The sequence below is a fragment of the Gordonia sp. PS3 genome (genome assembly GCF_041950545.1).
GTDB classification, from domain to species: domain Bacteria; phylum Actinomycetota; class Actinomycetes; order Mycobacteriales; family Mycobacteriaceae; genus Gordonia; species Gordonia sihwensis.
Window position 1 is genome coordinate 1,484,364 of sequence record NZ_CP169524.1, and the last position, 57,671, is coordinate 1,542,034.

At 69.6% G+C, this 57,671-nt stretch carries 53 protein-coding genes and 1 riboswitch (2 of these 54 cut by a window edge); of the genes, 39 read left to right on the forward strand and 14 right to left on the reverse strand.

Translation table 11 applies throughout. The features are described 5' to 3' along the window. Positions 1-495, forward strand: the final stretch of a protein-coding gene (gene trpD, locus ACE11G_RS06860; RefSeq protein WP_062366672.1) for an anthranilate phosphoribosyltransferase. 594 nt of this gene lie to the left of the window's left edge; the window shows 495 of its 1,089 coding nt (coding positions 595-1,089); its start codon lies beyond the left edge, outside the window; its stop codon occupies positions 493-495. Between the two features lie 2 nt (positions 496-497). Here the strand turns inward: trpD and ACE11G_RS06865 are convergent, their stop codons facing one another. Genes ACE11G_RS06865 through ACE11G_RS06875 form a run of 3 tightly spaced genes read right to left on the reverse strand, consistent with a single transcriptional unit; the run spans position 498 to position 3,357 of the window. Then, entirely contained in the window at positions 498-1,289 is a 792-nt protein-coding gene (locus tag ACE11G_RS06865) for a helix-turn-helix domain-containing protein (protein ID WP_375003969.1), read from the reverse strand. Next, the gene (locus tag ACE11G_RS06870) at positions 1,286-1,564 is read right to left on the reverse strand and encodes an Lrp/AsnC family transcriptional regulator (protein WP_006895293.1); all 279 of its coding nucleotides are present in this window, start codon (positions 1,562-1,564) and stop codon (positions 1,286-1,288) included. The genes ACE11G_RS06865 and ACE11G_RS06870 overlap by 4 nt, the downstream gene beginning before the upstream one ends. 32 nt (positions 1,565-1,596) lie before the next feature. Then, complete coding sequence (locus ACE11G_RS06875) at positions 1,597-3,357, reverse strand: DEDD exonuclease domain-containing protein (protein WP_375003970.1); 1,761 nt, start codon at positions 3,355-3,357, stop codon at positions 1,597-1,599. 552 nt (positions 3,358-3,909) lie between these two features. Continuing rightward, positions 3,910-4,109: riboswitch (cyclic di-AMP (ydaO/yuaA leader) on the forward strand. 18 nt (positions 4,110-4,127) lie between these two features. Here ACE11G_RS06875 and ACE11G_RS06880 point away from each other — a divergent pair. From ACE11G_RS06880 to ACE11G_RS06895, 4 genes are all read left to right on the forward strand, one after another. After that, complete coding sequence (locus ACE11G_RS06880; protein ID WP_006895296.1) at positions 4,128-4,703, forward strand: C40 family peptidase; 576 nt, start codon at positions 4,128-4,130, stop codon at positions 4,701-4,703. A gap of 88 nt (positions 4,704-4,791) precedes the next feature. Continuing rightward, on the forward strand, positions 4,792-5,838 hold the full coding sequence (locus ACE11G_RS06885; RefSeq protein ID WP_006895297.1) for a C40 family peptidase: 1,047 nt from the start codon (positions 4,792-4,794) through the stop codon (positions 5,836-5,838). 45 nt (positions 5,839-5,883) lie between these two features. Continuing rightward, entirely contained in the window at positions 5,884-7,239 is a 1,356-nt protein-coding gene (locus ACE11G_RS06890) for a peptidase MA family metallohydrolase (RefSeq protein WP_346076077.1), read from the forward strand. Beyond that, complete coding sequence (locus ACE11G_RS06895) at positions 7,236-8,354, forward strand: glycosyltransferase family 4 protein (RefSeq protein WP_346076079.1); 1,119 nt, start codon at positions 7,236-7,238, stop codon at positions 8,352-8,354. The genes ACE11G_RS06890 and ACE11G_RS06895 overlap by 4 nt, the downstream gene beginning before the upstream one ends. 130 nt (positions 8,355-8,484) lie before the next feature. Here the strand turns inward: ACE11G_RS06895 and ACE11G_RS06900 are convergent, their stop codons facing one another. After that, on the reverse strand, positions 8,485-10,287 hold the full coding sequence (locus tag ACE11G_RS06900; RefSeq protein WP_062366681.1) for a long-chain fatty acid--CoA ligase: 1,803 nt from the start codon (positions 10,285-10,287) through the stop codon (positions 8,485-8,487). Positions 10,288-10,417: 130 nt separating this feature from the next. Between ACE11G_RS06900 and ACE11G_RS06905 the strand changes: the two genes are divergently transcribed. The 6 genes from ACE11G_RS06905 to ACE11G_RS06930 all read left to right on the forward strand — a co-directional run bounded on the left by ACE11G_RS06905 (position 10,418) and on the right by ACE11G_RS06930 (position 14,940). Next, positions 10,418-10,828, forward strand: a complete 411-nt coding sequence (locus tag ACE11G_RS06905; RefSeq protein WP_062366683.1) for a hypothetical protein — start codon at positions 10,418-10,420, stop codon at positions 10,826-10,828. Positions 10,829-10,830: 2 nt separating this feature from the next. Continuing rightward, positions 10,831-11,268 carry an SRPBCC family protein gene (locus ACE11G_RS06910; protein ID WP_346076082.1) on the forward strand — a complete coding sequence of 146 codons (438 nt, stop codon included), beginning with the start codon at positions 10,831-10,833 and terminating at the stop codon, positions 11,266-11,268. Between the two features lie 20 nt (positions 11,269-11,288). Further along, positions 11,289-12,500, forward strand: a complete 1,212-nt coding sequence (locus ACE11G_RS06915; protein ID WP_062366688.1) for an ArsA-related P-loop ATPase — start codon at positions 11,289-11,291, stop codon at positions 12,498-12,500. 274 nt (positions 12,501-12,774) lie between these two features. After that, positions 12,775-13,128 (forward strand): hypothetical protein, encoded by a 354-nt coding sequence (locus tag ACE11G_RS06920; protein WP_062366690.1) that lies wholly within the window; start codon positions 12,775-12,777, stop codon positions 13,126-13,128. A gap of 1 nt (position 13,129) precedes the next feature. Continuing rightward, entirely contained in the window at positions 13,130-14,134 is a 1,005-nt protein-coding gene (locus ACE11G_RS06925) for an ROK family protein (RefSeq protein ID WP_062366692.1), read from the forward strand. Positions 14,135-14,208: 74 nt separating this feature from the next. Beyond that, positions 14,209-14,940, forward strand: coding sequence for a 1-acyl-sn-glycerol-3-phosphate acyltransferase (locus tag ACE11G_RS06930; RefSeq protein WP_062366694.1), 732 nt, complete (start codon positions 14,209-14,211; stop codon positions 14,938-14,940). Between the two features lie 38 nt (positions 14,941-14,978). Here the strand turns inward: ACE11G_RS06930 and ACE11G_RS06935 are convergent, their stop codons facing one another. Continuing rightward, positions 14,979-16,328: a glycosyltransferase 87 family protein gene (locus ACE11G_RS06935; protein WP_062366696.1), complete on the reverse strand. Its 1,350-nt coding sequence runs from the start codon at positions 16,326-16,328 to the stop codon at positions 14,979-14,981. Between the two features lie 40 nt (positions 16,329-16,368). On the opposite strand from ACE11G_RS06935, the gene ACE11G_RS06940 reads away from it, so the two are divergent. Next, positions 16,369-16,869 (forward strand): polyadenylate-specific 3'-exoribonuclease AS, encoded by a 501-nt coding sequence (locus tag ACE11G_RS06940; RefSeq protein ID WP_006895308.1) that lies wholly within the window; start codon positions 16,369-16,371, stop codon positions 16,867-16,869. Positions 16,870-16,939: 70 nt separating this feature from the next. Then, entirely contained in the window at positions 16,940-18,334 is a 1,395-nt protein-coding gene (locus ACE11G_RS06945; protein ID WP_006895309.1) for a class II 3-deoxy-7-phosphoheptulonate synthase, read from the forward strand. A gap of 39 nt (positions 18,335-18,373) precedes the next feature. Here ACE11G_RS06945 and ACE11G_RS06950 read toward each other — a convergent pair whose 3' ends face one another. Next, positions 18,374-19,603 (reverse strand): protein kinase, encoded by a 1,230-nt coding sequence (locus tag ACE11G_RS06950; RefSeq protein WP_062366698.1) that lies wholly within the window; start codon positions 19,601-19,603, stop codon positions 18,374-18,376. 70 nt (positions 19,604-19,673) lie between these two features. Here ACE11G_RS06950 and ACE11G_RS06955 point away from each other — a divergent pair, with 70 nt between their 5' ends. Continuing rightward, positions 19,674-20,039, forward strand: coding sequence for an Rv2175c family DNA-binding protein (locus ACE11G_RS06955; protein WP_006895311.1), 366 nt, complete (start codon positions 19,674-19,676; stop codon positions 20,037-20,039). A 12-nt stretch (positions 20,040-20,051) separates the two neighbouring features. Here the strand turns inward: ACE11G_RS06955 and ACE11G_RS06960 are convergent, their stop codons facing one another. Genes ACE11G_RS06960 through ACE11G_RS06975 form a run of 4 tightly spaced genes read right to left on the reverse strand, consistent with a single transcriptional unit; the run spans position 20,052 to position 25,060 of the window. Next, on the reverse strand, positions 20,052-20,963 hold the full coding sequence (locus ACE11G_RS06960; protein ID WP_375003971.1) for a phytoene/squalene synthase family protein: 912 nt from the start codon (positions 20,961-20,963) through the stop codon (positions 20,052-20,054). Next, positions 20,956-22,437, reverse strand: coding sequence for an alpha-(1->6)-mannopyranosyltransferase A (locus ACE11G_RS06965; RefSeq protein ID WP_278124030.1), 1,482 nt, complete (start codon positions 22,435-22,437; stop codon positions 20,956-20,958). The genes ACE11G_RS06960 and ACE11G_RS06965 overlap by 8 nt, the downstream gene beginning before the upstream one ends. Then, positions 22,434-23,960, reverse strand: a complete 1,527-nt coding sequence (gene crtI, locus ACE11G_RS06970) for a phytoene desaturase family protein (RefSeq protein ID WP_375003972.1) — start codon at positions 23,958-23,960, stop codon at positions 22,434-22,436. Before crtI ends, ACE11G_RS06965 begins: the two co-directional genes overlap by 4 nt. Positions 23,961-23,965: 5 nt before the next feature. Then, the gene (locus tag ACE11G_RS06975) at positions 23,966-25,060 is read right to left on the reverse strand and encodes a polyprenyl synthetase family protein (RefSeq protein WP_006895315.1); all 1,095 of its coding nucleotides are present in this window, start codon (positions 25,058-25,060) and stop codon (positions 23,966-23,968) included. A 114-nt stretch (positions 25,061-25,174) separates the two neighbouring features. On the opposite strand from ACE11G_RS06975, the gene ACE11G_RS06980 reads away from it, so the two are divergent. Further along, entirely contained in the window at positions 25,175-26,158 is a 984-nt protein-coding gene (locus ACE11G_RS06980; protein WP_062366767.1) for a methylenetetrahydrofolate reductase, read from the forward strand. Between the two features lie 42 nt (positions 26,159-26,200). Here ACE11G_RS06980 and ACE11G_RS06985 read toward each other — a convergent pair whose 3' ends face one another. Then, positions 26,201-27,019, reverse strand: coding sequence for a hypothetical protein (locus tag ACE11G_RS06985; RefSeq protein ID WP_375003973.1), 819 nt, complete (start codon positions 27,017-27,019; stop codon positions 26,201-26,203). A gap of 78 nt (positions 27,020-27,097) precedes the next feature. Next, positions 27,098-27,766: an N-acetyltransferase gene (locus tag ACE11G_RS06990; protein WP_006895318.1), complete on the reverse strand. Its 669-nt coding sequence runs from the start codon at positions 27,764-27,766 to the stop codon at positions 27,098-27,100. A gap of 337 nt (positions 27,767-28,103) precedes the next feature. Between ACE11G_RS06990 and ACE11G_RS06995 the strand changes: the two genes are divergently transcribed. From ACE11G_RS06995 to ileS, 21 genes are all read left to right on the forward strand, one after another. Continuing rightward, positions 28,104-28,637 (forward strand): SAV_6107 family HEPN domain-containing protein, encoded by a 534-nt coding sequence (locus ACE11G_RS06995; protein ID WP_062366707.1) that lies wholly within the window; start codon positions 28,104-28,106, stop codon positions 28,635-28,637. Positions 28,638-28,769: 132 nt separating this feature from the next. Then, the gene (locus ACE11G_RS07000) at positions 28,770-29,180 is read left to right on the forward strand and encodes a DUF3040 domain-containing protein (protein ID WP_006895320.1); all 411 of its coding nucleotides are present in this window, start codon (positions 28,770-28,772) and stop codon (positions 29,178-29,180) included. A gap of 454 nt (positions 29,181-29,634) precedes the next feature. Next, entirely contained in the window at positions 29,635-30,072 is a 438-nt protein-coding gene (gene mraZ, locus ACE11G_RS07005; RefSeq protein ID WP_006895321.1) for a division/cell wall cluster transcriptional repressor MraZ, read from the forward strand. A gap of 249 nt (positions 30,073-30,321) precedes the next feature. Then, the gene (rsmH, locus tag ACE11G_RS07010; RefSeq protein ID WP_375003974.1) at positions 30,322-31,350 is read left to right on the forward strand and encodes a 16S rRNA (cytosine(1402)-N(4))-methyltransferase RsmH; all 1,029 of its coding nucleotides are present in this window, start codon (positions 30,322-30,324) and stop codon (positions 31,348-31,350) included. A 5-nt stretch (positions 31,351-31,355) separates the two neighbouring features. Further along, a complete protein-coding gene (locus ACE11G_RS07015) occupies positions 31,356-32,168 on the forward strand; it encodes a hypothetical protein (RefSeq protein ID WP_231875684.1) in 813 nt (270 codons plus the stop codon). Between the two features lie 22 nt (positions 32,169-32,190). Then, positions 32,191-34,107: a penicillin-binding protein 2 gene (locus ACE11G_RS07020; protein ID WP_045539581.1), complete on the forward strand. Its 1,917-nt coding sequence runs from the start codon at positions 32,191-32,193 to the stop codon at positions 34,105-34,107. 128 nt (positions 34,108-34,235) lie between these two features. Beyond that, on the forward strand, positions 34,236-36,311 hold the full coding sequence (locus ACE11G_RS07025) for a UDP-N-acetylmuramoyl-L-alanyl-D-glutamate--2,6-diaminopimelate ligase (RefSeq protein ID WP_062366713.1): 2,076 nt from the start codon (positions 34,236-34,238) through the stop codon (positions 36,309-36,311). Positions 36,312-36,375: 64 nt separating this feature from the next. Continuing rightward, complete coding sequence (gene mraY / locus ACE11G_RS07030) at positions 36,376-37,467, forward strand: phospho-N-acetylmuramoyl-pentapeptide-transferase (protein ID WP_006895326.1); 1,092 nt, start codon at positions 36,376-36,378, stop codon at positions 37,465-37,467. A 1-nt stretch (position 37,468) separates the two neighbouring features. Continuing rightward, the gene (gene murD / locus ACE11G_RS07035; RefSeq protein ID WP_045540523.1) at positions 37,469-38,965 is read left to right on the forward strand and encodes a UDP-N-acetylmuramoyl-L-alanine--D-glutamate ligase; all 1,497 of its coding nucleotides are present in this window, start codon (positions 37,469-37,471) and stop codon (positions 38,963-38,965) included. Continuing rightward, entirely contained in the window at positions 38,962-40,758 is a 1,797-nt protein-coding gene (ftsW, locus tag ACE11G_RS07040) for a putative lipid II flippase FtsW (RefSeq protein WP_346076093.1), read from the forward strand. Before murD ends, ftsW begins: the two co-directional genes overlap by 4 nt. Continuing rightward, positions 40,737-41,927 (forward strand): undecaprenyldiphospho-muramoylpentapeptide beta-N-acetylglucosaminyltransferase, encoded by a 1,191-nt coding sequence (gene murG, locus ACE11G_RS07045; RefSeq protein WP_051999607.1) that lies wholly within the window; start codon positions 40,737-40,739, stop codon positions 41,925-41,927. Before ftsW ends, murG begins: the two co-directional genes overlap by 22 nt. Then, positions 41,924-43,402: a UDP-N-acetylmuramate--L-alanine ligase gene (gene murC, locus ACE11G_RS07050; RefSeq protein WP_222111692.1), complete on the forward strand. Its 1,479-nt coding sequence runs from the start codon at positions 41,924-41,926 to the stop codon at positions 43,400-43,402. Before murG ends, murC begins: the two co-directional genes overlap by 4 nt. After that, entirely contained in the window at positions 43,399-44,148 is a 750-nt protein-coding gene (locus ACE11G_RS07055) for a cell division protein FtsQ/DivIB (protein WP_006895331.1), read from the forward strand. Before murC ends, ACE11G_RS07055 begins: the two co-directional genes overlap by 4 nt. 175 nt (positions 44,149-44,323) lie before the next feature. Continuing rightward, positions 44,324-45,487 (forward strand): cell division protein FtsZ, encoded by a 1,164-nt coding sequence (gene ftsZ, locus ACE11G_RS07060; RefSeq protein WP_006895332.1) that lies wholly within the window; start codon positions 44,324-44,326, stop codon positions 45,485-45,487. Further along, entirely contained in the window at positions 45,487-46,224 is a 738-nt protein-coding gene (gene pgeF / locus ACE11G_RS07065; RefSeq protein ID WP_006895333.1) for a peptidoglycan editing factor PgeF, read from the forward strand. The genes ftsZ and pgeF overlap by 1 nt, the downstream gene beginning before the upstream one ends. After that, complete coding sequence (locus ACE11G_RS07070) at positions 46,221-46,961, forward strand: YggS family pyridoxal phosphate-dependent enzyme (protein ID WP_278124007.1); 741 nt, start codon at positions 46,221-46,223, stop codon at positions 46,959-46,961. The genes pgeF and ACE11G_RS07070 overlap by 4 nt, the downstream gene beginning before the upstream one ends. 84 nt (positions 46,962-47,045) lie before the next feature. Next, positions 47,046-47,828, forward strand: coding sequence for a cell division protein SepF (locus ACE11G_RS07075; RefSeq protein ID WP_278124005.1), 783 nt, complete (start codon positions 47,046-47,048; stop codon positions 47,826-47,828). An 87-nt stretch (positions 47,829-47,915) separates the two neighbouring features. After that, a complete protein-coding gene (locus ACE11G_RS07080) occupies positions 47,916-48,215 on the forward strand; it encodes a YggT family protein (RefSeq protein WP_006895336.1) in 300 nt (99 codons plus the stop codon). A gap of 327 nt (positions 48,216-48,542) precedes the next feature. Continuing rightward, positions 48,543-49,325: a DivIVA domain-containing protein gene (locus tag ACE11G_RS07085; protein WP_006895337.1), complete on the forward strand. Its 783-nt coding sequence runs from the start codon at positions 48,543-48,545 to the stop codon at positions 49,323-49,325. A 56-nt stretch (positions 49,326-49,381) separates the two neighbouring features. Then, complete coding sequence (locus ACE11G_RS07090) at positions 49,382-50,161, forward strand: hypothetical protein (protein ID WP_375003975.1); 780 nt, start codon at positions 49,382-49,384, stop codon at positions 50,159-50,161. 301 nt (positions 50,162-50,462) lie between these two features. Then, positions 50,463-53,651 (forward strand): isoleucine--tRNA ligase, encoded by a 3,189-nt coding sequence (gene ileS / locus ACE11G_RS07095; protein WP_375003976.1) that lies wholly within the window; start codon positions 50,463-50,465, stop codon positions 53,649-53,651. Positions 53,652-53,663: 12 nt separating this feature from the next. On the opposite strand, the gene ACE11G_RS07100 is transcribed toward ileS, so the two are convergent. Next, a complete protein-coding gene (locus ACE11G_RS07100; protein WP_039866949.1) occupies positions 53,664-54,428 on the reverse strand; it encodes an SGNH/GDSL hydrolase family protein in 765 nt (254 codons plus the stop codon). 44 nt (positions 54,429-54,472) lie between these two features. Between ACE11G_RS07100 and ACE11G_RS07105 the strand changes: the two genes are divergently transcribed. Together ACE11G_RS07105 and ACE11G_RS07110 are read left to right on the forward strand one after the other, a co-directional pair. Then, on the forward strand, positions 54,473-54,658 hold the full coding sequence (locus tag ACE11G_RS07105; RefSeq protein ID WP_006895341.1) for a hypothetical protein: 186 nt from the start codon (positions 54,473-54,475) through the stop codon (positions 54,656-54,658). A 58-nt stretch (positions 54,659-54,716) separates the two neighbouring features. Beyond that, positions 54,717-56,075, forward strand: coding sequence for a DNA polymerase IV (locus ACE11G_RS07110; protein ID WP_375004108.1), 1,359 nt, complete (start codon positions 54,717-54,719; stop codon positions 56,073-56,075). A gap of 23 nt (positions 56,076-56,098) precedes the next feature. On the opposite strand, the gene ACE11G_RS07115 is transcribed toward ACE11G_RS07110, so the two are convergent. Beyond that, the gene (locus ACE11G_RS07115; RefSeq protein ID WP_006895343.1) at positions 56,099-57,034 is read right to left on the reverse strand and encodes an asparaginase; all 936 of its coding nucleotides are present in this window, start codon (positions 57,032-57,034) and stop codon (positions 56,099-56,101) included. Positions 57,035-57,230: 196 nt separating this feature from the next. Between ACE11G_RS07115 and ACE11G_RS07120 the strand changes: the two genes are divergently transcribed. Further along, positions 57,231-57,671, forward strand: partial view of a hypothetical protein gene (locus ACE11G_RS07120; RefSeq protein WP_006895344.1) — the 5' portion only. 141 nt of this gene lie beyond the right edge of the window; the window shows 441 of its 582 coding nt (coding positions 1-441); the start codon lies at positions 57,231-57,233; its stop codon lies off the right edge, out of view.

Genomic DNA, 57,671 nt, shown 5'->3' on the forward strand with positions numbered 1-57,671 from the left:
CCGGAAGCCGGACTCATCGGCTGCGCCTTCTCCGACCTCGCGCCGGTGCTGGCGCAGGCCTTCGCAGAGCGCGGCAACCGGGTGCTTCTGGTTCGAGGCGACGACGGTCTCGACGAGTTGACGACCACCACCACCTCCACCGTGTGGCAGATCATCGGCGGCCGTTCCCGCGAACTGACCCTCGATCCCCGAGATCTCGGAATCGATCTCGTCGAGCTGTCAGCCCTGCAGGGCGGAGACGCTTCGGTCAACGCGCAGATCGCCCGTGAGATGTTCGCCGGTGCCCGCGGTGCGGTGCGTGACGCGGTGGTCCTCAACGCCGCGGCCGCTGTGGTCGCCTTCGAACAGGACGAGATGTTCACTCAGGAGGAGTTCATCGCGGCGATGCGCGATGCTCTCGCGAGGGTCGAGGCGGTGATCGACTCGGGCGGGGCGGCGGACCTGCTGTCGCGCTGGGCGCAGGTCAGCAACCGCCTCGCCGCCGAGCACGGCTGATCTCACCCTCCCGCGCGGTAGCGGCTCGGGGTGAACCCGAGCACCGAGGCGAAGTCGCGTGTCATATGGGCGTGATCGGTGTAGCCGAGCTCGGCGGCGATCTCGGCGAGGGATTCGTCCGGCCGTGTCCGGACGCGGTGCGCCGCCTCCTGCAGTCGACGGCGGCGGATCAACGCCGCCGGTGACAGGCCGACGTACTTGGCGGTGAGGCGCTGCAGGGTCCGTTCGCTGATCCCGAAGCGTTCGGCCGATTGATCGACCCGGATCAGAGCGGGGTCGGACTCGAGCGCGGTCACCGCGCGGTTCGCGAGCAGCGCCTCGTCGGTGAGCGACGCGCGAGCCCGCAGCCACCGTCCCACCGTCTCGGCAGCGGCCGCGGGGTCGGGCGGGGAGCCCATTCCAGTGGTCATCTCGGTGCTCACCGCGGCGTGCAGGTCCGGTGCGGACACCACGGTGACGGTGTCGAGATGTTCGGCGGGACGGATGGGGAGTGCTCCTGCGGCCGCGGGCCGCAGGAGTGCTCCCACGGCCCATCCTGTTCCTGCCAGGTCCCGATGACTGATCCGGGTGGTCGCACCGGCCACCACGACGTGATCGTGCTGAACCACCAGATTCAGGGCGCCGAAGCCGATGACCTCCTGGCGGCTGACACGGCCGGTCGGCAGCTGCCAGCGGCAGATCCAGAACCACCGGACCAGGTCGGCCGTCGCGCCGATGGCGGGAAGTCGATGGAACTCGGGAAGCGACTCCGGGTGCAGGACGCCTCGGTCGGACGGGACATCGGGGCGCGTCACGCCTCGCCGATCGAGAACCCGCCCTCCACCTCGGCGCTGGCGTAACTGCGGAACGCGATGTGCGTGGCACTCGTGCGGACACCGGGAAGACGGTTGATGGCGCCGGTCACCACCGAGGCGATCTCCTCGTGATTGCGCACCCGGACCTTGGCGATCAGGTCCACGTCGCCGGCGCACGAGTACACCTCGGTGACGCCCGGGATCTCGGCGACGGCCTGGGCCGTCTCGGGGATCTGATGGATGTCGGCTCCGATGAGAACGATGGCGGTGATCATGGGCTCGACTCTAGTGGCTTGCCGCCAGGCCGTTAGCGACTCGTCGCCTCGCGCGCCGATCGCGCGATGCGTGCGAAGTCGCGCCAGCGCTCGGCTGCGCCGATCGGCAGTGAGAGCTGGTCGCTCACGTCGACCAACCGCGTACCGGACTCGTACAGCCATCGCTCGATCAGCGCCGTCTCCTCGGCAGGCGCACCGGCGAGCGGTCCGCTGTCGTCGGCAGGGGGCAACACGCTCGTGGACGCGGCTCTGAGTCGTTCGACGACCGCCATCGGGGCCACGCCGCGAGCCGCGTGCGCGGAGCCGGCCAGGCGCCCGTATCTGACGACGCTCAGCTCCCAGCCGCCGGCACCGTCGGGCCGTGCGCCCACGACCTCCGGCCGCTGCGCCACCGCCGCGAGCCGCTGCGTCCGGGCGAGGGTCTCGATGGTCGCCGACAGTCGGTCGCGCGCCCGGGCCGCCGACTCGAACCGGCGCTGCTGGGCCAGGTACTCGACGCGTTCGCGCAGAACCGCGAGAAGCGAGTCGGACCGTCCCGAGATCAGGTCGCGTACGGCCTCGACTCGGCAGAGGTAGTCCGGCAGCGTCTGCGGGCGGTCACTGGCGGCGCGGCACGTTCCCGGCAGCGTCGCGACGAGCGGATCCGGCAGTCGTCCCGCCTCCGTCGGCCCCTCACACCAGTGGTGGCTCGCCTTCTTCAGGTCGGCGCCGCACGTCCGCAGCCCCGCCGCCCCGGAGAGGACGTCCGCCACCTCCAGCGCGACCGCCCGGCTCGTCACCGGCCCGAGCGATTCGGTCCCCGGCGTGCGCGACACCTTGAGGCGCGGGAAGCGCTCGGCGGTCAGGGTGATCCACCAGCCCCGCTGCGGATTGCGGGAGCGGCGATTGTAGGACGGCTTGTGGACCCCGAGAAGTCGCAGTTCGGCGACCCCGGCCTCCAGCGCATGAGCGCACTCGACGTGATCGACGCGGGTCGCGAGTGAGACCATCTCGGCGATCCGGGTGCGGGTGTCGCTTCCGTTGAAGTACCCGGAGACGCGACGGTGGAGGTCGACGGCGGTACCTATATATAGGACCTCCTCCGACGGACCGCGGAAGAGGTAGACGCCCGGCCGATGGGGGAGCCCGGACGCCATCGTGCGTTTGGCGCGCATCGCCGGCGTCGCCCGGGGCAGATACGTGGTCAGATCGCCCACCGTTCGCACCCCCTGGTCGCCGACGCGCTCCAGAAGTCGATGGAAGACGTCGACCGTGGCACGGGCGTCGTCCAGCGCACGGTGGGTCGGCCGGACCGAGACGTCGAACAGATCGGCCAGCGCGGAGAGTTTGACGCTCGGCGCCTCCTGCCTGCTCAGAATCCGTCGGGCCATCACCACAGTGCACAGGGACGCGGAGAACGGCCACGGCAGGCCCGCTCGGGCAGCGCTCCTCCGCAGGAACCCCATGTCGAAGCGGGCGTTGTGCGCCACCAGGACGCACCCGCGGGCGAACTCGACGAAGGACGGCAGCACCGCCTCGACGGCTGGCGCGTCGTAGAGCATGGCGGTGGTGATTCCGGTGAGGGCGACGATCTGCGGCGGGATCGCGCGCCCGGGGTCGACCAGCGTCGCGAACTCGCCGAGCACTTCGCCTCCACGGATCTTGACCGCACCGATCTCCGTGATGCGGTCGTTCTCCGGACTCCCGCCCGTGGTCTCGAGGTCGACCACCACGAAGGTGGTCTCCCGCAACGGAGCGGAGGTGAACTCGTCGGCCTCGGGAAGGTCGGCGAACGACAGCTGTTCGACGGTCATGGCCGAACCGTACGGCGGGGCTCTGACAGCCCCGGCCCGACGCGCTTCGGCGGACGGAGATGTCGTAGGGGCGTCGTAGTCTCCACCCGAGGTCGACGGCGACGAGACGTCTTCGGGTCGCGGACAACGTGATTGCCCGGTTTCGCCGTCTCCACCGAGATGATGAGAGGCAGATCACATGAAAATTGACTGTGCGCGGTGTCCGATGCGAGCGCGAGCCTGCGGCGACTGCATGATGCAGGTCTTCTTCGGTCCGCCCACCAGCGGTTATGGGGTCATGGAGAACACTGACCCCGCCGGTGCCGAACTCGCCGACGCGATCGATGTGTTCGCTGACACAGAATTGATCTCCCCTGAGGTCGCGGGTGCGGCCAAACGGGGTGTCGTCGCAGGTGATGACACTTTCCGGGAGTCGTGGCCGGGTGGCCTCCGCGCCGTGTGAGCCGGTAGCGGACGGCGCGCCTACGGCGGGCCGGTGGACATCGCTGTCAGGGTTTCGTAATCTTTCCGAGACCTTCCAGTCAGGGATGTCCCGGAGCAGTCCGGGTGCCCGGTGGGTCATCGCCTAATCGCCCTCACCAACGGGGGCGAACCGGGGAACCACTTCCTCCGTGCGACCGATGCGAATCGTGCGTGCGGATTGGGGTGAATCGCACAAGGATTGAAGCTTCGGGCTTCTTTCTGCCTGCGTAGGGTCCATCTCTTCCGGCCCGAACCCGACAGCTAACCCGGTCGGCGATAAGGGAGAACAACAAGGAGTACGTGTTTTCGTGGGCAAACATAGTTTGGAGCAGACCAGTGCCGGCCGTAAGGCCGCCAAGTCCGCAGTGCTCGCCGGCTCGATCGCCATCGGCGGATCGCTGGCGTTCGCCGCAGCTCCCGCACATGCCACTCCGGTGACCGTTCCGAACGTCGGCACCTTCGACGTTCCGGGACTGCCGCAGAACCTGGTGCCGAAGGCCCCGCAGGCCCCGAGCCTGGACATCGGCACCCCGCAGCAGGTGCGCGCCAAGAAGGCGCTGCGCTACGCGGAGTCCAAGATCGGCGCGCCGTACGTCTACGGTGCGGCCGGCCCCAACGCCTTCGACTGCTCGGGTCTGACCTCGTGGGCCTACAAGCAGGCCGGGAAGATCATCCCGCGCGACAGCTACGGTCAGCTCGGCGGCGGCACCCCCGTCGCATCGCTGGCACAGGCCCAGCCCGGCGACATCCTGATCTTCAACGGCGGCGGCCACGCAGGCATCTACGCCGGCAATGGAATCTTCGTCCACTCGTCCACCGAGGGCGTTCCGGTGAAGCGCGACAAGGTGAACGCGTGGAACCTGACGGGTATTCGCCGCTACTGAGCAGCGACTGCCGTTTGAACTTCGGTGAAGGGCGGGACGGCGTGATGTGCGCCGGCCCGCCCTCACGGGTATGAAGGATCGAGTGCGAGTGGTGTTGAAGAGTCGAACGTCCCGGACGCTCAGACGGGCGGCCGCCTTCGGGCTGGCAGCCGTGTCCGCGTCGACGATCATGGTCGGGGCCCCCGTGTCAGCCGACCCGGCGCGCACCCCCGACCAACTGCTCTCGAAGTACCGCTCGCTCTCGGTGAACGCCGAGAAGACCTCCGAGGCGATGAACGCCGCGCAGGTCGAGTACGACAAGCAGCGCCGCATCGTCGCCGTCGAACGACGCAAGGCCGACAAGGCGGCCCATCAGCTCACCGCGATGCAGGGCCAGATGGACGCGGCCCAGAAGAAGGTGGACGCCCTCGCGCGCGTCAGCTACCGCGGAGCTCGCATCAACCGCCTCTACGCGATGCTGGTGAGCGATTCGCCCCAGAATCTCCTCGACAACATGTCGGGTCTGGAAGTGATGTCCCGCCAGTCGGCTGCCGACCTGCGGTCGGTGGTGAAGACCGCACGCGAGGCCAAGGCCGCCAAATCGGAGGCCGAGAAGACCGCCGCAGCCGCGACCCAGGCCATTGCCGCCTCGGAGAAGCAGCGCGGTGAACTGCAGGCCAAGCAGGCGAATCTGCAGATCGAAGCCGTTCAGATCCGCGCCATCTACCAGTCGATGACCGGCAAGCAGCTCGCCGCGCTGCGCGGGCCGAAGTACAACTTCGACCCCCGGGCCGTGCCGAAGGGGACCTCTCCGGAACTCGTGGCCGTCCAGGCCGCGATCTCGCGTATCGGTGATCCGTACGTCTGGGGCGCCACCGGGCCGAACCAGTTCGATTGCTCCGGCCTGATGCTGTGGGCCTATAAGCAGGCCGGACGTTCGATTCCGCGGACCAGTGAGGCTCAGCTCGCAGGCGGCACCCCGGTCGATCGCAACGACCTCGAGCCGGGAGATCTGATCATCTACTACCCGGATGCCACGCACGTCGGGATGTATGTGGGCGACGGTTACGTGGTGCACGCATCGACCTTCGGTGTGCCGGTCGCGGTGGTGCCGATCGACAAGGCCGGCCCGTACAACTCCGCGCGACGGTACTGAGTGCGCCCCCAGCGTGCCGCGATCGCGGCCACTGTCTTGGCGGCCGTGACTGCCGCGTCGCTCACCGCCTGTGGCTCCGTTGCCGATCACCCATCGGCCTCTTCGTCTCCGACGGTCGCGACGACGCCGCTGAACCCGTTCGAACAGCAGCGCTACGACGGCGTCACCGCCCTGCTCGACCAACTGTCGTCGACGCTGCGCAACGGCGACCGCAGAGGCCTGTCCGAACTCATCGATCCGGCCGCCACCGTCGAGTTCCGGCATCGGCTCGACGCCGTGGCTGCCGATTTCGCATCGGCGCCGGTGGGAAAGCCGCTCAAACTCAAGGAATTCCGCTATCGAGTGGCGCCCCAGACCGGTCCGGAGCACCTTCTCGAACCGGATTTCGAGGCGAAGCTCGAAGCGGCCGGCGCCTCCGACAGTTGGGTGACGCCCGTCGATCTCGACTACGCGCTGGGCGGCGCGTCGTCGCCTGGACTCGACGAACCGACGGTGACCCTCCACCAGAGCCTGACCTTCGCGCGATACGGCGACGACTGGAAAGTCGTCGGCGACGGTGGCCTGGCGCCCGACCCGTCGCAGGCCTCACGCGAGAATCCGAAGGCACCCGAGGTGGGGCCGTGGGCGTTTCCGGGGCTGTCGGCGAACGACGTGCGCACCTCCGGGGGGACCTCGACGGTTCTGTGCTACCGGGGCGCGGAGAAGACCGCGGCTCAGGTCGCCGAAATCCTGCCCGCTGCGGTGGATGAGGTATCGAAGTTCTGGGGCGACGACTGGGTCCGGCGGATCGCGGTGATCTCCACCGCCGACGGCGCTCAGTTCTCCGGACTCACGAGGACCGTTCCGGTCGACACCTCAGCTGCTGCCGCCGCCACCGTGTACACCATGATCGATCGTCAGAATCAGCAGGTGGTGGGACAGCGGATCGTGCTCACGCCCGCCGCCCGTGCCCTGTCGAAGCCGGCGCTCGCCGTCGTGATCCGCCATGAGCTCACGCACGTCGCCTCGCGGCTCAACACCGCCGAGAACGCGCCGCTGTGGCTCACCGAGGGCGTTCCGGAGTACGTGGGCCGCAAGGGCACTTACCGGGACTTCGTCGACGCCGCACCGGAATTGGCCGCTGCCGTGGCCGCCGGCGACGTTCCGAAGGCGCTGCCCTCGGACGGGTCGTTCTCCGTCGACTCGGACGCGGCCCGGATCGCCTATCAGGAGGCGTGGTCGTTTGCGGCCTTCGTCGGCCAGAAGTTCGGCGAGGAGAAGCTCAAGAAGATGTACATCGGTGTCGGCAAGGGCGGAGACACCTCGACCACCGACGACGCGATGAAGGACGCGCTGGGTGCCGACAAGTCGACGGTGGTCGCCGACTGGCAGGCATGGCTGCGCACCCAGGTGCGCCGGTGAGACGAACGCTGCTTGTCACCAACGACTTCCCGCCTCGGCCGGGCGGCATCCAGTCGTACCTGGAGAACCTGATCGCCTTCCTCCCGCCGGAGGACGTCATCGTCTACGCGCCGACGTGGCGGGGCTGCGAGGAGTACGACTGCGCGGCTCCGTACCGGATCGTCCGCCATCCCACGAGCCTGATGCTGCCGACTCCCGGAGTGCTGCGAAGGACCGCGAATCTCGTGCGCGACAACGATGTTCACACAGTCTGGTTCGGCGCGGCGGCTCCGCTCGCGGTCCTCGGGCCCAAGCTCCGGAAGGCCGGGGCTCGGCGGATCGTCGCGAGCACACACGGTCACGAGGTCGGGTGGTCGATGCTGCCCGGCGCCCGCCAGGTACTCCGGTACATCGGCGACCACACCGACGCGATCACCTACGTCAGCCGCTACACCCGCGGCCGGTTCGCGGCGGCCTTCGGCCCGCGGGCATCGCTCGAGTACGTCTCCTGCGGAGTGGACGTCGACCGGTTCGCGCCGGACTCCACGGCGCGGCGCGTGCTGCGGGAGCGCTACGGACTGGGCGACGCACCCACAGTGCTCTGCCTGTCGCGGCTCGTGCCGCGCAAGGGCCAGGACATGCTGATCAGGGCGTGGCCCGCGATCCGTGACGCAATTCCCGACGCGCGGCTGATGATCGTCGGCGGCGGTCCCTACGCCGATGCGCTGCACCGGCTCGCCGAGGAGAACGGCGTGATGGATTCGGTGACCTTCACCGGCGGCGTCCCCGCCGCGGAACTGCCGATGCACCACGCGATGGCCGACGTATTCGCCATGCCGACCCGCACCCGGGGCGGCGGCCTCGACGTGGAAGGCCTCGGCATCGTCTTTCTCGAGGCCTCGGCCAGCGGTGTGCCGGTGGTGGCGGGCGACTCGGGCGGGGCGCCCGAGACGGTGCGCGAGAGCCTGACGGGCACCGTCGTCGACGGCCGTGACCGGGCCGCCGTCGCCGGGGCGATCGTCGAGATCCTCTCCTCACCGCGGCTCGCTGCGGCGATGGGGGAGGCCGGACGCGAATGGGCAGTGGAGAACTGGCAGTGGAAGATGCAGGCCGTGCGCCTCATGCGGCTGCTGTGACGAGCGCCGTCCGGTCCGGCCGACCACGCCGCCCCACGCGCTTGAACTGACGATCCCCGCGAACCCCGTCGGAAGGGGTTCGCGGGGATCGTCATACCGCGTCTCGGTGCCCGCAGGCACGCACCGGCGGCTACTTGCGGTAGATCGCCGCGATCTCCTCGGCCCACTTGTCGGCCACCACGTTGCGCTTCACCTTCAGCGTGGGGGTCAGTTCGCCCGAGTCCTCGCTGAAGTCGGTCGGGAGGATGCGGAACTTCTTGATGGTCTCGGCGTGGGAGACGGTCTCGTTGGCGGCGTCGACGGCCTCCTGGACCTCGGCCAGCAGGTCGGGGTCCTGCGCCAGATCGGCGACGCTGAGGTCGGCGGACTTGCCGTGGCGCTCCTTCCACGCCGGGAAGGCCTCGAGATCGATCGTGATGAGTGCGCCGATGAACGGTTTCTGATCGCCGACCACCACGGCCTGCGACACCAGTGCGCTCGCGCGGATGATGTCCTCCATCGGCGCGGGCGAGACGTTCTTGCCGCCGGCGGTGACGATGATCTCCTTCTTGCGGCCGGTGATGCTCAGGTAGCCGTCCTGGTCGAGCGCTCCGATGTCGCCGGTGTGGAACCAGCCGTCGGTGATCGCGGTAGCGGTGGCCTCGTCGTTGCGCCAATAGCCGGTGAAGACCACCTCGCCGGAGAGCAGGATCTCGCCGTCGTCGGCGATCCGGACGGCGTTGCCCGGGATGGGCCGGCCGACGGTGCCGACCTTCACCTGGCCGGGGGTGTTCACCGTGATCGCGGCGGTGGTCTCGGTGAGGCCGTAGCCCTCGTAGACGGGGATGCCGACGCCGCTGAAGAAGTGTCCGAGGCGCGAACCGAGGGGTGCGCCGCCGGAGATCGCGAGTTCGCAGACCCCGCCGAGCGCGGCGCGCAGCTTGGCGTACACCAGCTTGTCGAACACCGCGTGCTTCGCGCGCAGCAGCAGGCCCACGTCACCGTTCTGGGCGGCCGTCGAATACTGCACGGCGACGTCGGCCGCGAGATCGAATATCTTGCCCTTCCCGCCGTCGTGCGCACTCTGGCGTGCCGAGTTGAACACCTTCTCGAAGACGCGGGGGACCGACAGGATCAGCGACGGCTTGAAGACGGAGAAAGTCGGCAGCAGATTGGGGATGTCGCTGGTGTACCCGACCTCCATGCCCGCCTCGAGCGCGACCAGGTTGATCGCGCGGGCGAGTACGTGTGCCATCGGCAGGAACAGCAGCAGGCGCTTGCCGTCGCCGAGCAGAGCATTCAGCGGGGTCTCCATCACGCCGGCGATCTCGCCGAGCAGGTTGGAGTGGGTCAGCATGCAGCCCTTGGGGCGGCCCGTGGTCCCCGAGGTGTAGATGAGGGTGGCCGGACTGGAGGCCTTGAGCGTCCGACGACGCGCGTGGACCTCCTCGTCTGCCACATCCTTGCCGCGCTCGGTGAGGAGTTCGACGACTCCCGGGCCGTCGGCGACGTCGATCTGGAACACCTGGACCGAGTCGTCCACCGATTCCACCGTGTCGATGACGGCGCGGTGCCCGGCGGTCTCGGCGATGATCGCCGTAGCGCCGGAATCGCGCATGATCCAATCGATCTGGGGACCGGAGGAGGAGTCGTAGACCGGGACGGTGATCGCGCCGGCCGACCAGATGGCGAAGTCCAGGAGAGTCCATTCCAGGCGCGTGGCCGAGACCAACGCGACGCGGTCGCCCGGTTCGATGCCCGATGCGATCAATCCTTTGGCGATCGCCGTGACCTGCGCTCCGGCCTCGGCCGCGGTGACCGGGAGCCACTGCGAGCCGGACTGACGACGGAACACGGTCTTGCCGCTCTGCTTCTCGACGATGTCGAAGAGCACGTCGGACGCGTTCCGCTCCTCGGGGATCTGAAACTTCGCGGGCACGCGGCACTCGGCCATGAAATACACCTTCCGGAACGGAAATTTCTCAGAACGACCTGAATCTCTGAGTGATCTTAGACCCACTCGGAGTGCCGGTTACGCACGAGTCGGGTTTCACCCACGGGGCCGGGTGTGTGAAGCTAGGACGGTGACGAGCATTCAGGTTGCCGACGAGGTCTTCGTCGCTGCGGCGCCGTCGCTCGCCGGTGCGGTGGTGGGCGATCGGGCGCGCTGGCGGCAGTGGTGGCCGGACCTACGGCTGACCGTGGTCGAGGACCGCGGAGACCAGGGCGTGCGGTGGACGGTGGCCGGACCGGTCGAGGGCACCATGGAGATCTGGTGCGAGCCGTGCATGGACGGTTTCATCCTGCACTACTACCTGCACGCCGAGCCGTCGCGCCCACTGCCGGACGGGGCGCGCGAGCGGATGGACGCGGTCGCGGAGCTGAACCGCCGCAGGCGCATCGCGGGCAAGGAGATGTCCTTCCATGTCAAGGCGCTGCTCGAGGGTGACCGCGAGGCCGGGGCGCCCGCGGCGTCTGCCGTCGCGGGGGCGTAGCGATGGCCGACCACACCGAGCAGTCGATCGTCATCAACGCCGACGTGGCGGACGTGATGGCAGTGATCGCCGACTTCGACAACTATCCGCAGTGGGTCACCGCGGCCCGCGAGGTGACCGTTCTGGAACGGGACGAGGAGGGACGGGGCGTTCGGGTGCGATTCGTCCTCGACGCGGGAGTCCTCGCCGACACCTACGAACTCCGATACACGTGGGACGAGGACGGCGACGGTGTCTGCTGGACGCTCGTCTCGAGTGAGCTGCAGCGCGCTCAGGAGGGCAGTTACCGTCTGGCGCAGCAGGTTCCGGGTTCGACCAAGGTGACCTACGCTCTCATGGTGGACCTTCACATCCCGATGATCAGCCAGTTGAAGCGACGCGCGGAGAAGGCGATCACCGAGGCCGCGCTCGGCGACCTGAAGAAGAGGGTCGAAGGCTGATCGATCTAGCGCCCATCGATCTGGTGCTCGGGCCGGGTGGCTCGGGCGTCTCCGTCGTCGCCGCGGCCGCGGCACTGCGGCACACCACGCACCCGCCCGCGGGCGTGCGGCTGGGCGCCGAGCGGGGCACACTGCTCGTCTCTCTCGACTCGCGGTCGTATCTGCCGGAACGTCTCGGCGTTCTTCGGCTCCCCGGGGAACCCGTCGCGGTGACCGCCGACGTCGACCTTCTGCAACTCGACCCGTTGTCCGTGCTGGAGCAGGCGTGGAGCGAGTTCACCGGCGCGCTCACGGCGGTGAGCTCGGGCAAGGCGCTCCTGCCGATAGTCGGTTCGGTGGCGTCGATGGCGCCGGGCGAGCTGTCGGCGCTGCCCGGCGTACAGGAGTTCCTGCTGCTCAGGCGGATTCGCGAAGCCGCGACCGCTGGACGGTGGCGACGCATCGTCGTAGACCTGTCCGGCTGCGGTGATCCGTTCGCCCTGTTGCGGTCGCCGACGGTGCTGTCCGCGGCACTCGAACGGCTGTGGCCGCGGCACGCGCGGCTCGCCGAGGCGGCGGAGAAGCCCGCGGTGGCGCAGTTGTCCGCGGCGGTGGAGGGCATCGACCGCGACTGCCAGGATCTGGCGGATCTGTTCACCGATCCGCACGGGGTGGCGGTCCACGTGGTGGTCGACGCGGGGGACCGCGGAGCGCGTGCGCTCGCAGACCAGATCGCGATCAGCGACCTGATGGCGCTGCCGTTGCGATCGGTGCTGGTCAATGAGGGCGCGGGCGGCGCGGCACAGGTCTGCGCGATCGATACCGCGCGGGCGGTGCTCGGCGGCGACGACACGGTGCAGGTGACGGCCGTGGCCGCCGCGCCGGAGGCGGTCGACCGGCTGTCCCGGATCCGCCGGGTGGTGGTCGATCTGCCGACACCGGGCGGGCGGCCGCGCGGGTCGGGCGCGCTGACCGTCGCGCACGTCTCCGGGGAGGGCCTGGACAGCGTCTTCGAACTGGCGTGGGACCAAGGGCTACCCGACCCCGACCGGCTGGCGCTGGGCAGGTCGGGCGACGATCTGCTGGTGACGGTGTCGGGTTTCCGTTTCCCGGTCCGGCTGCCCTCGGTGCTGCGGCGGTGCCTGGTGACGGGGGCCGACTGGCATGCGGGACGGCTGGTTCTGCGCTTCCGCCCGGACCCGGCCGTCTGGCCGCAGCGGCGCACCCGAACCACTCCGGACGGGGACGGATGACCGGACGAACGATCCCGGCGACGGGCACGACGAGAAGCCGGTGAACGTACACTCGTCGTTGTGAGCGAGGGCATCGACCGGGTGGGATGTGCGGTCTGTCACCACTCCGGTGCCCGGCGCTGGGGATCGGCCGCCGCGCCCGGTAGCGTCAGGTGTCCGCGATGCGCACCCACGTGCCGTCCGACCCCCGCTTGCTGCCCGACCCCCGCTTGCTGCCCGACCACCGTTTGCCCGACCACCGATGTCGGCCCGACCACCGAGGACTCCACCCACGATGACCGACGACCACGACGCCACCGGTTCCGGAGCCGCCGACGCCGGCGACTCCGTGCAGGCGTTGCTGCTCGGTTTCGCGAATCAGATCGACCAGCTCGCCGGTCTGATCGCCGGCACATCCGGGTCGCGAGTCCCGGGTTCCGGGGTTGCGGGATCGGGCATTCCGGAGCTGCTCGGAGACGTCGGCACGATGGTCCGGGAACTCGGCGACCTGCTCGCCCGCATCCTCGCCGCACTGATCGCGGTGCTCGAGGCCGTCGCCGACATGCTGCGCTCGGATCGGTCCGAGCGCGCAGGCACGTCGTCGCGGTTCGAGACGATCTCGGTCAACGTCACGCCGATGGGCAGGTGACGTGACCGCGCGCGCAGGCGACGGGGCGTCGCCCGGTTCGGAACTGACCATCGGCATCGACATCGGCGGCACCAGCGTGAGAGCTTCGGTGGTGGACGCGCGCGGTCGCCAACTCGACACGCTTCGCACGGCCACCCCGCCGACCGCCGAGTCACTCGAGCACTGCCTGCACCGGCTCGTCACCGAACTGCGGGACCGGTGGGCGGTGGCAGCGGTGGGACTGGCGATCGCGGGTTTCCTGACACCCGATCGCCGGACGGTGCGCTTCTCCCCGCATCTGGCCTGGCGCGAGGCTCCGGTACCGGAGACGATGACGCGCAGGCTGGGGTTGCCGGTATTCGCCGAGCACGACGCCAATTCGGCCGCACTCGCCGAGCTGCACTTCGGTGCGGCGGCAGGTGGACACAACACGCTCGTCCTGTCCATCGGCACCGGGATCGGCGCGGGGATGATCATGGACGGGCGGCTCTATCGCGGCAGCTTCGGCGTGGCGCCGGAGTTCGGGCACCTCACCGTGGTTCCGGACGGCCGCTCGTGCAGTTGCGGCAAACGCGGTTGCTGGGAGCGCTACTGCAGCGGGACGGCACTGGTCGACACCGTGCTGGAACTGCTCGCCTCGCACGACTATCCGCGCAGCGTGCTGGCCGCCGAGTCGGAGGCGGACCCGGGCTCGCTCACGGGCAGGCGAGTGGCGGCGGCCGCGGCGGACGGCGACCCCGCGGCACTGGCCGCGTACGAGGACATGGCGCGCTGGCTCGGCTACGGTCTCGGCATGATCGCCGACGTCTTCGATCCGGATCTCATCGTCCTCGCCGGCGGCGTCGGTGCCGCGTCGAGTCTGTTCCTCGACGACGCGCGCGAGCACTATGCGGCGGCGGTCACCGGTAGCGGGCACCGCCGGCTGGCCCGGATCCGCGGTACCCAGCTCGGCGAGGCGGCGGGAACGATCGGTGCGGCCGAGGTGGCACGGCAGGGACTGGCGATGCAGGTGGCGGGCAGTCAGTAGAGTTTCTTCCGATGCGTTCGGGCGCCGGTGCGCCGGTGCAGGTCGGGAATCGAGCAGGAGGGGCAGCAACGTCCATGTGGTACTACCTTTTCAAATACATCTTCATGGGTCCGGCGCTCCGCTTGATGGGACGTCCGCGGATCGAGGGGCTGGAGAACATCCCCAAGGACGGTGCCGCGTTGATCGCGTCCAACCACATGGCGGTGGTCGACAGCTTCTACCTGCCGCTCATGGTGCCGCGGAGGATCTTCTTCCTCGCCAAGAGTGAGTACTTCACGGAGAAGGGCCTCAAGGGGCGCTTCAAGAAGTGGTTCTTCAGCACTTCGGGACAGATCCCGATCGACCGGTCCGGCGCCAGCGCGGCCGCGGACGCGCTTCTGGCGGGCAAGAAGGTGCTCGAGGACGGACGGCTGCTGTGCCTGTACCCGGAGGGCACCCGGTCGCCGGACGGCCGGCTGTACAAGGGAAAGACCGGGCTCGCACGGATCGCTCTGGAGACGGGCACACCGGTGATCCCGATCGCGATGGTCGGGACCGATCGGATCAACCCGCCCGGCACGGTGCTGCCGCGGCCGACCCGCATCGTCGTCCGAGTGGGCGAACCGCTCGACTTCTCGCGGTACGAGGGCATGGCAGGCAACCGCTTCATCGAGCGCGCGGTCACCGACGAGATCATGTACGCGCTGATGCGTCTCGGCGGCCAGCAGTACGTCGACGTGTACGCCGCCAGCCTCAAGAACGCCGACGGCGGCGCCAAGACGGCGGCACCGACGGCGCCGGCCGCGAAACCGGGCGACGCGGCCTGATCCGATTCCGGACCCCGTGACGGTGTCCGCGCCGGCCGTCAAGCGGCCGTGGCGGACACCGTCGTCGTCTCGGGGGCACGGTACGGCAGCCGCCACAGTGCCACCAGGAGCGCCACGCCCCAGAGCGTGAAGGCGTTGCCGACCAGGTGCTGCCATGCAGCCCAGCCGTGCTCGATGGGCGGCAGGAGCTGGAAAGGCCCCACCGCGAAGATCACGACCCCGGTTCCGGCGAGGCCGAAGTACGTGGCACGGTAGCGGCGCTCATCGACGCGCCAGCCGATCGTCAGGCACAGGAGCAGCGCCGGGACGCACCAGACCCAGTGGTGGGCCCAGGTGGTCGGCGAGACGAGCAGTCCCCACACGGCCACGGCGCACGTGATCGCGAGGGCGTCGACGCGGCCGGTCATCGGTCCGCGCGCGAACGCCTCGGCGGGTCGTGCCGCCAGCACCGCCGCCAGCGCGAGGACCGTGGCCGCGACGCTGGTCAGGATCCAGGCGACCTCCGCGGCACTGCCCGCGTCACCGAACACGCGGAGCCACGCGGCGTTCAGATTCTGGTTGATCCGCCCCTCGGGTTGGCCGATCCGGGCGGTGTGGAACAGCGTGTCGGTCCAATACGTGCGGGAGTCGGCCGGCATCCAGATCCAGCCGATCGCCGCCGCGCCGACGAACGCGGCCAGTCCGGTGGCGACGGCGCGGAACCGGCGGGCCACCAGGAACACGCCGAGGAAGACCAGCGGGGTGAGTTTGACCGCCGACGCGATGCCGATCAGGACACCCTGTGCGCGGCGGCCCCCGGCGCGGTGCAGGACGAAGACGTCGATCATGATCATCGCCATCAGCACCACGTTGATCTGACCGAATCCGAGGGTCATCCAGAACGGGTTGAACCAGATGGTCGCGACCGATGCAGCGATCGCGAGCCACCACCGGTTGCCGGGCGAGCCGATGTCGAGCACGGCGAGCGAGAGCTTGGTGACGTAGACCAGCAGCGCGGCGGTGACCAGTGAGATCCCGATGCTCGCGACGGCGAGCGGGATCGCACCCAACGGGGTGAACAGCAGCGCCGCGAACGGCGGGTACGTGAACGGCAGCCAGATGCCGTCGGCGGTGAAGGGCATCGAACCGTCGGCGTACAGACTCAGGCCCTGATGCCAGATCTGGCCGCCGATGCGGTACACGTCCATGTCGAACCGGGTTCGGGTGCCGAAACTGGATGTGAAGGGCACGCCCAGGATCTGCAGGGCGGCCGAGAGTGCGAATGCGGCGACGATCGCCGCCCTCGCGGCTGGTCCGGGCGACCGCCGGGTGAGCCGCTCGGCGAGCCGTTGACCCCGGAGCGCTCCGCCCTCGTCGCGGGGCTGCGTCTGACCGCTTGCAGTGGGCATGAAAGCCAGTATTCCTGTCCGGCATGGATAATCAGAAGTCGTGCGCTACTTCTACGACACCGAGTTCATCGAAGACGGAACCACCATCGAGCTGGTGTCGATCGGGGTGGTCGGCGAGGACGGCCGCGAGTTCTACGCCGTCTCGACCGAATTCGATCCGGCGCGGGCGGGTGACTGGGTACGCACCAACGTCCTCGACAAGCTGCCGTCCCCGGCCGACAAGGCGTGGCGGAGTCGCCGAGCGATCCGCGAGAGCCTCTACGAGTTCCTCACCGCCCCTGGCGACGGCGTCGAACTGTGGGCGTGGGTCGGCGCGTACGACCACGTGGTGGTGTGTCAGCTGTGGGGGTCGATGACCGAGCTGCCGCGGGAGATGCCGCGCTTCACCCGGGAACTCCGACAGCACTGGGAGGCCGCGGGCCGTCCGGAACTGCCTCCGGCTCCGCGCAACGCACACGATGCGCTCGCCGACGCGCGGCACAACCTCGTCAAGTGGCGCGCCATCGAAGCGGCCGTCGGCGGCGGCGCCGGCGTGAACTGACGGCCGAGAACCGACGGCACTGTCGGAGGTGACCGACGCGACGTCCGGTTCGTCACGATAGGCTGGAGCGGTGGTGAACTGGACCGTAGACGTGCCCATCGACGAGCTTCCCGAACTGCCGCCCCTGCCGGGACGTCTCGCCGAGCAATTCGACGACATGCTGGCGCGCCCGGCTCTGCAGCAGCCGAGCTGGCCCGAAGAGGAGGCGCACAAGATGCGCACCGTCCTCGAGAGCGTCCCGCCGATCTGCATGCCGTCCGAGGTGGAGGTGCTCGCCGACCAACTCGCCGAGGTGGCCCACGGTCGCGCGTTCATGCTCCAGGGCGGAGACTGCGCCGAGACCTTCGCGGCCAACACCGAGCCGCACATCAAGGGCAACATCCGCACCCTGCTTCAGATGGCCGTGGTGCTCACCTACGGCGCGAGCATGCCGGTGGTGAAGGTCGCCCGCATCGCGGGGCAGTACGCGAAGCCGCGTTCGTCCGACACCGATGCGCTCGGGCTGCTCTCGTACCGAGGCGACATGGTCAACGCGCTGGAGGCCGACGAGGCCGCGCGCGTGCACGATCCCTCGCGTCTGGTGCGCGCGTACGCGAACGCCGCCGCGGCGATGAACCTGGTGCGGTCGCTGACCGGGTCGGAGGCCCGCCTGGCGCACGTTCACAACTGGAACCGCGAGTTCGTCCGCACATCGCCGGCCGGTGCGCGGTACGAGGCGCTCGCCGCGGAGATCGATCGCGGGCTGCGATTCATGGACGCCTGCGGCGTCACCGACTCGAGCCTCGAGTCGGCGTCGATCTTCGCCTCGCACGAAGCTCTGGTGATGGACTACGAGCGCGCCATGCTGCGGCTCGCCGACAACCCGCGCGGCGGCGACGAGCAGACTCTGTACGACCTGTCGGCGCACTTCCTGTGGATCGGCGAACGCACCCGGCAGCTCGACGGCGCTCACATCGCGCTGGCCAAGCTGATCAGCAATCCGATAGGCGTCAAGATCGGCCCCACCACGACGCCCGAGCTGGCGGTCGAATACGTGGAGGCACTCGACCCCGACAACCGTCCCGGCCGGCTGACGCTGGTGTCGCGGATGGGTAACGGCAAGGTCCGCGAGGTCCTGCCCGCGATCGTGCAGGCCGTCGAGGCGACCGGACACAAGGTGATCTGGCAGTGCGATCCGATGCACGGCAACACCCACACCGCGTCCACCGGTTTCAAGACCCGCCACTTCGACCGCGTGGTCGACGAGGTGCAGGGCTTCTTCGAGGTGCATCGTGCGCTGGGCAGTCACCCCGGGGGCATTCACATCGAGCTGACCGGTGAGGATGTGACCGAGTGCCTCGGTGGCGCACAGGACATCTCCGACCTCGATCTCGAAGGCCGTTACGAGACGGCGTGCGATCCGCGCCTCAACACCCAGCAGTCGCTGGAACTGGCTTTCCTCGTGGCGGAGATGCTGCGCGGCTGAGGGGAGCCTGCGCGGCTGAGGAGACCGACGGCGCCCGGTTCAGGCGAGCGAGGCGCCCACGGCCCACCCCGCAGCTGCGAGCACGACGGCGACGATCGTGATGATCGTCAACCACACGGCCGCCAGTGCGCGTCCGCGCGAGGTGGCCGCGGGATCGGCTTCGTCGATCACGTCGACCTCGTCGGAGTCCGGCTCCCAGTCGGCCCGGTCGGCCCACTCCGGCTCGTCGTCCGCCCAGCGTCGCTCGTCGGGTCCGTCCCAGGCGTCGTCGTCCCAACGATCAGACGGGGGGAGCGGCTCGGGATCGTATGCGGTGACCGGTCGCGGATCGGGCGCCTGCGCCGACACGGCCCGCACCGGGCGGGCGATGGCGGAGGTGACCCGCGCCGAGGCCCGGCTCGGAGCCGGGACGGTGAAGGCGGGCAGGTCGAGTTCATCGGCGGCGTCGAGCAACGCGTGCTGCATGGCGAATCCGTCGCGGAAGCGATCGGTGCGGTCACGCTCGGTGGCTCGCAGGACGATCTCGTCGATCTGCGGCGGGACGCCTTCGATCAGGTCGCCGGGGGCGGGGACGTCGTAGGTGAGCCGCTGATAGGCCAGCGCGAGCGGAGTGCTGCCGCTGAAGGGCTGCCGTCCGGTCAGTAGTTCGAACAGCATCACTCCGGCCGAGTACACGTCGCTGCGCGCGTCGACGTCGGTGGAGTTGACCTGCTCGGGGGACAGGTACGCGGCGGTCCCCAGAATCACGCTCGCCGACGTGACGCCGGCTTCGGCGACCGCGCGGACCAGACCGAAGTCGGCCACTTTGATGTCGCCGTTGTCGGAGACGAGGACGTTCTCGGGCTTCACGTCCCGGTGCACCAGCCCCGCGCGGTGCGCGGTGCCCAGGCCGCCGAGCATCGGGATCGCGACGGACGCCACCGCGTGCGGCGGCATCGGCCCGCGTTCGCGGAGCAGTTCGCGGACGCTGCCCCCGCGCACGAGCTCCATGACGAGGAACGCGACCTCACCGTCGATGCTCTGGTCGTAGACCGCGACGAGGCCGGGGTGGCTCAGACCGGCGACGGCGCGGGCCTCGAACTCGAACCGGCGCAGGAACTGGGGGTCGCCCACGTAACGCGCATCCATCACCTTCACTGCGACGCGCCGACCCAGACGCAGGTCGGTTCCCACATACACCGAGGACATCCCGCCGCGAGCGATCGGCGCGTCGATCCGGTATCTGCGCTCCAGCACTCGGCCGATGAGCGGGTCGCCAGGGGTGGTCACGGTGTTCGAATCTACCCGCCGCGCCGACGACCTCGTATGTGCCGCGCAGGACACCGGTAGGCTTTGCCCCGTGGGTTCTCTTCCGCTTTCGATCGACATCCTTCCCGACGACGTTCCAGTTCTCGACCTGGACCAGGCCGCCAAGCGGCTGGGGGTCTCGTCCAACCGGCTCCGCACACTCATCCGCGACCACAACCTGCTCGCGGCCTCGCGCGGAGGGGTACCCGTGATTCCGGAGGCCTTCTTCGGGTCCGACGGCCTCGCGAAGCACTTCGAGGGGCTGGTCCGGATCCTGCTCGACGGCGGTTACACGCGCGACGAGGCGATGCGCTGGCTGTTCACCGAGCAGGACGACCTGGGGCTGCGCCCGGCCGATGCGCTGCACACTCATTCGGCGCGCGAGGTGATCCGGCGCGCACAGGCTCAGGCCTTCTGACGGCGCAGCCGGTCAGCCGAGAGCCGGGCGGCCGGCCACGGCGGTGACGGCATGGCCGAGCCTGCGGTGGACCGGTACGACGGCCCGCGCGGCGAACACGTCGTGACCGCGGTCTTCGATGGCGGTGAGAATCGCGCTGTACGACCGCGCGGCCGCGCAGATCGCGGGGCGCGACCGTCGGGGCAGTGAGGCGATGGCGGGCAGCGTCCGCCGGTACTGGTCGCGATTGACGGCGATCAGATGCGCCGTCGCCCGCCGCATCCGGGGGCCGGCCGTGCCCGCGGCGGCGTCGTGACGCAGCTCCTGCTCGTCGACCCCGAAGGCGCCGAGGTGGTCGAGGGGCAGGTAGATCCGATTCCGGTTCAGATCTTCGCCGACGTCACGGAGGAAGTTCGTGAGCTGGAACGCTTCGCCCAGCAGGGCTGCACCCCGGGCGGTGTCCGGATCGGGAGCCGCGCCCAGGATCGGCAGCAGTTGCAGGCCGATCACCGCGGCCGAGCCGTAGGTGTACTCGGCCAGGGCGTCGAGCGTCGCGTAGCGGTTCCGGAACAGGGGGTCGCCGGGCAGGTCCATTCGCATCGATCGGCCGAACGCCTCGAAGGTGTCGGCAGGGATCGCGAACCGGTCGACCGACTCGGCGAGCGCAGCGAGCATGTCGGCCTCGTCCCGGCTCAGACCAGCCGGCACCGGCGCCCCCGCGAGTGCGGCGGCCAGGCCGTTCTCGAGGGCGTCGAGCCGCGCCGATCGCGGCTGCGACCCACCGGCACCGTCGACGACGTCGTCGACGGTGCGTGCATAGCCGTACAACGCGAACACCGCGCGCCGGCCGTCCACCGGCAGCAGACGCGAGGCCAGGAAGTAGGTGCGGCCGGCCGCGCGCGTGAGCGACTCGGCGAGGCGGTACCCGCGGTCGGCGTCAGCCATGGATCAGCAGGGAACCGAGCCCCCGCAGTCTGAGCGGGTCGCGGCGGCGCAGCGAGACGGCCGCGAGAACGGCGAAGGCCAGCGCCATCAGAGTTTCGAGCGGCTTGTAGAACAGGATCGAGTCGTCCGGCTGGAAGACGATGAGATAGAAGGTGCTGACTCCGACGACCACCTGCCGCACCCACATCGGGAGGGTGAATGCGACGGCCAGGCAGGCGACCCACGTGTAGTACCAGGGCAGGGTCGACGGTTCGAGCAGTAGCAGAGCGAGCATCGCCCATGCCATGCCGGCCATCGCGGACCGCTCATCGCGACGCGACCGCCACCAGAGGTACACGAGGATCAGCGCGAGAGCGACGCTGCCGATGGCCCGCGTCACCACCAGGACCGCCTGGAGGTTGAGCGTCGCGAAGGGAGCCGCGGCGTAGGTGACGATGTGCCCGATGAAGATCGGGACGGTGAACGGGTTGATGATCCGAGAGGCGTACGACAGGCCGTTCATCCATCCGAGGCCGAGGCCGAGGATCACCGTGAAGGCACCGAACACCGCGGCGGGGATCGCGCCCGTCGCGACGAAGATCGCGACACGGTCGCGCCAGGCGATGAGCGGAGTCGGTGCCGCGGGATCGGCCGCGCGCCGCTTGCGCAGGTGGTCGAGCCAGATCCACATGACGAACGGAATCGCGATTCCCGCGGTGACCTTCACCGAGATCGCCAGGCCCAGGACCGCGAGACCCGCGACGTGCCTGCCCTCCAGCGCCAGGGCCACGCCTGCGGCCAGGAAGCCCATCATCAGCAGTTCGAGGTGTGGGCCCCCGACCAGATGGATCAGCAGCATCGGGTTCACCAGGACCAGCCAGAGCCCGAGTCGCCGGCTCGCACCGAAGTGCGCGGCGATCCGGGGCACCGCCCACATCGTCAGGAGCAGTCCGGGCAGCAGGGCGACGCGAATGGCGAACACGCCGGCGAAGACGTTGTCGCCGGTGATCCCGACGATGCCGCGCAGCAGGAGCATGAACCCGGGACTGTAGGGCGAGGTCGTGGGAGCCCAGATCTGCGCCATCGAATCGACGATCGGTCCGGGACGGTGTGCGGGTCCGTCGGTGTAGGGATCGAATCCGTGCATCAGCACCGACGCCTGACCGAGGTAGGCGTACACGTCGCGGCTGAAGGTGGGTACCGCGAACATCAGCGGCGCGGTCCAGGCGCCGACGGTGGCCATCGTGGCGCGCAGGCTCATCCGCTCGGGGCTCCGGCCGATTCGCACCCAGGCGATGACCATCAGCGCGATCCCCGTCCAGAACGCGAAGCCGGACAGCGTCTTCCCGTGGCCGTACGTCATCGGCGCCAGGCCGAGATCGGCGAGCGTCGCGTCGTTGCGAGGAACGTCGGAGAGACCGTAGCTTCCCGCGACCACCAGCAGCACACCGAGGAACCCGAGACAGGCGTCGGGATAGCGCTTCAGGAGATTCACGACCGCCCCCCGTGTCCGTTCCGGCCACGCAGGTAGTCGTCGATCCGCGCCGCGGCGAGGCCGCCGGACACGAGCACGGGCGGGATGCCGACTCCGGGCACGGTCGCGCTGCCGCCCAGAGCCAGGTTCGGCACACCCCGCCAGCGGTTGGGCGTGCGCAGCGGGCCGGTCTGCGCGACGGTGTGAGCCGCGGAGAACGGCGTCCCCGCGGGCAGACCCGATCGCAGCCAGGTCAGCGGGTGGTCGATCCGGAGCACGGTCATCGAGGACAGACCCGGGTAGCCGCGGGACTCCAGGACGCCGAGGAACTCGGCGGTGTACGGCTCGGCGAGCACATCCCACGGCAGATCGGCCGAGACCAGATTCGGTGTCGGCGCGAGAACCGACACCGACTCGGATCCGTCGGCCACGAATGTCTCCGGATCGGTGGCCGCAGACCGGGTGATCAGGAACGATCCGTCGCCCATCAGTCGGCCCGGGCGAGCGGTGAGGTCGGCGAAGGTGTCGGTCCACGCGGCGCCGAAGTCGAGAGTGTGATTGCCGGACCGCCAGCCCGCGGTGGTCCCGGCCGGCAGCACGCCGTGCACCACCACGGCGCTCGGCGAGTAGCGCAGAGTCCGCAGGCGGCGCTCGTCGTGCAACAGTTCGGCGACCGCGTCGCGTTCGAGTGTCGCGACCACCGCGTCGGCGGCGAGCCGCTGGTCGCCGACGAGCACACCCGAGGCGGAGCCGTCGGTCCGGCGCAGAATCCGGTCGACGCGTGCTCCGTACTCGATCCGCACGCCGGCGTCGGCCAGTGCGCGCTCGAGGACCCGGCCGATGCGGCCCATGCCGCCCGCGGGAGCACAGAGGCCGCGGCCGATGTCCATATCCGCAATGATGGCGTAGATCGCCCGCGCGCGGTGGGGCGGAACGCCGGCGTAGAGCGCCTGGAAGGTGAACGCCCGCTGAACCCTGGGGTCGGAGACGAAGCGACCCACGGCGGCGGTGAGGCCGCCGAGCGCGCCGAGCCGGACCAGGTTCGCGGCGGCGGCGCGCGTGCGCGGTCCGGTCAGGTCGGCCAGGCCGTCGTAGTTGCGGTCGATGAAGACGTCGAACTCGGCATCGTAGACGCGGCGCAGCCAGGTCAGCAGGTCGCGAGTACCGTCGGCGGCCTCGGTCCCGAACACCTGCTCGACGGCGGCGGGGATGGCCGCGGGCTCGCGCGGTATCGCCAGCGACGAGCCGTCGGCGTAGTTCATGACGTAACTCGGGTCCACCGGGCGCAGGGCCAGCCGCTCCAGGGCCTGCTCGCGGTCGACGCCGACGGCGGTGAGTGCGTCGACGATCAACTCGGGCATGGTGAGAACCGTTGCACCCGTGTCGAATCGGTGACCCGAGATGGTCTCGGTGCGCACCAGGCCGCCGGGGGAGTCGGTGGCCTCCAAGACTGTCACCTCGTGTCCGCGGGCGCGCAGGTGGGCCGCGGCGGTCAATCCTGACAGCCCCGCTCCGATGACGACGACGTGCGAATCAGCGGTCATGGCCGTCACCGCCGTCGATGGGTGATTCGGCGGGCCATCCAGGTCAGGTCGGCGCGCGCGGACTCTCCGGCATCCAGTCCGTCGATGCCGGCCAGGGCCGCGTCGAGGCGTTCGTCGATCTGTCTCTCGATCTCGGTGAGTGCGCCGGATTCGGTCAGGACGTCGCGCGCCGCGGTCAGCTCCGCCTCCGACAGCGAACGGCCGAGGCTGTCGCGCAGCAGATCTCGGCCGGCCGCCGACGCGCGCTGCAGACCCTCGGCCAGGAGTGCGGTGCGCTTGCCTTCGACGAGGTCGTCACCGGACGGCTTCCCGGTCTCCGCGGGGTCTCCGAAGACACCGAGGACGTCGTCGCGCAGTTGGAAGGCGACGCCGAGATCGAGCCCGATGCGATGCAGTGAGCGTGACAACTCGTCCTCGGCCCCGGACAGCGCCGCACCGAGCTGGAGCGGCCGGGCCACCGTGTACGCGGCCGTCTTGTACTCCATCACCCGGTACGCGGCGGTCACGGACTCGTCGCCGGACGACTCGTTGGTGATGTCGAGGAGCTGACCGCCGAGCACCTCGGTCCGCATCTGAGACCACAGAACGGCCACCGGCCGCGGCAGCGGATGCGGATCGGCGGGACCGCCGTCGGCGGGAGTGATGCCGTGCACGAGGTCGTCGGCCCAGGCCAGTGCCAGATCGCCCAGCAGGATGGCCGCCGAGACGCCGTAGTGCGCGGGGTCGCCGGCGAACCCCCGGTCGCCGTGCAGGGCCTCGAACCGGCGGTGGACGGTCGGGCGGCCGCGCCGCGTGTCGGAGCGGTCGAGGATGTCGTCGTGGATGAGGGCGCAGGCCTGGATCAACTCGATCGCGGCGCCGACCCGCAATGCCGTCGACTCCCCGGGGCCGGTGTCGGCGGCCGCTTCGGGGCCGCATCGCCAGCCGGCGTAGACGAACAGCGGCCGCACCCGTTTGCCGCCCGACAGCACGAAGTCGGCGAGCACGTCGCCGGCCTCCGCGACCGCGGGGTAGATGTCGTCGAGCGCAGGCCGGCCGGAGTCGAAGAACGCCGTCAGGATCTCGTCGACCGCGGCGGGCACGTGCGCAATGTTGACCACGACTGGCAAGGTTACCGGTCCTCGTCGACAGCCCGGCCACGCGCCGCAGCGGCGGTGATCGCGGGCACAGCCGCGGCATCGGCGGCCGCGGGCCGCTCGCCGGGTGTCCGTATGATGACTGGGGTGACCGATCCGATCAGTACCGACTCCGACGTCCGCGCCCGCCCGGGGCAGTCGGTCGTGGAGCGTCTGGCCGACCCGCACTCCGGGCCGGTGCCGTTCTCCGTCGAGTTCTTCCCACCGCGCGACGCCGCCGAGGAGGCGCGACTGTGGCGTGCGGTCCGGATCTTCGAACGAATGAACCCGGCCTTCGTGTCGATGACCTACGGTGCGGGCGGATCGACACGCGACCGGACCGTGCGCATCGCGGGCGAACTCGCGACCGAGACCACGCTGCTGACCGTCGCGCATCTGACCGCGGTCAACCACAGCGTCGACGAACTCCGCGGCCTGGTGGGCGCGTACGCCGACAAGGGCATCGTCAACCTGCTCGCCCTGCGCGGTGATCCGCCCGGTGATCCGCTCGGTGAGTGGGTCAAGCACCCGGAAGGCGTGGCGTACGCCGAAGAACTGGTGCGCCTGATCGGAGAACTCGGCGACTTCCACGTGGGCGTCGCGTCGTTCCCCGAAGGCCACCACCGCGCGCCCAACCTCGCCGCCGACACCGGAAATCTGGTGCGGAAACTGCGGGCGGGCGCGGAGTACTCGGTGACGCAGATGTTCTTCGACGTCGACGACTTCCTCCGCCTGCGCGACCGTATCGTCGCCGCCGATCCCGAGCAGGGCGCCAAACCGCTGATCCCGGGGATGATGCCGATCACCTCGCTGGCCTCGGCGCGCAGGATGACCGAACTGTCCGGCAGCAAGATCCCCCCGGCGGTCGAGGAACGGCTCGCGAAGGCGGCGGGCGACGGACCGGAGGAGAATCGGGCCGACGTGCGTGCGGTCGGCATCGACCTGTGCACGGAGGCCTCGTTGCGGCTCATCTCCGAAGGGGTGCCGTGCCTGCACTTCTGCAGCCTCAACTTCGCGAAGGCGACCAGCGAGGTGCTCGAGCGCATCGGCATCGACACGCGCGGGGCGCTGGCCGGCGTCTGAGACGTGCGGTCCGCCGGAGAGGGCGACCGCACGCGGACGGCGTCAGTCGGCGCCGCGCCCGGATGTCTCGCGCTCGGGCTTCGGGGACTCCTCGTCGGACTGCGGCGCCTCGGGCTTGCGCTTCGGGCGTCCCGGACGGGGTGAGCGGTCCCGATTCTGGTAGGCCGCGTACACGACCATCGCGACGATGATCGCGCACAGCAGGAACATGAACCAGGTCCAGCTGGGCACGGCGGCGGTCGCCGGATCCGCGTACTCCGAATCGGCCTGCAGGTCGACGTTCTGTCCCGGGCTGGGCGTCCAGACCACCGTGTCGTCGCCCGCCTGATGACCGTTGGTCGCGACCACCTCACCGCCGAACGTGATCGACAGGGAGAAGTACACGCTGCCGGGATCGGCGTCCGTCAGCGACGCCGAGCCGCGGAAACGGACGATGTCGCCGCTGCGGGACGATTTGAGATGGACCGTCGCGGACGGGTCGGGGAGGGCGGCGGCGATGATGTCGCCGAGCTGGCTGAACTGACCCGCCGAGAGTCTGTCGAAGGTGAGCTCGGACCCGACCTTGCCGTCGGGCGACGGCGCGGCCTGTCCGCCGGGGCGCGAACTCTGCGTCGACGGGGCGGGTACGGCACTGCTCTCATCCGACTTCTCCGGGAAGTCGGTGGTCCAGACCTGGCCGCTGAGCGAGGCCGGGATGTCGAAGGACGGCTTCTGCGGATGCTGATCCGGTGACGTGGCGATGATGACCGTGCCGGAGAACTGGTCGCCGACCGTGGTCGACTTGGTGAGACAACCGGTGATCACGGGGATCAGTGCCAACAGTCCGGCTAGGGCGAGCGCGGTGCGGCGGAACGAGGTCACCGACTCATCGTGCCAGAAGAGATGCGCCAACCTGCGCAGTGTCGTCATCGGTGCGTCGGACGGACCGCGGGCGGCCGGTCATCGCGGCGGGGGACCGGCGTCCGGAAGAGGGAGCGGGCGTCCGAGGAAGGCGAACGGCCGGGCGTCTCCGGCGAAGGTGAAGTGCCGCAGGACATCCTCGAAGCCGAGGCGGCGGTAGAGGCCCCAGGCGCGATTGGCCTCACCCTGGACTTCGGGCGTCGAGAGGAGGACCTTGCTCTCCGGTCTGCCCGAGAGCAGCGATGTCAGGAGCCGTTGGCCGACGCCGCGGCCCTGACCGGCCGGATGCACATGCAGTTCGGTGAGTTCGAAGTAGTCGCGCATGAACTCGCGCGCGTCGGCGGGCCGGGTTCCGGCCTGTAGCAGTCCCGAATACAGCTGGCGGTTCCACCACTGGTCCGGTGCACCGCGGTAGCCGTACGCCACCCCGACGAGGATCTCGCGATCCGAGAGCGCCAGCGGTGCGCGCACGCGCAGCCGGGAGTACGTGGGCCGGAGCGAGTCGAGCGCGGACAGCGTCGCGAACGCGCCGAAAGCCGACCACCCGGGGCGCGCGATGTGATCGCGCCACAGCGGCAACCGGTGGGCTTCGCTTCCGCGGGGGTAGTGCATGGCGGTGATGTAGGTGTGCACCGCGGGATCGAGCCACAGGTGTGCCAGATCGGCCGGGAGGGGCGCGACGCGGATCGGGGAGGCGTCCAGTGACATGCCCGTTCCCTTCGTCGTCGGCTCGATTCGTCTGCGGCTGCCAGACTCTGGGAGCGTAGCGGCACTTGCCCATCGGCGTTCACACCGGCTACGGTTGACGCCTGTCGAACTGATGTTCGTATCGGTTGGGCGGTCCAGTGGCCCGGCGATGGGGAAGACATCGCCGGGCCACCGATCATCGGTGACGGGGTCCGCTGTCGAAGTCTTCGCGGGAGTGCCGGCGCCGTGCGACGGCCGGCCGTCGGGCCCGTCGTCGCAACGCCCTCTTTGTCGTACCCCTCTGTCATGGTTTCGTCACGAGCCCGACAGAGCCGGGCGCCGACACGGAGGAGTTGGGATGGAGCGGTCAGCAGAACGGTCCGGGCGGCAGTTCGCCGGGTTGCATCTCGCACCCGCCCCGTCGGTGTCCGGTGCACAAGCCGATCACGGAGTCGACCCGCACGTGGTGCACCGCAGCCGCGATCTCCTGGATCGGGCAGAGGACCTGTTCGAGCAGGCGGCGTCGGTGGACGACGACGGGGCCGAGCGATTCCGGCTGTTCTATCTCGCGGCGATCCGAGCCGCCGGCGCGGTGCTGGAGATCTATGAGCCCTCGGGCCGCGTCCGCCGACGCCGCGGTGCGGCGGACGCGTGGAGTCGGATCAAGGAGCGTGCTCCCCAGTGCCGGGAACTCGCCGACTATTTCGGCGAACTCTCGACCATGCGCTCGCACGTCGAGGCGGGGCTGGTGCGCACCGTCGATTCCACGTTCTGCGCGCGCGTGGAGCGCCGTGCGGTCGAGTTCCTGGACGTGGCCGACGCGACGCTGCTGGCGTACGAGCAGGGGAAGCTCACCTCGAAGCGTCCGGCGGCGCGCGGAACCGTCGCTTGAGTGCGCGGGATGATCGGCGTGATTGTGAACGCATCGTCGGCCAATGGTGGTCGAAGGGCGCTCGGGCTCGTACTATTGACATAGAGAGGCGAGAAGACGAAATCCTCGCCACGATCCAGTAAGGGAGGAGCGGTGCCGCTTTCAGAGCACGAGCAGCGCATGCTCGATGAGATAGAGAGCGCTCTCTACGCCGAAGACCCGAAGTTCGCGTCGAGCGTCACCCGCCACAAGGTGCGCTTGCCGAACGCACGTCGTCGGATCGTGGTCGCTCTCGGGTTCCTCGCTGGACTCGCATTGCTGGTCGGCGGAATGATGGTCGACGTCGAGGTCGGCGGACTGAAGATCCTCAGCTTCGTCGGATTCCTGCTGATGTTCGGGGCCGCGGTCTTCGGCCTGATGGCTGGCCGCGGGCGGATCTCGGGTCCCGACGGCGCCTCCTCGTCGAAGAAGTCCGGAAAGGCCGCGAGCGGTCACGGCTCGTTGAGCCGACGGATGGAGGATCGCTTCAACCGTCGCTTCGAGCGGGACGACCGCGATCTGTAGAACCGGCCGTCGGCACCGGCGGCTGACGGCCTGACGTGCCCTGCGTCGACAACGATCTCCCTGGCGGGGTCGCAACTTCCGAAAGGAAGATGCGGCCCCGTTTTTCGTATCTCGGGAACGTCTGTCTCCGAGGTGTCCCCACAGCGTCCCACCCCGTCTCCCCACAGTGCCCCACCCCCTCTCCCCACAATGCCCCACCTACCGCTCTTGGTTGGTCTCACCAGTCACTTCGTTACCTTTTGACCCCTTTCGTAACGACACTAGTGAGCTGCGACACGTCGATGATTGCTGAGAATCCAGTGAAGCTCAGGCACTCTGACCTGCTCATATAGTTGATGGTGGGGAAACGGTGGGGCCTGCGGGGTGGAATGTGGTGGGAAGTGGGGTAGTGTGGGCATCACTGGGCGAGGGGGAACCGGAACCGCCGAACCCGGGAGGGTGAGGAGGTGTCGACGTGGCTCGTTTCGTCGGCACCTACACGCCCAAGCTCGATGACAAGGGGCGACTGACGTTGCCCGCGAAGTTCCGCGACGCGCTGGCAGGAGGAGTCATGGTCACACGCAGCCAGGACCGCAGCCTGTCGGTGTACCGGGCAGAGGAGTTCGACGCGATCGCCGAGAAGGCGGTCACCGCGTCGCGCAACGACCCGGAGGCCCGCGCTTTTCTGCGGTACTTCTTCGCCGGCGCCGACGAGCAGCGGCTCGACGGGCAGGGCCGCGTCAACCTCTCGGCCGAGCACCGCGACTACGCGGGGCTCACCAAGGAGTGCGTCGTCATCGGCTCGTACGACCACCTGGAGATCTGGGACGCGCAGAGCTGGCGCGACTACCAGGCCCAGCACGAGGAGGCGTTCTCCAACGCGGGATCGTCCGCCCTCGACTCGATCCTGTAACGGGATCGCGTCGACACACGTGAATTGAACATTCGGAGATCACGACTGCTGCGGTGAGTCGAGGCCTCGGCCCGATCGACCCTGACGTACTTCCCCAACGCCAGGTGCGCTCGGGCGGGGACCCCGTCTCATCGCAGGCCCACACCGCCGCAGTTCCACGGCATCGATGCCGGTGGTCTCCGGAGCGTCGCAGGGGGCGACGCCCAGAAGTTATCGGCACGGTTCTCACGGCAGCAGGGAGGGAGCGGGGTGAACGGACCGCGGCAAGGCGAACACGGACACGTTCCGGTGATGGCTGATCGCATGTTCGCGCTGCTGGAACCGGCTCTCACCCGTCGGTCGCCCGACGGCGGCGGCGCGGTCCTGGTGGACGGCACGCTGGGTGCCGGCGGCCACACAGAGTACTTCCTCGAACGCCTGGCGGGCCTGCACGTCGTCGGCATCGACCGCGACACATCGGCGATCGGCATCGCCTCCGAGCGTCTGCAACGCTTTGGAGACCGCGTGGAGTTCCACCACAATCGTTACGACGAGATCGAGTCGGTGGTCGCCGCCACCGGACGCGACGAGGTCGACGGGGTGCTTCTCGACCTCGGGGTCTCGTCGATGCAGCTGGACCGGGCCGAACGCGGGTTCGCGTACGCCGTCGACGCACCGCTGGACATGCGGATGAATCCCGACGACGAGCTGACGGCGGCTGACGTCCTCAACACCTACGACCACGGCTCTCTCGCCCGAGTGCTCAGCGAGTACGGCGAGGAGCGGTTCGCGGGGAAGATCGCCTCGGCAGTGATCCGGGAACGCGCCAAGGAGCCGTTCACCACCAGCGGACGTCTCGTGGAGCTCCTGTACGCCACCATCCCGGCGGCGACCCGGCGGACCGGTGGCCATCCGGCCAAGCGGACCTTTCAAGCGCTCCGGATCGAGGTGAACCACGAACTCGACTCATTGCGCGGGGTGATCCCGGCGGCGCTCGAAGTACTCGCGGTCGGCGGCCGGCTCGCCGTGATGAGCTACCAGTCGCTCGAGGACCGAATCGTCAAGCGCGACTTCGCCCGTGCGGTGGAGAACACCACCCCGGCCGGTCTGCCGGTCGATCTGCCGGGGACCGCCCCGCGGTTCTCGCTCGTCACTCGCGGAGCCGAACAGGCAGACGCGGCCGAACGTGCGGCCAACCCGCGTTCGGCCCCTGTCCGGATCCGGGCCATCGAACGCATCGCACCGAACCACCCCGCGGGTCGCGGCGGCGGGACCGCAGACGGAAGGGGAGCACAGTGACGCTTGTGGACACTCGCACCGCCACCGGACCACGCGAGGGTTCCGACCGTCAGCGTCGACGGCGCACCGGCGCCGCGGCGAGCGAGCGTCCGTCGCGATCCAAAGCGGCCCAGCGGGCTCTCGATCGGCGCACTCGCCGTGAGCGCACCGGAGCCCGGCTGCCGATGACCGGGCGCCGCATCGCCGGAGTCCCGCTCGTGGTGCCGATCCTGGTCCTGGTGATGGGCGCCCTCGCGCTGACTCTGTTCCTGACCACCAAATCGGCGCAGGACTCGTACTCGATCGACGCGCTCCGCAAGGAGAACCAGGAGCTGCAGGCCCGTGCCGCCGAGTTGAAGGCGGCAGCCGACGCAGGCGACCAGGCGCCCGCGATCGCGCGGGCGGCCGCTCGCCAGGGGATGGTTCCGGCGTCGAACGCCGCCGAGATCATCGTCGGAGCAGACGGCAAGCCACGGCTCCGCGGCACTCCCACACCGGCGACCGGCAGCCCGCTTCCGGACCTGAACCCGGCGCCGGACCCCGTCGAGAAGATCGACAAGAACAAGGTCGACGATTCCGAGGGACTCGGTGGCGAACAATCGCAGAGTGCACCGCCGCGTACGGCGACCACTCCCGCTCCGGCGCCGTCGACGCCTGCGCCGAACCCGCGGCCGGCGCCGAACCCCCGCCCGTCCTCGGTCCCGACATCGCAGTCTCGGACGAATCCGGCACCCCAGACCTCGGTGCGCCCGGATGTCCGGAATCGGGTGAGTCGGCCCACCGATGTGGCGTCTTCGACGACCGCCACGCCGCCCGCCAATACCGCGCCCGCGCGTTGATGCGCGCGACAATCGGAAGATCATGACCCGCACCCGTACACCGCGCGCAGCCGAGGCGAGGGCGGGAGGCCGCCCGTCCGGCGCGTCGTCGAACGGCACCGGAACGCCTCCGCCCAGGCCTCCCCGTCCCCCCGAACGTTCCGGTTCGGGGCCGTCGGGGTTCGTCGTCCGCCAGCGGATCCTGACCGTGCTCGTCGCGGTGGTCGCTCTCGTGATCGCGGGCCGGATGCTGTACGTGCACGTGATCGCGGCCGACTCCATCTCGGCGCAGGCCTCGCAGCAACGATCGATCACCCAGGAACTGCCTGCGGTGCGGGGGAGCATCGTCGACCGCAACGGACGCCTGCTGGCACACACCGACGACGCACGGGCACTGACCTTTCAACCGAAGGCCGTACGCAAGCAGATCGCCGAGGAACACAAGAAGGATTCGACCGTCCCGGACGTTGACGTGCGCCTCAAGCAGATCGCCGACGGCGTCTCGTCGGCCCTCGGCGGCAGCATCGCGTCCGACGATCTGCTGGCACAGATGAAGTCGGACAAGGACTTCGTCTACCTCGCCCGCCTGGTGTCGCTGGACGTCACGAAGAAGATCCAGGACGAGTTCCCCGAGGTCGGCGCCGAGCGGCAGAGCAACCGCCTGTACCCGGGCGGTTCACTCGCCGCCAACCTGGTCGGCGATGTGAACTTCGACGGCAACGGTCTGATCGGCCTCGAATCGTCGCTCGACTCCGTGCTCGCAGGCACCAACGGCACCGAGACCTTCGACCGCGGTCGCGACGGCGCGGTGATCCCGGGCAGCAAGCGCAACGTCCATCCGGCCGTCGACGGAGAGACCGTGCACCTCACGATCGACTCCGACCTCCAGTGGTTCGTGCAGAGCCAGGTGAACCTGGCGAAGGACAAGTCGGGCGCGCACAACGTCTCCGCCGTGGTGCTCGACTCGCACACCGGCGAAGTGCTGGCGATGGCCAACGACAGCACCTTCGACGCCTCGCGGCCGCTCTCGGAGCAGCAGAAGGCCGATCTCGGCAACCGGTCGGTGACCTCGCCCTTCGAGCCCGGGTCGGTGAACAAGATCGTGACCGCTTCCGCGGCCATCGAATACGGGGTCACCACCCCGGACGAGGTGCACCAGGTGCCGGGGTCGATTCGGATGTCGGGTATCACCGTCAACGACGCGTGGGTGCACGGCACCGCGCCCTACACCACCACCGGCATCTTCGGGAAGTCGTCCAACGTCGGCACACTGATGCTGGCGCAGAAGGTCGGTGAGCGGCGGTTCGCCGACATGCTCGACCGCTTCGGGCTCGGTCAGCGCACCGGAGTCGGCCTCCCCGGCGAGAGCCCCGGCGCGGTGCCCGCGCTGAGTCAGTGGTCGGGCGGCTCGTTCGCCAACCTGCCGATCGGTCAGGGTCTGTCGACCACGCTGCTGCAGATGACGTCGATGTACCAGGCGATCGCCAACGACGGGGTTCGGATCCAGCCGCGGATCATCGCTCCCGAGGACGAGGACGAGGCCGGCGTGAGCAAGCCGGAGTCGGTGCGGGTGGTCAGTCCGCAGACGGCCAAGACCGTTCGCGACATGTTCCGTGCCGTCATGCAGAAGGACCCGGAGGGTGTGCAGAACGGCACCGGCTACACCGGCGCCATCCCGGGCTACCAGACCTCGGGCAAGACCGGTACCGCACAGCAGGTCGACCCGTCCTGCAACTGCTACTCGCGGTCGAGCTACAACATCACCTTCGCGGGTATCGCGCCCGCCGACGCGCCGCGGTTCGTCATCGGCATCATGATGGACAATCCGGTGCGCAGCTCGGACGGCAGCGGCGGTCAGTCCGCGGCGCCGTTGTTCGGAACCATCGGTTCGTGGCTTCTGCGTCACGACCAGGTGCCGTTCTCCGCGCAGCCGGCTCCGCGCCTGCGCTTGGAGGCGTGAGGGCGCTCCGCATCGCACGGTAGATTCATTGCGTCATCACCGCGTGCGCTCCGGCGGACGAGGGGGAGACGTCGGCGAGACGAGTACGTCTCAACGGGACGAGAAGGTCAAGGCGGAGGTCTGAGGTAGTGGTGGAGCCGGGAGCCGGTGCGACGAACAGCAGTGGGCCGATCCGCCCGGAGCACCTCCGGCCGGTGGCCCTGAGCGCACTGGCGGACGAGTTCGGTCTGGTTCTCGACGGCGCCGACGCCGAGGTCACGGGCGCGACTTTGCGTGCGCAGGACGCGGGTGCCGGATACCTGTTCGCCGCGCTGCCCGGCGACCGCACCCACGGTGCTCGATACGCCGGCCAGGCGTCGACCGCCGGTGCCGTCGCGGTGCTCACCGATGCGGCGGGACTGGACCTGATTCGCGCCGCGCCCGGCCTGGGGTCGGTGCCGGTGCTGGTGCACGACCGCCCGCGGTCGGTGCTGGGGGAGGTCTCGGCGCGCATCTACGGCGACCCGTCGTCGAAGTTCACCCTCATCGGTATCACCGGGACGTCGGGCAAGACCACGACCGCCTACCTGACCGAGGCCGCGCTGCGGGCCGCGGGACGGGTGGTCGGACTGCTGGGGACCGTCGAGATCCGCGTGGACGGAACCGTGGTCCCGAGCTCGCTGACCACCCCGGAGGCCCCCGACCTCCAGCGGATGTTCGCCGTGATGCTCGAGCGCGGAGTCGACACCGTCGTCATGGAGGTCTCCAGCCACGCCCTCGAACTCGGCCGCGTGGACGGCTGCCGGTTCGCCGTCGGGGGCTTCACGAATCTCTCGCAGGACCACCTCGACTACCACCACACGATGGACGCCTACTTCGCGGCCAAGGCCCGGCTGTTCCGGGCGGATTCGTCGACCCGGGCGCAACGCGCCGTGGTCTGCGTCGACGATGCGTGGGGCGTGAAGATGGCCGCGGTCGCCGGTACGTCCGTGACCACCGTGTCGACCACCGGTGCGGCTGATTGGTCGGTGGTCGGAACGGTACGGACCGAGCCGGGGTCGCAGACGGTTCTGGCGGCCACGCCGGAGGGCTCGGAGGTGGAGCTGACGGTTCCCCTGCCGGGTGCGTACAACGTCGCGAACGCTCTCCTCGCGGTAGCGCTGAGTGCGGCGGCCGGAGTGAACGTGGGGACGGCGGTCACCGGTCTGGCCCGCGTGGCGGTGCCGGGCCGGCTCGAGAAGGTCGAGCGCGGACAGGATTTCCTGGCCGTGGTCGACTACGCGCACAAGCCGGCCGCGGTCGAGGCGGTTCTCGCGACCCTTGCGGCCCAGACGCCGGGACGGATCGCCGTCGTCCTCGGGGCGGGTGGCGATCGCGACACCGAGAAGCGGCCCCTGATGGGCGCGGCCGCGGCACGCGGCGCCGACCTGGTGATCGTCACCGACGACAATCCGCGGTCCGAGCGGCCCGAGGACATCCGGACGGCGGTGCTCGCGGGAGCGCGGGCGGTGGCGGACGCGCGCGGGGAGATCCGGGAGATCGGCGACCGGCGCGAGGCGATCGCCGCGGCGGTCGACTGGGCGCAGGCGGGCGACGTGGTGCTGGTCGCGGGTAAGGGCCATGAGAAGGGGCAGGAGATCGACGGCGTGAAATATCCGTTCGACGATCGGTCTGTGCTGGGCGAGCTGCTCGACGCCCGCGTGGTCGATGACGCCGTCGACGCGCGGCCGGCGCTGCGGGTGCTGCTGGTGGACCCGCAGGCGGGCATCGACGAGGCACGCCGGGCGGTCCGCGAACTCGTGGCGCTGGCCGCCGACACCGGAGTCGGCAGTGCCCACCGAGGAGGGGAGTCGGCCCGCCGGACCTGGGTGATCGCCGGTGAGTTCGCCGATGCGGACGGACGCGACGAGAACGCGCGGTGCGTCGACCACGACGGCCTGGGCCGGCAGATCGTCCGGCTGGCCGTCGATCAGGTGATCGCCGTCGGCGAAGATCTCCGTACCGTACGGGCGCTGCATCAGGGCGCGGTGATGGAGGGGTCGTGGGGTGACGAGGCCGTGCTGGTGGCCTCGCCCGCCGCAGCCGTCGACCATCTGCGTACACGGCCCGCCGAGTCTCCGAAGCCCGGAGACCTGGTGCTGCTGGCCGGGGGAGAACTCGGCGAGACGCTGCTCGCGTACTGGCGTGAGGACGCCGGACTCCCGGTCGAGGTGCTCACCCGCTGACCTGCCGGAGCGGCGGCTCGCGCTAGATTCTTAGTTCACAGATTCCGACAAGTAAGGACATGCAGTGACCCAGATACTGATCGCGGGCGCGATCTCGCTGGCAGTGTCGATTCTGCTGACGCCCGTCCTGATCAAGGTCTTCTCCCGGCAGGGCTTCGGCCAGGAGATCCGGGTCGAGGGGCCGCAGAGCCACCAGTCCAAGCGGGGGACGCCGTCGATGGGCGGTGTCGCGATCGTCGCGGCGCTGTGGCTGGGCTACCTGGGCGCGCATCTGTTCGGGCTGCTCGACGACGGTGGCGGCCCCACCGCCTCGGGTCTGCTGGTGCTCGGCCTGGCGACCGCGCTGGCCGCCGTCGGATTCCTGGACGACTTCATCAAGATCTACAAATCGCGCAACCTCGGTTTGAACAAGACCGCCAAGTCGGTCGGGCAGATGATCGCGGCGGTCATCTTCGGCGTCCTGCTGCTGCAGTTCCCGAACGCCGAGGGCCAGACACCGGCCAGCGAGTACCTCTCGTACACGCGCGACATCAACGTGATCTCGCTGACCGCGGTGGGCTTCGTGCTGTTCTGCTGGCTGGTGGTCGCGGCATGGTCGAACGCCGTGAACTTCACCGACGGTCTCGACGGTCTGGCCGCGGGTTCGGCGGCGATGGTGATGGGTGCATACGTTCTGATCACGTTCTGGCAGTACCGCAATCCCTGCGCGCCGCTCCCGGCCAACGCCGAGAACGCCAGCGCCTGCTACGACGTGCGCGATCCGCTCGACCTCGCGATCGTCGCGGTGGCGGCGGGCGGCGCCTGCCTCGGCTTCCTCTGGTGGAACGCCGCGCCGGCGAAGATCTTCATGGGCGACACCGGTTCGCTCGCGCTCGGCGGTCTGGTGGCGGGTCTGTCGCTGACGACGCGCACCGAACTGCTCATGGTCGTCATCGGCGCGCTGTTCGTCGCCGAGATGGTCTCGGTGGTGGTGCAGATCGCCTTCTTCCGCACCACCGGCAAGCGGGTCTTCCGCATGGCGCCCTTCCATCACCATTTCGAGCTCGGCGGCTGGGCCGAGACCACGGTGATCATCCGGTTCTGGCTGCTCACGGCCATCTCCTGTGCGCTGGGACTGACCCTGTTCTACGGCGAGTTCATCTCGCATGCGGGCTGACATGGGGCTTTCGCTGGAACAGGCCCGCGTTCTGGTGGCCGGCGGTCGTGCCACCGGAGTGGCCGTCGTCGACCTGCTGCTGGAACTCGGTGCGAAGCCCGAGGTGATGGATCAGACGTTCGCGGACCCGCAGGCGGGCGCCGATTTCGTACGCCGGGGCGTGCCGGTGCACACGCCGGAGGAGTTCGTCGCCGATGACGGCACCGCGGAGTTGCCCGAGGGCATCGAGCTGATCGTCGTCTCACCCGGCTTCCGCCCGGACACGCCGCTGCTGGTGGCGGCCGCGGCAGCGGGTACGCCGGTGTGGGGTGATGTGGAACTCGCGTGGCGCGCCGATCGCGCCGGGTTGTTCGGACCCGCGCGCACCTGGCTGGTGATCACCGGAACCAACGGCAAGACCACCACGACGGGAATGATCGAGTCGATCGTCACGGCCGCCGGACAGAGCGGTCTGGCCTGCGGGAACATCGGTCTCACGGTGGCCGATGCGCTCCGCGCCGAGCCGCGCGCCGACGTCCTGTGCGTCGAGATGTCGTCGTTCCAACTGCACTGGGCGCCGTCGGTCCGGCCGGACGCCGGCGTGGTGCTGAACGTGGCGGACGATCACCTCGACTGGCACGGCTCACGCGAGGCGTACGCCGAGGCCAAGGCCGGAGCGCTGACCGGCCGGGTGGCCGTGGTCGGTGAGGACGATGCGGGCGCGGCGGCGCTGCCGGTCGGGCCCGACTCCCGGCGGGTCGGATTCACCCTCGGCGTACCGCGACCGGGAATGCTGGGCATCGTCGACGGCACGCTGGTCGACTGCGCCTTCGGGGACGGCACCCTCGCGATGATCCCCGCCGCCGATGTGCGGCCGGCGGGACCGTCGGGACTGTCGGACGCCCTCGCCGCGGCTGCGCTCGCTCGCGCCGTGGGAATCGATCCCGAGGCGGTGGCGCGCGGACTGCGGGCCTACCGGCCGGCCGCGCATCGCGGTCAGGTGGTCGCGCGCATCGACGGCGTCGCCTTCGTGGACGACTCGAAGGCCACGAATCCGCACGCTGCCCACGCTGCGGTGGTCGCACACGAGCGTGTCGTGCTGATCGCGGGCGGATTGCTCAAGGGCGCACCCGTCGACGACCTGATCGCCGGAACAGTGTCGCGGTTGGCCGGAGTCGTCGCGATCGGCCGGGATCGGCAGATCATTCTCGACGCGATTGCGCGACACGCCCCAGAAGTCCCAGCCGTCACAGTATTCACAGGGGACGATGGCTCTGTGATGACTCAGCGGACTGGTGAACGGGCACGTGCCGTCTCCGCGACCGGATCGTCGGACGCGGTGATGAGCCAGGCGGTCGGTGCCGCCTGGGAGTTGGCGCAGGCGGACTCGCCAGGGGTGGACGCGGTGCTCCTCGCACCGGCGGCCGCCTCCCTGGACATGTTCGCCGGGTATCCGCAGCGCGGCGAGTCGTTCGCCGCCGCCGCGACCGCCCTCGCCGACTCCCGCGCGAACCGATGAGTTCCGGCGACGAGAACACCGGCGTCGCGGAGGACGTCGAGGATTCGGCGCCGCGCTCCGCCGCCGAGGGCGAGGACGCCGCCGAGGCGCCCGGCGACACCTCCGACCGTCCTGACGCCCCCGAAAGCGCTGATGGAGAGTCGGAGGCGAGAGTCGCAGACCGGTCGGCTCGGCGCCGGAATCGCCGGACCGCGTCCACTCGGAGCGCCCGGCGTGGCGGCACCGCGGACGCGGACCCGCTTCGCAGGCTTCGCCTGATGCGCGGATCGGATCTCAAAGCGGGTGCGGCGTTCCTCGCCGGGGGAGTCCGGAATCTGCTCGCGCGGCCCCTGACCTCGTTCCACCTGATCGTCTCGATCACCGTCATCCTCATCGCGCTCGGCCTGATGATGGTGCTCTCGGCGTCCGCTGTGGAGGGCTACGCGAAGGACGGCTCGGCCTACGGGATGTTCACCACGCAGGTGATGTTCGTGGCCCTGGGTCTGGTGCTGTTCTACATCGCGCTGCGGATGCCCGTGCGGACGCTGCAGAAGGCCTCCCTGCCCATTCTGCTGATCTCGATCGTCCTGCTGATCCTGGTGATGATCCCGGGCTTCGGCGTCGCCGGCGGCGGTGCGCGCCGCTGGCTCTCGTTCGGCGGGCTCACGCTGCAGCCGTCGGAACTGGCGAAGGCGGCGCTGTGCATGTGGGGAGCCGCGGTCCTCTCGACTCGCGATCCGCGCACGTCCACGGCCCGCGATCTGATCTTCCCGCTGATCCCGGTCGCCTTCGGCGTCGCCTTCCTGGTCATCATCGAGCCGAATCAGTCCACGACGATGATCCTGGGGATGATCGTCGCGACGCTGTTGTGGTTCGGCGGGCTGCCGGGGCGGTTCTTCGCCGCCTTCGGCGTGGTCTTCGCGGTGGCCGGCGTCGCGCTGGCCTTCGCCGAGTCGTACCGTGCCGCGCGCATCTTCAGCTTCCTCGGCCGTGACTCCGATCCGCTCGGCGCCGATTATCAGCCGAACCAGGCGAAGTTCGCGCTGGCCGACGGTGGACTGTTCGGCAAGGGGCTCGGCCAGAGCACCGCCAAATGGAACTATCTGCCCAATGCGCACAACGACTTCATCTTCGCGATCATCGGCGAGGAACTCGGACTGGTCGGCGGGATCATCGTCCTGGGGCTGTACCTGCTGCTCGGGTACGTCGGGATGCGGATCGCCCGCCGTTCGGTGGACCCATTCCTGCGTCTGATGTCGGCGACGATCACCGTGCTCTTCCTGGTGCAGGCCTTCATCAACATCGGATACGTCGTCGGCATCCTGCCGGTCACCGGCATCCAGTTGCCGATCCTGTCGTACGGCGGTACCTCGGCACTGACGATGCTGGCGATGCTCGGTTTGCTGGCGAACGCCGCACGGCACGAACCGCAGGCGGTCGCGGCGCTGGCCGGGCCGGCGCCGAAGGGGTTGTCGCGGTTGCTCCGTCTCCCGCGGCCCGAAACGTACCGGGCTGCGGGCTCGTCGCCGCGGCGCCGGCCGACCGCCGCGCCCATCCGGCGACCGGCACCCATCCGCGGTTCGTCCGGGACCGGCCGTCGCGAGGCGCCCCGCACATGGGCGGGCCGCCCGCGGACGCCCGAGGCATCCGGGCCGCGAATGCGACGCCGGTCGGGCGAATCGAGCTCGGGGGAGATCCACTATCCTCCTAGGGGTGCGCGACCGTCCCGGTCGTGGCAGGAGTCCAGGTCGCCGGCTCCGCGCGATCGTGCGCGGCGGACCGGCAGAGGCGGATGGGAGAACGGTCGCCGGTGAGCAAGCGGAAGCGGTCGCACGAGGGGGGATCGGCACTTTCGGTGGTGGTCGCAGGCGGTGGAACCGCAGGCCACATCGAGCCCGCGCTCGCGGTGGCCGACGCCGTGCGGGAACTGGAGCCGGACGCGCGGATCACGGCCCTCGGGACGAGTCGCGGTCTGGAGACCACGATCGTGCCCGCGCGCGGTTACGATCTGCGTCTGATCCCGCCGGTTCCCCTGCCTCGGAAGGTGGGCGTGGAACTGGCCAAGACTCCGTGGCGAGTGGCACATTCGGTGGCCGCCACGCGCAAGGTCTTCGCCGAGGTCGACGCCGATGTGGTGGTGGGCTTCGGCGGTTACGTCGCACTGCCCGCGTATCTCGCGGCGCGCAGTCGACTCCGCGGTGCCCGGCGGATCCCCGTGGTGCTCCACGAGGCGAACGCCAGCGCAGGTGTCGCGAACAAGGTGGGCGCCCGGCTCGCCGACCGCGTCCTCGCGGCCGTCCCCGACTGCGGGCTGGCCGGCGCCACGGTCGTCGGAATCCCGGTGCGCGGAGCGATCACCCGACTCGACCGTGCTTCGGCCCGTGCCGAAGCGCGCCGATTCTTCGGTCTGGACCCGGATGCGCCGACCCTGCTCGTCTTCGGCGGCTCGCAGGGGGCGCAGCGGCTCAACGAGGCGGTCGCGCCGGCCGCTACGGCGCTGGGCGCGGCCGGTATCGGTGTTCTCCACGCCTACGGCCCCAAGAACACGATCGACCCGGTCTCGCCGCCGGGCGCCCCGCCCTACGTCGGGGTCAGCTACCTCGACCGGATGGACCTCGCGTACGCGGCCGCCGACCTGGTGATGTGCCGGTCCGGAGCGATGACCGTCGCCGAGATCTCCGCCACCGGACTCCCGGCGGTGTACGTCCCGCTGCCGCACGGCAACGGCGAACAGCGACTCAACGCACTGCCCGCGGAACGGGCCGGGGGCGCCGTCATCGTCGACGACGCGGACGTGACGCCCGAGTGGGTCGAGCGAGAGATCCCCGCACTGCTGGGCGACACCGAACGCCTGCGCGCGATGAGTGCCGCCACCGCGGGGCTCGGCCACCGTGACGCCGCCGTCGAAGTGGCGACGGCGGCACTGGAACTGGCTGCCGCGCGGCGCGGCGACCGCGCGACGACGCAGGACGGACCCCGATGAGCGACCCGGCGATCGAGAACACGCTTCCGGCGCAGCTACAGCGGGTGCACATGGTCGGCATCGGCGGCGCGGGCATGTCGGGCCTGGCCCGGATCCTGCTCGCTCGCGGCGGTCAGGTGTCCGGTTCGGACGCCAAGGATTCGCGCGGGGTGCTGGCGCTGCGGACCCGCGGCGCGCAGGTCCGGATCGGCCACGCACCCGACGCCCTCGATCTGCTCGACGGCGGTCCGACCGTCGTCGTCACCACCCGGGCCGCGGTGCCCGACGACAATCCGGAACTCGTCGAGGCACGCCGCCGCGGTATCCCGGTGCTCTACCGGCCCGAGGTGCTCGCCCTGCTGATGCGCGGACACCGGACCGTGTTGATCTCGGGCACCCATGGCAAGACCTCCACCACGTCGATGTCGGTGGTGGCACTGCAGCACTGCGGTGTCGATCCGTCGTTCGCCGTCGGCGGTGAGTTGAACGAGTCGGGCACCAACGCGCATCACGGCAGCGGCGAGGTCTTCGTCGCCGAGGCCGACGAGAGCGACGGCTCCCTGCTTCAATACGTGCCGGACATCGTCGTGGTCACCAACATCGAGGCCGACCATCTGGACTTCTTCGGTACCGAGGCGGCCTACGTGCAGGTCTTCGACGAATTCGTCGCACTGATCCGCCCCGGCGGAACGCTGGTTGTCTGTCTCGACGATCCGGGAGCCGCGGCGCTGGCGCAGCGATGCGTTGCGAGCTGCGCCGAGCGCGGGGTCGCGGTCTTGGGATACGGCAGTGCCGCGCGGATCACGGTGGAGGGTGTGCCGGTGGTCGCCGAACTCGTCGAGCTCGCGGCGCACGGGACCGGGGGGCTGGCCACGGTCCGACTCTCCGAGCCGCTGGTCGACACTCCGCGCGTACGGGAACTGGCCGTCACTCTGCCCGGCAGGCATATGGCGCTCAATGCGCTGGGAGCCCTGATCGCATGCGCACGGACGGGGCAGGACGTCGACACCGTGGCGGAGGGTATCGAGAGCTTCGGCGGGGTGCACCGGCGGTTCGAATCGCGGGGCCGTGCCGCCGACGTCGACGTGTACGACGACTACGCGCACCATCCGACCGAGGTCCGCGCCGTGCTCACCGCCGCCCGAGACGTCGTCGGCGCGCGGTCGGGGCGTGTGCTGGCCGTGTTCCAGCCGCATCTGTATTCGCGGACGGCGGAGTTCGCCGCCGAGTTCGCCGCGGCGCTGAGCTTGGCCGACGAGGTGATCGTGGCCGACGTCTACGGTGCCCGTGAACAGCCGCAGCCCGGGGTCACCGGCAGGCTGATCTCCGATGCGGTGACCGCTCCCGCGGTCTTCGTCCCGGATCTGTCGGAGATCGCGAACGCCGTGGCTCACCGTGCCCGGCGCGGCGATCTGGTGCTCACCATCGGCGCCGGCGACATCACCATGCAGGCTCCGGCCATTCTGGAAGCGCTGGAGAGGGCCGCGGCCGAATGAGCCGGCGGCGTACGGCGGAACCGGACCGGGCGCGGCGCACGCGTCCGGGCGCCGCCTCGTCGCCGCGGCGGTGGCCGCTCATCGGCTCGGTGATCGCCCTCGTCGTCGTGGTCGGCGGGCTGGTGGCGATCGCCTATTTCACGCCGTTGATGTCGGTGCGGTCGGTGGACGTGACCGGAGCGACCGCGATCGATGCGGGGGAGGTGCTGCGCACCGCGCAGGTGCCTGAGGGCTCACCGCTGCTGCAGGTCGACACGGCGGAGATCGCGAACCGGGTGTCCGCGCTGCCGGAGATCGAGTCGGTGAACGTCAGCCGGAAGTACCCCTCGACCCTGACGATCGCGGTCACCGAACGGACGCCGGTGGTGACCGTCGAGCAGTCCGGACGGATCGGCGTGATGGATCGCCTGGGCATGGTCTATCTCACCTTCGGGTCGGCCAAGGATCTGCCCAAGTCCCTGCAGGGGCTGCCCGCACTGCAGATGACCGACCCGTCCGCGGCCAATCCGACGACGCGGGCGGCGCTGACCGTGGTGCAGGATCTCCCGGACTGGCTGGCCTCTCGGGTCGTGGCCGTCGCGGCCGACTCGCCGTCGGACATCACGCTCCGTCTCAAGAGCGGCAAGAAGGCCGTGTGGGGAGACGCGGGGCGGACGGCCGACAAAGCCGAAGCCCTGCGGAGTCTGCTGATCGTCGACGGACAGCAGTACAACGTCTCGAGTCCCGAGTACGCGTCGGTCAGCTGAGTCGGCGTGTCCGCGGACGGGGCTCGGGAGGAAATCCGGCACTGATTTCGCGACACGCCGCGAGCCTCCTGGCACCACGGCGCCGCGATCAATACCGTCGTCTTCAACACCAGTACTTGACATAACTATAACCCTATGGTTGAGCTTTAGGGTTTGTTCGAAGTAGGAAGGCATCATGACGCCACCGCACAATTATCTGGCCGTCATCAAAGTCGTCGGCATCGGCGGCGGTGGCGTCAACGCTGTCAACCGCATGATCGAGCAGGGGCTCAAGGGTGTCGAGTTCATCGCCATCAACACCGACGCGCAGGCCCTGCTCATCTCTGATGCCGACGTGAAGCTGGACATCGGCCGCGAGTCGACCCGAGGCCTCGGCGCCGGCGCCAATCCGGATGTCGGCCGCATGGCCGCGGAGGACGCCAAGGACGAGATCGAGGAACTCCTCAAGGGCGCCGACATGGTCTTCGTGACCGCGGGCGAGGGCGGCGGCACCGGCACCGGCGGTGCGCCGGTGGTCGCATCGATCGCCCGCAAGCTCGGCGCGCTGACCGTCGGTGTCGTGACCCGCCCGTTCTCGTTCGAGGGCAAGCGACGTGGCAACCAGGCCGAGGCGGGCATCGCGGCGCTGCGCGAGTCGTGCGACACCCTCATTGTGATCCCCAACGACCGCCTGCTGCACCTGGGCGACGCGCAGGTGAGTCTGATGGACGCCTTCCGCAGTGCCGATGAGGTCCTCCTCAACGGCGTGCAGGGCATCACCGATCTCATCACCACGCCGGGCCTGATCAACGTCGACTTCGCGGATGTGAAGGGCGTGATGAGCGACGCGGGAAGTGCGCTGATGGGCATCGGGGCCTCGCGCGGCGAGGACCGGGCGCGCAAGGCGGCCGAGTCGGCGATCAACTCGCCGCTGCTCGAAGCGTCGATGGAGGGTGCACGCGGTGTGCTGATCTCGATCGCCGGCGGCAGCGACCTCGGTCTGTTCGAGATCAACGATGCGGCCTCGCAGGTGCAGGAAGCGGCACACGAGGACGCCAACATCATCTTCGGCACGGTCATCGACGACAACCTCGGCGACGAGGTTCGAGTGACGGTGATCGCCGCGGGCTTCGACGCCGGCGCACCGTCCAAGCGGCAGCAGGGCGCCCACGCCGCCACGGCGAGCAATGCCGGCGTCGCGCAGGCGCAGGCGGGGGAGACCGCCAAGCCCGATGCGAAGGACCCGCTGTTCGGCACCTCCCGGGAGCGCTCGGGCAACCCGTTCGGCGAGCCGACGCCCCGCCGCAACTCGGTGCGGCTCGACGACGATGACGTCGACGTTCCCGATTTCATGAAGTGATGGCGGCTGACGATTCCTTCGTCGTCCGGCGCGCGGTCACCACGCGCGCCGGCGGCGTCTCCGCGGCACCGTACGACTCGTTCAATCTCGGCGATCACGTGGGCGACGACCCCGCCGCGGTGGCGGCCAACCGGGAGCGGTTAGCCCGGGATCTCGGCGTGGAGCCCGCCCGGGTGGTGTGGATGGAGCAGCTGCACACGAGGAACGTGACCGTGGTCGACGGGCCGGTCGCCGAACCGGTGCCCGCTACCGACGGCCTGGTCACCGACCAGCGCGACCTGGTGCTCGCGGTGCTGACCGCGGACTGCGTTCCGGTGCTGCTGAGCGATGACGAGGCGGGGGTGATCGCCGCCGTGCACGCCGGTCGCGTCGGTGCCCGGATCGGTATCGTGCCGGAGGCATTGCGCGCGATGATCCGGCTGGGAGCGCGGCCGGAACGGATCGGGGCTTTCCTCGGCCCGGCCGCGAGCGGCGAACGGTATGAGGTGCCCGCGGCGATGCAGGCCGATGTGGAACGGCATCTGCCGGGCAGTTCGTGCCGAACCTCCACTGGGACGCCCGGGCTCGACCTGCGTGCGGGTATCCGGCGTCAACTGCTCGAGGCCGGTGTGTCGGCGGTGGCCGTCGACCCGCGCTGCACGATCAGCGACACGTCGCTGTTCAGCCATCGGCGCGGCGCGCCGACCGGCCGCCTGGCTTCAGTGATCTGGATGGACAGCGCCGGAGCGCGGCGGTGACCGACGAGCGGGATCCCCGCTCATCCGAGCTCGCCGACGGACTGGCAGCCACCGCGCGTCGCATCGCGGCCGCCGCGACCGCGGCCGGACGCGATCCGGCCGAGATCGGCCTGCTCGTCGTCACGAAGTACTTCCCGGCCGACGACGTGGTGCGGCTTCTGCGCCTGGGTGTGCGCGAGTTCGGCGAGTCCCGTGAGCCGGAGGCCGGGCGCAAGACAGCGGCGGTCCGTGCGCGGGTGGACGTCGATTTCGCCGTCGACATGATCGGACGGGTGCAGCGCAAGAAGGCAGGCGGTATCGCCCGCTGGGCACGCCGCGTGCATTCGGTGGACTCCCTCCCACTGATCGAGGCCTTCGACGGCGCATCGGCGCGCGCTCTGGAGGCGGGCGACCGGGACCGGACGCTGGGCCTGTTGCTTCAGGTGAGCCTCGACGGCGATCCGGAGCGCGGCGGTCTGGCCCCGGCGGAACTGGCTCCGGCCGCCGAACGGGTGCTCGCCTCGCCGGACACGCTCAGCCTGGACGGACTGATGGCCATAGCCCCGCTCGGAGCGGACCCCGACGAGGCCATGGAGCGGCTGGCCCGGATCCGCGCGGACTTCCTGCGACGGTTCCCGCACGCAGTCGAGCTGTCGGCGGGGATGTCCGGAGATCTCGAAGCGGCGATCGCGCACGGATCGACGTGTGTGCGTGTCGGAACCGCAATTATGGGGACGCGGCCGATAGTCTCGCTTTAGTCACACTGGTCACAACAGAACCACTAGCGATCAGGTGTAGCGCCCATCCACCCGCAATGACTTCACCGTTCAGGAAGGCTCGTAATGACGACGATGCAGAAGTTCAAGGCATATTTCGGCATGGTGCCCCCGAGCGAGTTCGAGGACGACTACCTGGCCGACCCCGAGGACCAGCCGGCCATGTCGGCACGTGAGCGTGCGTACATGGAGAAGTACCGCAGCAACGGGACCCGCGAGGACGCCTTCTACGGCGACGAGCAGTTCCGCGAGCGGGACTACCGGGGCGAATCCCGTTACCGCGAGGCCGACTACCGGGAGCCGGAGTACCGCGAACCGTTCGGAGAGGCCGAGCCGCGCTACCGCGAACCGGCCTACCGCGAGGCGGAGTTCGCCCGTTCGGCCGACGACCGCGCTTTCGCGGTACGCGCCGAGTCGGATCGCCCGTATGTGGGCGCCCGCCGCTCGCCCGACGTGGAGTCGGTCCGCAGGCTCGAGCCGCTGAATCGCTCGTCCAACGTCACGGTGCGCGGCGCCAACGCCGTCGCGCTCGACCCCCAGGTCGACAACGACCCGCTGTCGGAGAGTGCCATGAAGAAGATCTCGACGCTGCGGCCGGCCGACTACTCGGAGGCCCGCACGATCGGCGAACGGTTCCGCGACGGCAGCCCGGTCATCATGGATCTGGCGGATATGAGCAACGACGAGGCCAAGCGTCTGGTCGACTTCGCCGCCGGCCTCGTCTTCGCGCTTCGCGGTTCGTTCGACAAGGTCGCCACCAAGGTCTTCCTGCTCTCGCCCAACGGTGTGGACGTCAGCCCGGAGGAGCGTCGCCGCATCGCCGAGAGCGGCTTCTACAGTCAGTCCTGAGCCGCAGCTCGTCGTCGTCCGCCGCGCCGCCCCGGTCGTTTCCGGGGCGGCGCGGCGTTTTGCACGGTTATCAGGCACCCTTGAGGGGTGAGCACCTTCCTCTGGATCCTGTACTTCGTACTGTTCTGTTACGTTCTGCTGCTCCTCGGCCGCTTCGTCGTCGAGCTGGTGCAGTCCTTCGCGCGCCGGTGGCGTCCGTCCGGGCCCGGCGTGGTCGTCATCGAATTCGTCTTCACACTGACCGATCCGCCGGTGAAGTTGCTGCGGAGACTGATCCCGCCGCTGTCTCTGGGGCCGGTGCGGCTCGACCTCTCGCTGATGATCGTGCTGATCGTGTTGTCGATCCTGATGCGGGTGGTTCTGGGCTTCGCGATCCACACCACGTGACTTCCACGAATGTGATTAATCGAATAGTCGCTGGTGGTCGGTGTGCAACGCCAATTCTGCTGCCTCAGCGTGTCATTTACGAAGTCCACGGTGACCCGATGATTCGGCCTAGATTCGATTGCGAACGGGTCGCGGGCAGACAACACGCCTTGGTCCTGGTGTGACGAGATGACACGCTAGTTGCGTAGTGGTACTGGTATTAATAGAAACGCGATCAAGATTGGGGCAGTTCGTGTTCGCCTGTGCGGACCTACGTTCCGGCTGACCGTGCCAGAAGACGGCGTGTACGAAATCAACACGCGAAATGACCTAAGGGGAGAGGCAGAAATGCGGCTCACACCAGCTGATGTGCACAACGTCGCGTTCAGCAAACCGCCGATCGGCAAGCGCGGTTACAACGAGGACGAGGTCGATCAATTCCTCGACTTCGTGGAGGCTGAACTCGCACGGCTGATCGACGAGAACAACGACCTGAAGCAGCGCGTCGGCGAACTCGAGACCGAACTCGACGAGGCGCGTTCCGGTGCCCCGGATCGCACTCAGGCGTTCGCGGCCGTCGCGGAGCCTGCTCCCGCGCCCGCACCGGAGCCCGCCGCGGCGCCGGCTCCCGCCGCTGACGAAGAGGCCAGCATGCGTGCGGCACGTGTGCTGGCGCTGGCCCAGGACACCGCAGACCGAGTCACGGGCAGCGCCCGGAGCGAGGCCGAGAGCCTGATGGCCGACGCTCGCCAGCGCTCGGACGCGATGGTGGCCGAGGCGAAGTCGAACGCCGACGCCACGCTCGCCGACGCTCGCCAGCGCAGCGAGGCACTCCTCGCCGATGCACAGACCCGGGCCGAGACCCAGGTGCGCCAGGCGCAGGAACGCGCGGACTTCCTGCAGCGCGACGCGGAGCAGAAGCACACCGAGATCATGACGACCATCAACCAGCAGCGCACGGTGCTGGAAGGCCGCATCGAGCAGCTCAAGACGTTCGAGCGCGAGTACCGCACTCGACTCAAGACGTACTTGGAGTCGCAGCTCGAGGAACTCCAGCAGCGCGGCAGTGCCGCCCCGGTGGAGAACGGACAGGCGAGTTATGCCGCTGAGGGCGGATACTCGCAGAGCTGATCTGGGGCTGACACCGACGTGTACACGCACATCTTCCCCGAACCGACGAGGGTGACATGCTGAGCCTTGCGCTGGCCGCCACCCTCGTCGGTTTCGGCCTTCTGGTGGTCGCACTGGTGACCAGTAATCTCCCGCTCGCGATCGCCTGCGTGGCGGTCTGCGTCGTCGGCCTGATCCTTCTGGTCATCGACACGCTGCGGGCCAACCGGCGCGGTGGCGCCGGCGCCGAGGACGAGCCCTTGTTCACGATCCGCGGGCGTGAATCCGCGGCGCGCGAGGAGCCCCTCGACGCCGAGGACGAGGGTCCGGTCCGTGAGCACGCGCCCGTCGACTCGGGCGATGTCGGCGGCGGCGAGTCGGCGGGTCTCGGTTCGATCGTCTCGGCCACACCCGAACCCGTCTCGGAAGTGCCCACCGATCCGGGCAACGGCGAACTGTCCGCTCTGTCGGGCGGATTCTCCGCTCCGCAGCCGGGTGCGGAGCGCGCTCCCGAGGGCGACGGAGACGTCAACGACTACCTCCGCTCGACGGGGTCGTTCCCCGTGCAGTCGGCGAGCGGGCCGCGCACGGGACCGCAGCCGGTTCCGCAGGGGCCTGCGCAGACTCCGCAGCGGCCGGCGCCGTCGGCAGCAGCGGAGAGCGGCGCACCGGAGACGAGTGCACCGCAGGCGGACGCGCCGGAGACATATGTCGGGCGGCGGCGTCTGGCCGGCGATCCGACGGACGACATCGTGGTGCGGTCGTCGGACCCCGAGTTGCCGGCCATGCAGTTCGTCTGGGACGACACCGAGGACGATGGCGGGCGGTCGCCGAAGAGCGACCCTTCCGACGACTGAGCCACCGCCCGAGCAGACCTCCCGGCCCAGTGCGGCCGGGCCCAGTGCAGTAGACTGATTGTTCGCAGCGACGACCCGGCAATCACCGGTGAGCTCCCGGAAGAACGGACCCGCTGGGTCTCAGTAGAACCGGGCGGGTGCGGCCCGACACAGCCGTCACGATGAGAGGCACGCCCCTGGGGCGTGCAAGCGGGGTGGTACCGCGCGCAGACCGTGAACTCAGGCGAGTCCACACAGTCGCGTCCCCGTGCCCACAGGGCCGACGAGAGCGTCGGCGAAGACCAGGCACGAGGAGCAGCGCGTGAGCGACACGACCCCCGAATCACAGCAGAGCACCACGGCGCGCGCCTACCCGATCGTCGATCTGACCGACGGAACCGGGCGGGGAGCGCCGTCGTTTCCCCAGGTCGAGGAGACCGTCCTGCAGTACTGGGCGGACGACGACACCTTCAAGGCGTCGATCGCCAATCGCGAGGACGCACCGGAGTTCGTGTTCTACGACGGTCCGCCCTTCGCCAACGGACTTCCGCACTACGGCCACCTGCTCACCGGCTACGTCAAAGACGTGATCCCGCGGTACCAGACGATGCGCGGTAAGAAGGTCGACCGCCGATTCGGCTGGGACACCCACGGTCTGCCCGCCGAACTCGAGGCCGAGCGGCAGCTCGGGATCACCGATAAATCGGAGATCGAGACGATGGGCGTCGACAAGTTCAACGAATACTGCCGCGACTCGGTTCTCCGCTACACGGGCGAGTGGCGCGACTACGTCACCCGGCAGGCCCGCTGGGTCGACTTCGACAACGACTACAAGACGCTCGATCTGGACTTCATGGAGTCGGTCATGTGGGCCTTCAAGCGCCTGCACGACAAGGGCCTGGTGTACCAGGGATACCGCGTGCTCCCGTACTCCTGGTACGAGCAGACGCCGCTGAGCAACCAGGAGTCCAAGCTCGACGACGCCTACCGCATGCGCCAGGATCCGGCGGTCACCGTGACGATGCCCCTCTCCGCGCCGGGATCACCGCTCGACGGCGTCAACGCGCTGATCTGGACGACGACGCCGTGGACCCTTCCGTCGAACCTGGCGATCGCGGTACATCCCGAGACCGAGTACACGCATGTGCGGACCGCCGACGGCGACGAGTACCTGCTGGCCTCGGCTCTCGTCGGTGCGTACGCGAAGGAACTCGGCGAACCGGAGACGGTCGGGGTGTACCTCGGCAAGGAACTGGCGGGGCTGAGTTACCGACCGCCGTTCGACTTCTTCCTCGGCCACCCCGCCTCGCACGTGGTGCTGCTGGCCGACTACGTCACCACCGACAGCGGCACCGGCGTCGTCCATCTCGCGCCGGCCTTCGGTGAGGAGGACATGGACGTTGCGACCGCCAACGGCATCGAGGTGGTGCAGCCGCTCGATCCGGGCGGCCGTTTCACCGATCTGGTGCCGCCGTACCAGGGCCAGATGGTCTTCGACGCCAACCCGAACATCATCAGAGATCTCAAGGCGGCGGGCCGCATCCTTCGGCACGAGACCATCGAGCACTCCTACCCGCACTCGTGGCGGTCGGGCCAGCCGCTGATCTACATGGCCGTCCCGTCGTGGTTCGTCGCCGTCACCGAGATCAAGGACCGGATGCTGGAGTTGAACCAGCAGATCACCTGGTCGCCGGCCCACATCCGGGACGGGCAGTTCGGCAAGTGGCTCGCCGGAGCCAAGGACTGGAACATCAGCCGCAACCGCTTCTGGGGAGCGCCGATCCCGGTATGGGTCTCCGACGATCCGGCGTACCCGCGGGTGGACGTCTACGGCAGTCTCGACGAGCTCGAGCGCGACTTCGGGGTGCGGCCGGAGAACCTGCACCGGCCCCACATCGACGAACTGACCCGGCCGAATCCCGACGATCCGACCGGGCGTTCGACGATGCGACGCGTGCCGGAGGTCCTGGACTGCTGGTTCGAGTCCGGGTCGATGCCGTACGCGCAGGTGCATTACCCGTTCGAGAACACCGAGTGGTTCGACGGCGGCGGCGATCAGCTGGCGCACAATCCGGGCGACTTCATCGTCGAGTACAACGGACAGACCCGCGGCTGGTTCTACAACCTGCACGTGCTGGCCACCGCCCTCTTCGACCGCCCCGCGTTCAAAACGGTGGCCGCACACGGCATCGTGCTCGGCGACGACGGTCAGAAGATGAGCAAGTCCAAGCGCAACTACCCCGACGTCAACGAGGTATTCGACCGCGACGGCTCCGATGCGATGCGCTGGTTCCTGATGGCCTCGCCGATCCTGCGCGGCGGCAACCTGGTGGTCACCGAGCGCGGCATCCGCGAGGGAGTGCGCCAGGCTCTGCTGCCGATGTGGAACGCATACAGCTTCCTGCAGCTGTACGCGGAGCGCCCGGCCACGTGGCGCACCGATTCGCAGCACGTCCTCGACCGCTACATCCTCGCCAAACTGGCCCAGACGCGCGACGAGATGACCGCGGCGCTCGACGTCTACGACATCGCCGGCGCCTGCGAGAGTTTCCGCGAGTTCTGCCAGTCGCTGACCAACTGGTACGTGCGGCGGTCGCGGGCCCGGTTCTGGGCGGGCCAGGACACCGACCCCGACGCCTTCGACACGCTGTACACGGTGCTGGAGGTGGCGGGCCGGCTCGCCGCACCGCTGCTTCCGCTGGCCACCGAGGCGATGTGGCGGGGATTGACCGGTGAACGGTCGGTGCACCTGACCGACTGGCCGGCCGAGGACGAGCTGCCCTCCGATACGGAACTGGTGGCGGCCATGGATCAGGTGCAGACCGTGTGCTCGGTCGCGTCGAGTGTCCGCAAGGCCAACAAGCTGCGCGTCCGTCTCCCGCTTCCGGCGCTGACCGTCGCCGCGCCCGCGGCCGAACGGATGGCGCCGTACACCGATCTGATCGCCGACGAGATGAACGTCAAGCAGGTCGTGCTCTCGACCGACGTCGACGCCGTCGGCCGCGTGGAGGTGGCCGTGAACGCACGAGCGGCCGGGCCGCGGATCGGCAAGGACGTCCAGCGCGCGATCAAGGCGGTGAAGTCGGGCGACTGGGAGTTCGGCACCGATCCGGAGACCGGCGAACAGACCGTCGTCGCCGACGGGATCGTCCTGAAGGGCGAGGAGTTCTCACGGAAGCTGGTCGCCGTCGCACCCGATTCGACCGCCGAGATGCCGGGCGGGGCGGGTCTGGTGGTCCTCGACACGGCGGTGACGCCCGAACTCGAAGCCGAGGGCTGGGCGAAGGACCGGGTCCGCGAACTGCAGGACGCGCGCCGCAACCTCGGGCTGGAGATCTCCGACCGCATCTCGGTGCGCCTGGCGGTGCCCGAGGAGCGGGTGGAGACCGCGAGGCGTCATTCGGACATGATCGCCGGCGAGGTGTTGGCGACCGCGTTCGACGTGACCTCGGACCGACCGGGGGCGATCGAACTCGGAGACGGCGTCACCGCCGACATCGAGAAGGCGTAGACGCCGCTCGGCTCACGCGCCGAGCGCGGTCATCTCCGGGAACCTGGGCGAGAGGTCGTCGCCGCTGGAGGTGCCGCGCAGGCGTCTGCCGATCCACGGCACGGCGAACTCCCTGATCCAACGCCGGTTCTCGGCGCGCCGGCGGGCGGGCGACAGGTCGGGGAGCGGGGCCTGCTCCAGCGGCCGGAGGCCGTGCTCGACGCCGAGCGCGTCGAGCACGGCGATCGCCATGCGCTGATGGCCCGCGGCCGACATGTGCAGCCGATCGAAGTCCCAGAGGCGGACGTCGCGGTAGTCGTCGATCCGCCAGAAGTCGACGATGGTGGCGCCGTGGCGGTCAGCGATCTCGCGGACGCCCTCGTTGTAGATCGCGAAGCGCCCGCGAAGGGCGCTGAAGAGGGGCCAGCCGCCCGGATCGTGCGCGGTGAACAGCACGAGTCGCGCACCGGACTCGGTCAGTCGCGCCACGGCGGCGTCGTACGTCGAGAGCAGGGCGTCGATGTCGACCTTGGGCCGGAGGATGTCGTTGCCGCCGGCGTAGAGGGTGATCAGATCCGGGTCGAGTGCGAGCGCCGGCTCCACCTGTTCGGCCACGATCGGCTCGAGCTTGCGACCGCGGATGGCGAGGTTGGCGTACTCGGCGCCGGGCTCGAGCCGCGCCAACTCGGCCGCCACCCGGTCCGCCCAGCCGCGGACTCCGTTCGGCCGCTGCGGGTCGTGGTCCCCGACTCCTTCGGTGAAGGAGTCGCCCAATGCTGCATATCGAAGGAAAGGCACGTCTGCCGAGAGTACGCCCGCGGGGCCGGCGATAGAATCGGGCCATGAGCGGCGACGATCTCGAGCGACTCCAGCGCTGGGAGGACAACGGCGCGCAGTGGGAGGTCGTGTCGCTGCGGCCGGACTCGGCGACCATCGCGCTGCTGCGCTGCGACGCGGGTGAAGAGGTCGACCGCTTCGTCACCACCGATCCCCGAGTGCTGGCCCTGTGCCGCCGTCCCCGTGACTGACTCCGCACCCGGCACCGCCGGCGGGGAGCGCAGCGCGCGCTGGGTGCTGCACATCGACATGGATGCCTTCTTCGCGTCGGTGGAGCAGCTCACGCGGCCGACCCTGGCCGGGCGTCCGGTGCTCGTCGGCGGCACCGGTGGCCGCGGCGTGGTGGCCGGAGCCAGCTACGAGTCGCGGACGTTCGGTGCCCGTTCGGCGATGCCGATGCATCAGGCGCGGCGGCTGGTCGGCGGGTCCGCGGTGGTGGTCCCGCCGCGCGGATCGGTGTACTCGGTGGTGAGCCGCCGCGTCTTCGGACTCGTGAGAACCTTCGTCCCGGTCATCGAGACGCTCTCGTTCGACGAGGCGTTCGGCGAACCGCAGGAGCTCGCGGGCGCCACCGCCGCCGACGCGCTCGACTTCGCCCACCGGCTGCGCGCCGCGATCCGGGAGGAGACGGGGCTGCCCGCTTCGGTGGGCTTCGGCTCGGGCAAACAGATCGCCAAGATCGCCTCCGGAATGGCCAAACCCGATGGGGCCAAGGTGATTCCGCCGTCCACGGAATTGGACTTCCTGCAAGCGCTGCCGGTGCGCAAGCTGTGGGGGATCGGCCCGGTGACCGGAGACCGACTGGCTCGGCTGGGAGTGGAGACCATCGGCGACCTGGCAGCGCTCTCGGATGTCGAGGTCGCCTCGGTCCTCGGCGCCACCGCGGGACCGTCGCTGCACCGGCTCGCGCGCGGGATCGACGATCGCCCGGTGACCGAGCGGGCGGAGGCGAAGCAGATCAGCGCCGAATCGACCTTCGCGGTCGACATCGTGCGCGCGGCCGAACTCCGGGCGGCTGTCTCGGGCGCGGCGTCGCATGCGCATCGACGGCTGCTGGCGGACGGCCGCGGCGCGCGGACCGTGGTGGTGAAGTTGCGCCGCTCCGACATGTCGATCCTGACTCGCTCGACCACTCTGCCCGCGCCGACGACCGACCTCGATGCGCTGACCGCGGCGGCGCACCGGGTGATGCTCGATCCCTTGGAGGTGGGGCCGATCCGCCTGGTCGGCGTCGGTTACTCCGGGTTGTCGGACACTCACCAGGAGACGCTGTTTCCCGATCTCGGTGACCTCGGTGACCTTGGTGACTCCGCGTCGCCCTCCGGCACGGGGGCTGCGGCCACTGGTGCGCCCGGCGTCCCGGACGAGGACACCGCCGCCGAACCCGTCGTCGACTGGCCCACCGGTACCGACGTCTCGCATCCCGATCACGGCCACGGATGGGTGCAGGGCGGGGGTCACGGCTTCGTGACCGTCCGGTTCGAGACGCGCGCGACCGGTCCGGGCCGCGCGCAGACCTTCCGACTGCCCGAGCCGAGACTGACGCGGGCGGACCCGCTCGACAGCCTCGCCTGGGACGATGTCCCCGAATCGGGGGATCCGGACTAGGCAGTACAGCTGGGGCTGTGCGGCTAGGGGGACGACGCCGCGAAGAACGCCGCGATCGCGTCGGCGTCGGCGCCGCGGGAGAGCAGGGCGATGAGGGCCATCCGCGCCTGCGGCGCCCGCAGCCACGGGGAGAAGATCGCGCCGGCCCGGACGAGATCGACGCCGCCGCCACCACCACCGTAGGTCGGCTCCACCGGGCCGTACGGGACCCGGGTCGACACGACCACCGCCACGTCGCGCTGCACCGCGAGATTCACCTCGGCGGTGATGTCGGGATGGGTGTTGCCCGAGCCGGTCGCCGACAGCACGATGCCCGCCGCCCGCTGGGCGACCGCCGACGCGATGGTGCCGGGTGAGACGCCGGGGTAGAGCGCGAGCAGGTCGACACGGGCCGGCCTGCCCTCGGGAAGAGTGTCCGAGACCAGCGGTCGCGGCAGGTCGGGATGGACGGTGTCGAATGCGGTGACTTCGGTGGTCGAGGTCTTGAACACGCCGCGCGCGCCGAGAACCCGGCCGCCGATCGCCACCAGCACACCGCGTCCGCGCGAGTCCGCGTCGGCCGCCAGCGCCACCGCGGCGGCGATGTTGGCCGGACCGTCGGAGAGCGGGTGATCGGCCGGGAACTGCGCGCCGGTGAACACCACCGGGCGGGGGTCGGCGGCGAAGACGTCCGCCAGGTAGGCGGTCTCCTCGAGAGTGTCGGTGCCATGCGTCACCACCACTCCGGCGACCGCGGGATCGGCGAAGGCCTCGGCGATCGCTGCGACGATCGCGAACTGGTCGCGGACGGTCATCGCCGACGAGTCCTTGGCCATCAGCTCGACGGGTGCGACCCGGACGTCGTCGGCGGTCGCCGGGACGAGGTCGGCCGCGTGCAGGACCGGCACGGCCCCGTCGTCGGTGGTCTGCGAGGCGGCGGTGCCGCCAGTGGTGATCATCACGACCTGACGTGTGCTCATGGTCTCGATTCTTGCATCCCGCGTCGATCGTGTCTGCAGCTCGCGGTGGGGCTGGCGAGACAGATGAGACCAAGCTGAGAAGTCACCCGATACCGGACTGAGCGAGTGTGCGGATCGCGGGCTCTTTGGCATAGTGGTCTGAGTTCGGGTCTGGGAGGGCCCGCTGGAATCCGACCCCAATGTGAGGACTACTTCGGTGAACATTCGCAGAATCGTGACCGGTGCCGTGCTTGCCGGCGCCATCGCCGCGACCGCGGCGTGCGGCGGCAACGACAACTCCGACGCTCCGCCCGTGCCCAGTGCCACCACGTCCAGCGCCGCGGCCACGAGCAGTGCGGCCACCGGCACCGAGGCCGAGATGACGAACCCGAACAAGGTTCCCGGCGTCGCCGCACTCAACGACATGCTTCAGAAGGCGCTCGATCCGAATATCAAGCCGGCGGCCAAGACCGACCTGGTCGAGGGCTCCGAGGTGGACCCGAACCTCTTCACGCAGCTGGTGAAGGCCAAGAAGGAGAACCCGGACGTCACCTACGAGATCAAGAAGCCGATCCTGAAGGCCGGGCCCAACCGAGCCAAGGTGAAGGTCGAGGTGAAGCTGCCGAACAACCCGCCGACCAAGATCGACGCGTCGATC

Coding starts and splice junctions, on each gene's coding strand:
- ACE11G_RS07105 (WP_006895341.1), top strand. CDS start 54,473: ATGAGCGGCGACGATCTCGAGCGACTCCAGCGCTGGGAGGACAACGGC.
- ACE11G_RS07115 (WP_006895343.1), bottom strand. CDS start 57,034: ATGAGCACACGTCAGGTCGTGATGATCACCACTGGCGGCACCGCCGCC.
- ACE11G_RS06935 (WP_062366696.1), bottom strand. CDS start 16,328: ATGCCCACTGCAAGCGGTCAGACGCAGCCCCGCGACGAGGGCGGAGCG.
- murD (WP_045540523.1), top strand. CDS start 37,469: ATGGGGCTTTCGCTGGAACAGGCCCGCGTTCTGGTGGCCGGCGGTCGT.
- ACE11G_RS07085 (WP_006895337.1), top strand. CDS start 48,543: ATGCGGCTCACACCAGCTGATGTGCACAACGTCGCGTTCAGCAAACCG.
- ACE11G_RS07110 (WP_375004108.1), top strand. CDS start 54,717: ATGGATGCCTTCTTCGCGTCGGTGGAGCAGCTCACGCGGCCGACCCTG.
- ACE11G_RS06870 (WP_006895293.1), bottom strand. CDS start 1,564: ATGATCACCGCCATCGTTCTCATCGGAGCCGACATCCATCAGATCCCC.
- ACE11G_RS06990 (WP_006895318.1), bottom strand. CDS start 27,766: ATGTCACTGGACGCCTCCCCGATCCGCGTCGCGCCCCTCCCGGCCGAT.
- ACE11G_RS06900 (WP_062366681.1), bottom strand. CDS start 10,287: ATGGCCGAGTGCCGCGTGCCCGCGAAGTTTCAGATCCCCGAGGAGCGG.
- ACE11G_RS06920 (WP_062366690.1), top strand. CDS start 12,775: ATGACCGACGACCACGACGCCACCGGTTCCGGAGCCGCCGACGCCGGC.
- ACE11G_RS07055 (WP_006895331.1), top strand. CDS start 43,399: ATGAGCCGGCGGCGTACGGCGGAACCGGACCGGGCGCGGCGCACGCGT.
- ACE11G_RS07020 (WP_045539581.1), top strand. CDS start 32,191: ATGACCCGCACCCGTACACCGCGCGCAGCCGAGGCGAGGGCGGGAGGC.
- ACE11G_RS06995 (WP_062366707.1), top strand. CDS start 28,104: ATGGAGCGGTCAGCAGAACGGTCCGGGCGGCAGTTCGCCGGGTTGCAT.
- ftsW (WP_346076093.1), top strand. CDS start 38,962: ATGAGTTCCGGCGACGAGAACACCGGCGTCGCGGAGGACGTCGAGGAT.
- ACE11G_RS07090 (WP_375003975.1), top strand. CDS start 49,382: ATGCTGAGCCTTGCGCTGGCCGCCACCCTCGTCGGTTTCGGCCTTCTG.
- ACE11G_RS07075 (WP_278124005.1), top strand. CDS start 47,046: ATGACGACGATGCAGAAGTTCAAGGCATATTTCGGCATGGTGCCCCCG.
- ACE11G_RS06980 (WP_062366767.1), top strand. CDS start 25,175: ATGACTGGGGTGACCGATCCGATCAGTACCGACTCCGACGTCCGCGCC.
- pgeF (WP_006895333.1), top strand. CDS start 45,487: ATGGCGGCTGACGATTCCTTCGTCGTCCGGCGCGCGGTCACCACGCGC.
- ACE11G_RS06875 (WP_375003970.1), bottom strand. CDS start 3,357: ATGACCGTCGAACAGCTGTCGTTCGCCGACCTTCCCGAGGCCGACGAG.
- ACE11G_RS06930 (WP_062366694.1), top strand. CDS start 14,209: ATGTGGTACTACCTTTTCAAATACATCTTCATGGGTCCGGCGCTCCGC.
- ACE11G_RS06910 (WP_346076082.1), top strand. CDS start 10,831: ATGGCCGACCACACCGAGCAGTCGATCGTCATCAACGCCGACGTGGCG.
- murC (WP_222111692.1), top strand. CDS start 41,924: ATGAGCGACCCGGCGATCGAGAACACGCTTCCGGCGCAGCTACAGCGG.
- ACE11G_RS06960 (WP_375003971.1), bottom strand. CDS start 20,963: ATGGCTGACGCCGACCGCGGGTACCGCCTCGCCGAGTCGCTCACGCGC.
- murG (WP_051999607.1), top strand. CDS start 40,737: ATGGGAGAACGGTCGCCGGTGAGCAAGCGGAAGCGGTCGCACGAGGGG.
- ftsZ (WP_006895332.1), top strand. CDS start 44,324: ATGACGCCACCGCACAATTATCTGGCCGTCATCAAAGTCGTCGGCATC.
- crtI (WP_375003972.1), bottom strand. CDS start 23,960: ATGACCGCTGATTCGCACGTCGTCGTCATCGGAGCGGGGCTGTCAGGA.